The following is a 42212-nucleotide window of genomic DNA, read 5'->3' as shown; positions in this document are numbered from 1 at the left end:
TTGTTCGGCGCGGCGGCGGTCGTGATGGCCTACGCGGGCCAGGCGCCCAGGGTGCTGGAGGGCTTCGGCTTCGGCGCGGCGCTGCTGGCGATGTTCATGCGCGTGGGCGGTGGCATCTTCACCAAGGCCGCGGACGTGGGCGCGGACCTGGTCGGCAAGGTCGAGCAGAACATCCCCGAGGACGACCCGCGCAACGCCGCAACCATCGCCGACAACGTCGGCGACAACGTGGGCGACTGCGCGGGCATGGCGGCGGACCTGTTCGAGTCCTACGCGGTCACCCTGGTCGCGTCGCTGATCCTGGGCACCGCCGCGTTCGGCATGCAGGGCCTGCTGTTCCCGCTGATCGTCCCGGCCATCGGGGTGCTGACCGCGGTCATCGGCGTCTACACCACCAGCGCGCGCACCGGTGAGAACGGCCTCAACGCGATCAACCGCTCCTTCTACATCTCGGCGGTCATCTCGGCGGTGCTGTGCACCGTGGCGGCGTTCGTCTACCTGCCCGGCTCGTTCGCCGACCTGGAGGGGGTGCCGGACGCCATCCGCAGCACCCCCGGCAACCCGGCGCTGATCGCCGCGATCGCGGTGATCATCGGCATCGCGCTGGCGACCGTCATCCTGTGGCTGACCGGCTACTTCACCGGCACCGAGTACAAGCCGGTCAAGGACGTCGGCCGGACCTCGCTGACCGGCGCGGCCACCGTCATCCTGTCCGGCATCTCGGTGGGCTTCGAGTCGGCGGTCTACACCGCGCTGGTCATCGGCGGCGCGGTGTACGGCGCGTTCCTGCTGTCCGGTTCGGTGGTGGTGTCGCTGTTCGCGGTGGCGCTGGCGGGCTGCGGCCTGCTGACCACGGTCGGGGTCATCGTCGCGATGGACACCTTCGGCCCGGTCTCGGACAACGCGCAGGGCATCGCCGAGATGTCCGGTGACGTGGACGGCGAGGGCGCGCAGATCCTCACCGAGCTGGACGCGGTGGGCAACACCACCAAGGCCATCACCAAGGGCATCGCCATCGCGACCGCGGTGCTCGCGGCGACCGCGCTGTTCGGCTCCTACAAGGACGCCATCGAACAGGCGCTGGCCGACGTGCAGGTGGCCCTGGGCGAGGTGCCGGTGTCCTTCACCAACGTGGTGTTCAGCCCGAACGTGCTGGTCGGCGTGGCCATCGGCGCGGCGGTGGTGTTCATGTTCTCCGGCTTGGCGGTCAACGCGGTGACCCGCGCGGCGGGCGCGATCGTGTTCGAGGTGCGCCGCCAGTTCCGCGACAACCCCGGCATCATGGACGGCACGGTCAAGCCGGAGTACGGCAAGGTCGTCGACATCTGCACCAGGGACTCGCTGCGCGAGCTGGCCACCCCCGGCCTGCTCGCGGTGATGGCGCCGATCGCGGTGGGCTTCGGCCTCGGCGTCGGCCCGCTGGCGGGCTACCTGGCGGGCGCGATCGCGACCGGCACCCTGATGGCGGTCTTCCTGGCCAACTCCGGTGGCGCCTGGGACAACGCCAAGAAGCTGGTCGAGGACGGCAACCACGGCGGCAAGGGCTCCGACGCCCACGCGGCCACCGTCATCGGCGACACGGTCGGCGACCCGTTCAAGGACACCGCGGGCCCGGCCATCAACCCGCTGATCAAGGTGATGAACCTGGTGTCGGTGCTGATCGCCCCGGCGATCGTGACCTTCTCGGTCGGCGCGGACGCCTCGGCGGGCGTGCGCTACGCCATCGCGGCGGTCGCCGCGGTGATCATCGTGGCCGCCGTGGTGGTGTCCAAGCGGCGCGGCACGGCGATCTCGGACACGCCCGCGGACGCGCCGGTCGCCAACGGCGCGGCCTGAGTCCGCCGGTGCCCGCGAATGCCGTCCGATCCTCCTTTCGGGTGGTATTCGCGGGCACCCCTGCGTGCGTAGCCCCCGGCGGTTTCGGGTAGTACTGCGAGGTACACCGGGAGCACACCGGAACACGCTGGGAGACGACATGGGTGTCCGCCTCGCCGCCGCGCTCGCCGCGTCCGCCTTGCTCGCGGGCTGCGGATCGGGCGGCGACGACTCCTCCGCCACGTCCAGCACCCCGCCGTCCACCTCCTCCAACGACGCCGCGGTGGCGTACGTGGACAAGGTGTGCGCGGCGGCTTCGTCGTTCGTGAGCGTCCCGAAGACGCCCCCGAAGCTGGACGCCACGGACCAGAACAAGCTCAAGGCCGACATGGCCGCCTACATGGGCCAGATGGCCGACGCCTTCGGCTCCACGGCGACCAGGCTGCGGGAGGTCGGCCCCTCGCCGGTGGCGGGTGGTGACGAGCAGGTCGAGAAGATGGCCGCCACCTTCACCGACGTGGCCAAGACCTTCGGCGACGCCAGGAGCACGATCGAGCAGGCCGACGCGAACGACCCGGTCGGCGGCATCCAGGCGGCGGGCGACGCGATCGCCCGGCTGGACGAGTTCACCGAGCCGCTCAAGCAGCTGGAGTCGCACCCGGAGCTGGCCGCGGCGGCCCAGCAGGCGCCGTCCTGCCAGGCGCTGCGGACGCTGCGGCCGTCCACCGCGACGTCCGAGGCCCCGCCCGCCACCTCGTAGTAGGTTCCCCCTTTCGATTGTCACTCGACTGGGGGATCTCTTCGTGAAGCACCGCATCATCCTGCCCGGCCTCCTCGCTGCCTGCCTGGCGGTCGCGAGCTGCACCTCCGGCACCACCTCCGGAGACACGGCCGCGACCGGTTCCAGCGGCTCGGCCGCGCCCACCACCACCACCACCTCGGCGGCCACCGCCGACCCGGTGACCTGGGCGGGAGCCTTCTGCGACGGCATGGGGGTGATGGCGCAGGGCATGGTCGAGATGCTCCAGGCGCTGCTGGCCGGGGGCAACGCGACCGACCCGGCCGCGCAGAAGGCCGCGCTGCTGCAGTTCAGCGAGAAGTCCGGCACCGCGCTGACCGCCGCGAGCGAGGAGCTGGCCCGGATCGGGGCGCCCTCGCCGGAGACCCGCGCCCTGCACGACGAGCTGGTCGGGTACTTCGGCCAGGCGGGCAAGGGGCTGACCGACGCCAACCGGGAGCTGGCCGGGCTCGACCCCAACGACCCGCAGTTCTCCGCCAAGCTGGAGCAGCTGGGCGGCGAAGCGGGCGACCCGACCACGCTGCGCCAGCAGGTCGAGAAGATCCAGGGCGACCCGGTGCTGGGAGCCGCGTTCAAGCAGGCGCCGCAGTGCACCGCCATGGGTGACCTGCTGCGGAACATGGGCGGCTGACCCGCCGCTCCGGTTGCTCCGCTCGACCACTGGCCGTGGTCGAACGTGTGTTCTACGCTGCCGCCTGTGGGGCAACTGTCCTTCTTCTCGGCCGAGGCGAGGCAGCCGTGCGTCGGTGACCTCGCCGGTGTGCTGTGCGGGCCCGGGCAGGTGCTGGGCTTCGCCAGGGGCCGGGCCGCGCGGGTCTCGGTCGGGCTGGAGGAGCGGTGGCGGGCCCCGGCGCTGGTCGCCGCGTTCGCCGAGCGCGGTGTGCAGGCCGAGGCGCGCTCGGTCGAGGCCCCACCACCCGAGGACGGCGCGGAGGACGCTGAGGGAGACGCTGCGGGAAACGCGGGCCCTGTGCGGACGTGGGAGGTCAGGACCGCCTTCCGGGCGGATCTGCGGGGGCTGGCCGCGCGGTGGCTGCGGGGAGCGGAGAAGGCGGTGCCCGAGGGTTTCACACCGCACGGCGGCGTGCTCAGGATGTGGGCGCTGGCGTCGGGCCGGTGGGTGGAGTCGGGCTACCTGCTCGGCCTGGACCCGCTGGCCCCCGCGACGCACGAGCCGCTGCGCACGGCGCTGGCGGCGGCCGGTCTGCCCGCCGCGCTGCTGACGCCCCGCGCGGGTCCGCCCGCGCTGCGGGTGGTCGGCCGCAGACGGCTGGAACGCCTCGCGGAGCTGGTCGGACGTGCTCCGCGGGGAGTCGCCGAGCGCACCTGGCCGGCCGCGTAGCCGGTCCTCCTGGCGGACGAACGCCGCCGGTTGTGTCACTCTGTCTGCGACCAGGGCTGCTCGTCGGCGACTAAGGACAGTGCACACTGGCGGGTCGGGAACACAGTGTTCGGGGAGAGAGCGGGACGGCGTGGCTGGATCGACACGGGCGAGGAAGTCCAACGGGGGATCAGCGAGCGGCAACCGGCGGTTGGTGATCGTCGAGTCGCCCGCCAAGGCGCGCAAGATCGCGTCCTACCTCGGCAACGGCTTCGTCGTGGAGTCGTCCAAGGGGCACATCCGCGACCTGCCGCGGGGCGCCGCCGACGTGCCCGCCAAGTACAAGGGGCAGTCGTGGGCGCGGCTGGGCGTCGACGTGGACCACGACTTCGAGCCGCTGTACGTGGTGACCCCGGACAAGAAGTCCACCGTCGCCGAGCTCAAGGAGCTGCTCAAGGACGTCGACGAGCTCTACCTCGCGACGGACGGCGACCGCGAGGGCGAGGCCATCGCCTGGCACCTGCTGGACACGCTCAAGCCCAAGGTGCCGGTGCGCCGGATGGTGTTCCACGAGATCACCGAGCCCGCCATCCTGGCCGCCGCCGCCAACCCGCGCGACCTGGACCAGAGCCTGGTCGACGCGCAGGAGACCCGCCGCATCCTGGACCGCCTCTACGGCTACGAGGTCAGCCCGGTGCTGTGGAAGAAGGTCATGCCGAAGCTGTCGGCGGGCCGGGTGCAGTCCGTGGCGACCAGGATCGTGGTCGAGCGGGAGCGCGAGCGGATGAAGTTCGTGACCGCCTCGTTCTGGGACGTCTCGGCGACCATGGACGCGGGTGCGGACGCCAGCCCCCGCACGTTCGGCGCGCGGCTGGTCGCGGTGGACGGCACCCGCCTGGCCACCGGCCGCGACTTCGGCTCCGACGGCCGCCTCAAGCAGGGCGCGGACGTCCGGGTGCTGGACGAGGCGCAGGCCCGCGCGATCGCCACCGGCCTGGCCGACGCGACGCTGACGGTGTCCTCGGTCGAGGAGAAGCCGTACTCGCGCAAGCCGTACGCGCCGTTCATGACCTCCACGCTCCAGCAGGAGGCGGGCCGCAAGCTGCGCTTCTCCGCCGACCGCACCATGCGCGCGGCGCAGAAGCTGTACGAGAACGGCTACATCACCTACATGCGCACCGACAGCACCACGCTGTCGGAGACGGCCATCTCGGCGGCGCGCGCGCAGGCCACCGAGCTGTACGGCTCGCAGTACGTGCCCAAGGAGCCGCGCCAGTACAACCGCAAGGTCAAGAACGCGCAGGAGGCGCACGAGGCGATCCGGCCCGCAGGCGAGGTGTTCCGCACCCCCGGCCAGGTGGCGCGCGAGCTGGACGCCGACGAGTTCAAGCTCTACGAGCTGATCTGGCAGCGCACCATCGCCTCGCAGATGGCCGACGCGCGCGGCAACACCACCAGCGTGCGCATCTCGGGCACCACCACCGGCGGCGAGGAGGTGCTGTTCGCCGCGTCCGGCCGCACGATCACCTTCGCGGGCTTCCTCAAGGCGTACGTGGAGACCGTGGACGCGGAGGCGGGCGGCGAGTCCGACGACGCCGAGTCGCGGCTGCCGCAGCTGGCCAAGGACCAGCCGGTGCAGGCCGCCGAGCTGTCCGCGGACGGCCACTCGACCAGCCCGCCGCCGCGCTTCACCGAGGCCAGCCTGATCAAGACCATGGAGGAGTTGGGCATCGGCCGCCCGTCCACCTACGCCTCGATCATCAGCACCATCCAGGACCGCGGCTACGTGTGGAAGAAGGGGTCCGCGCTGGTCCCGTCGTGGGTGGCGTTCGCCGTGGTCGGGCTGCTGGAGCGGCACTTCGGCAGGCTGGTGGACTACGACTTCACCGCCGCGCTGGAGGACGAGCTGGACGGCATCGCCGCGGGCCGCCAGGAGCGCACCACGTGGCTGTCCGGCTTCTACTTCGGCGGCAACGTCGGGCCGGAGTCGTCGGTGGGCCGCTCGGGCGGGCTCAAGAAGCTGGTCGGCTCCAGCGTCGAGGAGATCGACGCGCGCGAGGTCAACTCGATCCCGCTGTTCACCGACGCCGACGGGCACACCGTGGTGGTCCGGGTCGGCCGGTACGGGCCGTACCTGGAGCGCGAGGTCGACGGGGTGTCGCAGCGCGCGAACCTGCCCGACGACCTGCCGCCGGACGAGCTGGACCAGCAGGTCGCGGAGAAGCTGTTCGCGACCCCGCAGGAGGGCCGCTCGCTGGGCACCGACCCGGTGACCGGGCACGAGATCGTGGCCAAGGAGGGCCGCTTCGGCCCGTACGTGACCGAGGTGCTGCCCGAGCCGCCGGACGGCAAGAAGGCGCCCAAGCCGCGCACCGGCTCGCTGTTCAAGTCGATGTCGCTGGAGACGGTGACCCTGGACGACGCGCTGAAGCTGCTGTCGCTGCCCAGGGTGGTCGGCACCGACCCGGAGACCGGGGCGGAGATCACCGCGCAGAACGGCCGCTACGGCCCGTACCTGAAGCGGGGCACCGACTCGCGGTCGCTGGCCAGCGAGGACCAGCTGTTCACGGTGACCCTGGACGAGGCGCTGAAGATCTACGCCGAGCCGAAGAAGCGGGGCCGGGCGGCGGCCGCGCCGCCGTTGAAGGAGCTGGGCAACGACCCGGTGTCGGGCAAGCCGATGGTGGTCAAGGAGGGCCGGTTCGGCCCGTACGTGACCGACGGCGAGACCAACGCCTCGCTGCGCAAGTCCGACAGCGTGGAGGGCCTGTCCGACGAGCGGGCGGCCGAGCTGCTGGCGGAGAAGCGCGCCAAGGGCCCGACCACGAAGAAGAAGCCCGCGGCGCGGAAGAAGGCACCGGCCAAGGCCAAGGGCTAGCGGAGGTGGTGGCGGTGGATGAGTGGTTATTCGGACCTGACGGCACTGAGCCGCCACCGCCGCCACGCGCTTTTCCCGATCCGCTCGCCGGTCTGGTGACCGGCGAGCGGGCCTACGACGCGCCCGGAGCCCCGAAGTCCGCGCCCGCGCGACCCGAAGCGGTCGTCGAACCACCTCGGCAGGCCCCGGTGCGGACGGTTCGGCCCGCGCCGCCGCCGGGACGCGCCGCCCAGCGCCCCCTGCGGCACTCTCCGCAGCGCCCCGTTCAGCGCCCTGTTCAGCGCCCCGTTCAGCGCCCCGTTCAGCGCCATGTCCAGCGCCCCGTGCAACGCCCTCCGCAGCGCTCCGATCAGCGTCCCGTGCGGCTTCCTGCGCCGATGGCCCCGGTCCAGCCTGCGGTCGCACGACCGGAAGAGGTCCCGAGCGAGATCGGAATCGGCATCGGGTTCATGGTCGTGCGGACCGGGGCGTTCTTCGACACCCTGCGCGAGGTCGTCCGGTCGTTGTTCGACCGCTCCAAGTGACTGGAACCACCACCCGAATGGTTCATCTGGTCACCAGCCCTGATGACCCCGGCTACGCTGGTTCATCGCACCAGGCAGGGGGTGAGCACCATCCAGGACGCTTCGACCAGCCACCGGATTCGCAGCGTGCTGGCGATCCGGCCCTTCCGCAGGCTCTGGGGTGTCACCTATCTGTGCAGCATCGGTGACTGGTTGTCACTGCTGGCCCTGACCGGCCTGGTCACCCGGCTCCTGGAGAGCTACCAGTGGCAGAGCTTCGCGCTCAGCCTCGTGGTGCTCACGCAGCTGCTGCCCGGCATCCTGTTCGCCCCGCTCGGCGGCGTGCTGGCCGACCGGTTCGACCGCCGCAAGATCATGGTGGTCTGCGACCTGCTGCGCGGCGGGCTGTTCATCTCCATCGCGCTGGTCGGCACGGCCTGGTGGCTGTTCGTCGCGAACTTCCTGGTCGGCTGCTGCGCGATGCTGTGGATCCCGGCCAAGGACTCGGCCGTGCCGAACCTGCTGCGCCGCCCGGACCAGGTGGAGACGGCCAACCAGCTCGGCCTGGTGATGACCTACGGCATCTCGGTCATCAGCGGCGCGGGCCTGTACTCCCTGATCTCCGGCATCCCCGGCTACCTGCACCTGCAGAACACCGACATCGAGTTCCGCATCGCGACCATCGCGGTCATGGTCAACGGCGCGCTGTACGTGACCTCCGCGATCATGGTCGCCACCCGCATCCCGGAGCTGTCCGGCCGGGCCGCCGTGGTGCGGCGGGCCAGGCAGGACGGCGACGCCCCCGGCTTCTTCGCCATGCTGCGCGACGGGCTGCGCTACGCGGGCCGCACGCCGCTGGTGCGCGGCCTGGTCATCGGCATGATCGGCGCGTTCGCCGCGGCGGGCGCGGTGGTCGGCACGGCCAAGCTGTACGCGAACTCGCTGCTGGGCGGCGACTCCACGTTCGGCCTGCTGTTCGTGGCGGTCTTCGCGGGCCTGGCGGCGGGCATGGCGACCGCGCCGAGGATGGCCAGGCGGCTGCCCTACGACCGGCTGTTCGGCCTGACCATCGTGCTGGCCGGGCTGAGCCTGCTGGTGGTCGCGATCGCGCCGCACCTGTGGATCGCGCTGATCGCGGTGGCGCTGGTCGGCGGGTGCGCGGGCGTGGCGTTCCTCACCGGCCTGACCATCGTGGGCTCGCAGGTCGAGGACGCGATGCGGGGCCGGACCGTGGCGCTGCTGCAGTCGCTGCTGAAGGTGGTGCTGTTCGCCACGTCGGCGACCACCCCGCTGCTGGTCAGCCTGGTGCAGCAGCGCACCGTCACCGCGTTCGGCCACCCGATGCAGGTCGACGGCACCCGGCCGGTGCTCTTCGGCGCGGGCGTGGTGGCCGCGCTGCTGGGCCTGATCGCCTACCGGCAGATGGACGACCGGCGCAGCGAGCCGCTGCTGTCCGACCTGGTGGCCGCCATCCGGGGCAGGCCGCGCCGGGGCGGCGGGCTGCTGATCGCGGTCGAGGGCAACACCCGGCGGGACACCGCGGCGCAGGCCCGGCGGCTGGCCGAGGCGCTGCGCGCGTCCGGCCGCGAGGTGCTGCTGGCCAGCGACCCCGACCTGGACGAGCAGCGGCTGCGCAACCTGCTGTCCACCGCCGACCTGGCGGGCGTGCGGGCGCACGCCCTGGTCGCCGCGGCGGTGCGCGCCGACGTGGTGGAGCGCGAGGTCCGGCCCGCGCTGGACGGCGGCTCCCTGGTCGTCATGGAGCGCTACGTGGACAGCCCGCTGGCGCACTTCAGCGCTGCGGGCAGCGTCGAGCCGCGCGAGGTCGAGGGCCTGGTCGACTGGGCCACCGGCAGGCTGCGCCCGGACATCACGGTGCTGCTGGACCGCTCCCCGCTGCCCGCCGCCGAGGGCGGCAAGCGGCCGATGGACAACGCCGAGCACCACTGGCGGGTGCAGCGGCTGCTCAGCGAGATGGCCTCCGCCGACCCCGAGCGGTACGCGGTGGTCGACGCGGACGCGGACGAGGACCAGGTGGCCGAGCGGGTGCGCGCCGCGGTGCTGCCGCTGATCGAGGCCCGCCAGTCCGCGCGGCCCACCCCAGCCGCCCACCCGATGGCCGAGGCGACCTGATCGCGGCACTGGGTACGGTGGCCCGGTGAGCAAGGGTGTCTGGGGCGGGGTGGTCGGCCAGCCCGAAGCCGTCGCCGTGCTGAGCGCCGCCGCCGAGGCCGCGGCGAGCATCGTCGCGGGCGGCTCGCCCGCGCCCGGCGCGATGACCCACGCCTGGCTGTTCACCGGCCCGCCCGGCTCCGGCCGGTCGGTGGCGGCCCGCGCGTTCGCCGCCGCGCTGCAGTGCACGGCGGTCGACGACCGGCCCGGCTGCGGCGCGTGCGCAGGCTGCCACACCGCGCTGGCGGGCACGCACGCGGACGTGCGCGTGGTCGCCCCCGAGGGGCTGTCGATCTCGGTGGCCGAGATGCGGTCGCTGGTCCAGGTCTCCGCGCGCAGGCCCACCGGCGGCCGGTGGCAGGTGGTGATCATCGCCGACGCCGAGCGGCTCACCGAAGGCGCGGCGAACGCCCTGCTCAAGGCCGTGGAGGAGCCGCCGGAGCGGACGGTGTTCCTGCTGTGCGCGCCCTCGGACCACCCCGAAGACGTGTCGGTGACCATCCGCTCGCGCTGCCGGGTCGTGCCGCTGGGCACCCCGCGCGCCGCGTCGATCGCCGAGGCGCTGCGGGACGAGGGCGTGGACCCGGACCTGGCGTCCTGGGCGGCGTCGGTGTGCGGCGGGCACGTGGAGCGCGCGCGCAGGCTGGCCACCGACGAGCAGGCCAGGCAGCGGCGCGAGGCCGTGCTGGGCATCCCGCTCGCGCTTCGCAGGCCCGCCGACATCTTCACCTGCGCCGACGAGCTGGTGAAGGCCGCCGAGGCGGACGCGCTGACCGCCAACTCCTCCCGCGACGAGGCCGAGCGGCAGGCGCTGGAGACCGCGATGGGCGCGGGCGGCACCGGCAAGGGCACCGCCGCGGCCACCCGCGGCGCCAAGGGCGCGCTCAAGGACCTGGAGAAGCGGCAGAAGTCCCGCGCCACCCGCACCCAGCGCGACTCGCTGGACCAGGCGCTGGTCGACCTGGCCGCGTTCTACCGGGACGTGCTGGTCTCGGCGACCGGCTCGGAGGCCGCGCTGAACCACCCGGACCGCGCCGCCGACGCGCGCACCGCCGCCGCGTCGTGGAGCCCCGAGTCCACGCTGCGCCGCCTGGAGGCCGTGCTGGCCTGCCGGGAGGCGCTGGAGATGAACGTCAAACCGCGCATCGCCGTCGAGGCGATGCTTACCACGCTGCACCGGGGCTGACGCCGGGATCTACCGGCGGTCGGCCCGAGGTCGGCGCGGCGGCAGCGCGGCCACCAGGACCACGCCCACGAGCAGCAGCGCGGTGCCGGTCCAGAAGATCGACACGGTGCGGTAGGCGGCGTTGGTGCGGGCCAGCGCCCGCTTCGCGGGTGGCGCGGGCCGCGCGTCCTCGGGCGGGGCCGCGGCGGCCGCGCACACGACCCCGCCGCGCGGCGCCGCCGCCCGCACCACCTGCTCGCCCAGCGACACCTGCGCCAGCGCCGAGGGCAGGTTCGGCAGGCCCAGCGCGTCGGTGGGCAGCAGCTGGAGGTCCAGCAGCCGCGCGGTCGCGCCGACCGTGAACCCCTCGACGGCGGGACCGCCCTGCCCCGGTGGACCCTCCAGCGGACCCTCCAGCGGGGCCGCCTTGCGGTTGAGCTGGCCGACCTGCAGCCGCAGCACGCCGATGTCGACCCTGGGCAGCCGGTCGACCACGTCGCCGACCAGCGGCAGCTTCCCGGCCTGGTCCAGCGGAACGCCGATGGGCACGTCGAGGCGGGGGTTGGCCGCGTCCAGCACGCCCAGCTGCCTGCCGCCCTGGCTGACCCGCAGCACCGGCGCGGTGTAGTCGACCCGCGAGGTGGCCTCGTCGCCGGTGGCCAGCGCGATCAGCGCGGGCTGGCCGACCACGTCCACGCGGATCTCCGCGGGCGTGCCCGCCAGCAGCCGCACGGCCGTGGCCTGCAGCGTGGAGATCGACCGCACCGCCTTGTTGGGGCTGCCCGGCAGGTCCACCAGCTCGACCCTGGACCGCGCGGCCAGCGCGTTGGGCAGGCTGAGCAGCGAGCCGTCCGCCCCGGTGTCCTGGCTGCCCGACAGCAGCCCGCCGAGCCTGCTCAGCGGTCCCGCCAGCCGGTTGAGCCCGTCCAGCAGGGCCCGCTCGGCGTCCGCGTCCAGCTTCGGGACGTCCGCGAGCACGCCGGTGAGGTCGGTGGCGGTGGGCAGGGTGGGGATCGCGTTGAGCGCGCTCAGGCTCGCCAGCTCGGTGGTGGCGTCCGCGATCGGCGAGACGCACGGGCCCAGTTCCTCGTGCCAGCGGGCGTGCGCGGTGCCGTTGAGCGCCCCGACGTTGAGCAGGCCGTCCAGCGGCGTCCGGGGCGGGTTGAGGCCGCCCGCCACGGGCTTGGCGTTGTCCGGGGAGGCGGTCTGCACCAGCGTGCCCGGCGTCTGCGGGGCGTGGCCCCGCACCGCGAACCCCAGCGGCGAGGCCTGGGCGACGGCGCGCTCGTAGCTGAGCAGCGCCTCCGAGTTGGCCTGGGCGCTGGCCAGCCCGACGCCGAGCTCCGCGGCCGACTGCTCGGCCAGCCGCTCGCCGAAACCGGGCAGGATCGAGCTGGTGGCGGCCGAGTCCGGGGCCAGCCGCACCACGGCCAGCCCGGTGCCCGCGTCCCCGATCGCGTGAGCCACCACCGGGGGACCGGCGGACATCGGCGGCTGACCGGGGTTCACCGGGCCTGGCACCGGTGTGGTGACCGGCTGCGCGAGCGCCGGGGTGGCGCACAGCGCGACCAGCGCGAGGGCGGCGGGCACGGCCAACAGGCGCATCTGGTCGGTCCTCCCCGGACGGCGATGTCGCGGTGACGCGGGGTGAGGTGCGTCACCCGTGGGCTCAACGAGGGAACCCCCTGATCGGTCACGACGCAAGGCTGGGCTATAGTTGTCGCGTCTCGCCGCCTTAGCTCAGTCGGCCAGAGCGGTTCACTCGTAATGAACAGGTCGTCGGTTCGATTCCGACAGGCGGCTCAGGTGAGATGCAGGTCAGGCCCGGTCCACTACCGAGGGACCGGGCCTGACCTGTGTCTACGGGTCGTGCTGCGTGACCAACTGCGTGACTACGCTCCTGCGGTCGGGAAGATCCGGTCCATCGCGGTGGCACCCTCCTGCACCACCGGCCGGATCTGCTTCCGGTAGACCAGCTCGGTCACGAACGTCCCGCTGTGGCCCACCAAGCGCGAAATCTGCTCGATCGGTACTCCGCTGTCCGACAGCAGTGACACGAAGCTGTGCCGTAGCTCACGAGGCGTCCAGTCCTCCGGCTTGAGCCCTGCCGTCTTCACCACCCGCCGGAAGTCGCGGCGCACGTTGGCATCGTCCAGCGCTGTCCCGACCTTCGTCGTGAACACCAGGTCGTGTTCCTGCCAGGCGTCCCCCGCTGCCTCACGGAGGCTGCTTTGCCGGGCTTGCTGGTCCTTGAGCGCCTCCACACACCGCTGAGGCAGCGCCAGGGACCGCCGTGACTTCCGCGTCTTGGTGTCGCCGCTGGCACGGACCGACCGCCACACCTTGACGTTAGGCGGCACCGGAATCGGCCCGGTGTCATCTCCCAGCAAATCCACGTTCGACCAAGTGAGCGCCCGCAGTTCCTCGGTACGCGCTCCGCTGAGCAACGCGACCACGATATACCCGCGCATGGGCGTGTTCTCCGCAGCAGCCAGCAGCGCCTCAGCCTGCGCCAACGTGAGCGCTTTCGACGGCCGACCGGGCTGGCCAACAGGGCAATCACACAACAACACGACATTGCGCTTTACCTTGTCCCGCGCCTGAGCGCGGGAAACCGACCGCTTGAGGATCGAACGGATGTCCCGCAGCGTGGCAGTGCTCAGCGTTTGCGCCTTGCCGATCAGCCAGGAATCCACGTCTTCAGCGGTCAACTCGACAAGCTTCCGCGCGCCGAGTGCCGGAATGACGTGCTGCTCAGCGAGTACCCGCCGCGCCCGGACCGTGTTCGGGTCACGACCGGTGGCGGCGTAGTTGGTCAACCAGTCGGTGACGGCCTCCCCGACGGTGTAGCCGTGCGGTGCGATCGTGCCGCCGTCTTCCAGTTCCCGCTGAAGCTCACGCAGTTTGCGCTTAGCCTCCGTCATCGTCTTGGCGCTGCGCTGCTTCGTGATGCGCTTGCCGTCCGGCTTGTATCCGACGTGCAGCGTTGCGATGTACCGTTCCCGCTTCTCATCCCAGTGGATACCGCCGTCACCACGGCTACGCCGTTTCGCCATAGTGCACCTCCGCTTCCTGCTCCAACAGCGCGACATATGCCCGGATCGCCGATACTGGAATGAGCGTTGCCCGGCCCTGTTTGACGAACTTGAGTCGTCCGGCGCGCATCTGTTCGTAGATGGCGCTACGTCCCAGCGAAAGCAACCGCATCGCTTCCGGAACCCGGTAGAGGTACTTGGTCAGCTCGGTCACCGTGCCGGTCGTGTGGGTGGTCATGCGGCACCTCCGGTGACGTGGCCGAGGGGGGGAGCCGTCCCAGCCGTCCCAGCCGTCCCGATGCTGGTCAGGGCGGGACGGCCGGTTTTGGTGGGACGGCTCGTGCCGTCCCAGGGACTCGTGCCGTCCCGCCCTGACCAGGGCTGGGACGGCTGGGACGGCTGGGACGGCTCCCCCTCGGCGGGTGGGCAGTAGCGCGCCCAGGCGTCGGTGAAGTGGGCGCGTTGGTAGCCCTTGGCCTGGGTGCCGTCAGGGAATCGGACGTTGCTGGAAGTGATGTCGAATTCCCGGAGCATTCCGGCGAGTTTGGCGGGGGTGATGCCGGTCTTTCCCAAGGTGGTCCACGGCGCTTCGGGGTCGGCCCGTAGCCGGTCGATCAGGAACGCGGTGGGCACCGCGTCGTGGTCGCCGAAGATGGTGCGGCAGTCCATGAGCAGTCGGATGCGCACCGATCCCTGGTCGCTGCTGGCGGCTTCCCCGGTCAGCGCGAGCACGGCGGCGCGGGCACGGTCGGGCCAGGTGTCCCCGGCGTGGTCGGCGACGGCCACCAGTGGTTCCCAGGTGTCGGCGGCGCGGTCTTCCACGGGCATGGTCGGTTCGGCGTTCTCCAACACGGTCAGGTCGGCGCGTAGCCAGCGGGTGAGGTCGTCGGCGAGTCGGCGCAGGCCGGGGCGGTCGCGGCGGTGCCGGTAGGGCGCGGCTTGTTCGCCGGGGGCGCGGCGGCGCATCCGCACGACCACGGCGCGGTCTTCGATGGTGTCGGGCATGGCGCCGATTCCGGCGAGTGCGGCCATGGCGAAAGTGGGGATGGACTCCACCCGGTTGGTGTTGGCGTCGTAGCGCTTGGCGGGGCGGTTGCGCTGGTGTCCGGCGTTGAGCAGCCCGCGTAGGTCCTCGTTGCCTGCGGCGTTGGGGCCGAAGATGGTGTCGGCCTCATCCACGAGCATGGTCGGTGGGTCGTCGCTGATGGAGCGGTAGACCGCAGCCGGTGACGAATTGACGGTGATGAACGGGTCGTGACAGGTGGCCTCCACCACGTCGAGCAGTCGGGACTTGCCGCAGCGCTTCTCCGGGCCACGGATGACCAGCCGGGGGGCGTGTGCCCAGGCGGGTTGGGCGTGGGTGGCCGCGATCCACAGCACCACCGCGTCGGCGGCCTGTGGGTTGGGCAGCACCACGTAGCGGGTCAGCGCGGCGTGCAGCGCGTCCAACAGCGCGGCACCGGTCATGGTGCCGGTTGTGGGGGTGCTCATGCGGCGGCTCCTTTCGTACGTTCGCGGTAGGCGGCCTGGCGGCAGGCGTGAGAGCAGTGGCGGGGCCAGCGGCCGGTTGCGGGGCGGACGAGTTCGGCACCGCAGCGGCAGTGACGCTTTCCACCGGTGTCCGGTGTCGCCGACCCGGCGGCGCGTGACGGTTGCGTCCTGGTCTCTTGCGTCACCGGCCGGGCGAGGTCGCGGGCGTGCTTCATGAGCTGTGCGCCGATCCAGAACGTGTAGGCCGGTGGGATGGCCTGAGTGAGGTTGGGCCAGGGCATCCAGTCGATGCCCATCGCGGCACGGCCCACCTCGACCGGCGTGCCGCGTGACGGTTCCCCCTCGACGTCGACGGGTTTTCGTCCCGCTCGCTGGCCGTAGGAGCCGTAGACCGGCACGGCGGGTGCACCTCGGTCGTGGTGGCAGGCGGTGCCGAACAGGGGAAGGTTGGACTCGAACAACCGGTGGCGGCGCACCCCCAACCGCAGCGTCTCCCCGCAGATGGTGATCGGGTCTGCCAGCGGTGCGCCGGGGACGTTCTCGATGACGTAGCCCCAGACCTGCCCACGAGCTACCGCGTCGCGCAGCCGCTGCCTGATCGGCTCGATCAGGTCGGGGTGCTCGCCGCGCCGGTCCTCCGGGGTGGCCTGCGAGAACCGCTGGCACGGTGGAGATGCCGCGATCACGTCATAGCCGCTCAGGGCCACGGTCAGGGCGTCAGCCTGGATGAACGGGAACGGGTAGTGCGGTTGCGGCACGATGTCCACGCCGGTCACGTCGAACCCGGCGGCGTGGTACCCGGCCGACGCTCCGCCCGCGCAGCAGAACAGGTCCAGCAGGCGGGGACGGCTCATGTGCTGGCCTCCTGCTCGAACGCGCCGGGCCAGCGGACCCGTGTCGGTTCTCCGGCGGTCTTCTCCTCGGGGGTGAGGTACTCGCGGCCTGCCCACTGCTGCCACTGCTCGGGCACGACGTAGGTCCACACCCGCGCGTCGCCGTGGTGGTGGGTCACCATCGGGTTGGGGTTGGTGGCGTAGCGGTCGGTGGGCAGGTAGCAGCGGCAGGACCCGCACGGGTGGATGCGCGGGTAACCGCCACGGCGGCTGGCGGAGCGCAGCGCCAACCAGTCGCGGTAGAAGAACCAGCGGCGATGACTGGGACCACCTTCCAGGGCGACCAGGGGTGTGCGGGGGTCGGCGAGGTGCGGCGCGCTCATGCCGCACCCCGTTCGGTGCCCGGCGCGCGTCGAGGTCGTTCGGCCCCGGCGCGGAGTCCGTTGGTGATGGTGCGCAGGACTTCCCGGTCGGTGCAGCCGCACCGGTCGGTGATCATGTGCAGTGCGGCGGCGAACAACTCGTCCTGTGCTGTAGCCGCTGGGAGTAGTCCTGCGCCGACCAGTTGCCCGAGGGCGACCGACGCCACGAACAGGGTGTGCGTGTGCGCCCCTGAGACGGCCGCTGCGACCCGTTGCCGCTCACCCTGGACTGCTGCCGCGACGTAGGCGGGCAGCCGCTCAGAACGGCTCACGATCGGCGCTGTGCGGGCCGGTGGCGGCTTGGGCGTGAGGCGCTGGACCAACCAGGTGGGCAGATCGGCCGGAGCGGTCTCCGCGCAGGGCCGGTATTGGCCGTGGTCGGTGATCGATCCGGCACCGACGACGTAGCCACCCCACGCGCGGGTGTCGACCTTCCACCCCAGGCCGGAGTCTCCTGCGGTGTTGCGCAGACGCACCGTGTCGGGCGCGTGGAAGTAGAGGTGTTCTCCGCCGCGCGCGGTGGTCACGCGGTAGGTGTCGGCCGGTACCGGGTGCCCGGCGTCGGCGCACACCAGGGCGAACACCTCGCGCCCGTCGCGCGCCCCCCTGCGGCTCCAGCCCTCCGGGGGAAGGTCGGCGGGTGACTTGGGGGTGTCCAGGTCGACCACGACCAGCCCGGAAGGGCCGGTGGCCACGCCGATGTTGAACGGGGCTGCCGACCAGCAGGCGCGGATGCGGCCGGGGTCGGTGGTGGCGCGCTGCTCCCATCCCTGGTGGCCGGTGGCGCACACCCCGGTGCGGGGGCAGGAGCGCACGCCGTGCAGGGCGGGGCGCTTGGTGCCCGGCCGCAGCGGGAAGACGTGCAAGCCCATCGCGGCGAGGTGGAGAGCGGAGCGCAGGAGCATGTCCCGCTGCTGGGAAGTGCTGTCCATGAGGTGTCTCCTGTGGACGGTCGGCACCAACGGCAGGGACGGGCACGGGTGGTCACGTCCCCGCCGTGGTCAGCCGAAACGGGCGCGGTTAGCGGATGCGCTTGCCGTTGATCCAGACCTGTCCGTCTCCGGTGTGGACGGTGCCGAGGTTGATCCCAATCTGTTGGGACACGTGCTGGTCGCCGCTGGCGACGTTGGTCGTGCGCGCGGACTCGCCCGGCTTCTCGTCCTGACGTGCCTGCTCGGCGGCTTCCTGCGCGCGCCGGATCGTGCGGTGCAGCTTGCGGACGAACTCGCCGGGACCGTCCGCGCTGGCCGCGTCGGGCCGGTGGTCGGTGCTGCCGGTCACGTCGTGCTGACTGCCCACGTGCGCACCGGGAGCGGCGTAGTTGACGTTGTGGATGGTGAAGCCCTGCCCGGTCGTCTGCCCGCGTTCGCGCTGGTCGGGCCGGTCGCGTTCGCGCCGACTGCCGCCGTGGTGGCCGTGGTCGCCGGGGTGGTCCTGGCGGACGCCGTTGACCCACACACCCCCGGTGACCTGTCCGGCCTGCACGATGGGCCGTCCGGCCCGGTCGGTGATGTGCACCGGACCGCTGCTGCTGCCGTCGTGGTGGTCGTGCGGCGCGGGGGCGGGGCGCGGGGCGGTCACGTCCCTGCGGCGAACAGGGCGTCCGTCGGGTCCGAGGGTGACCAGCCCGGCCCGCACGAACGCGCGCACGTCCTCGGGCACGTCCTCGGGCACCGGGGTGCTGGCGGGGTGGTCGGTGGGGCGGTTGTGGATGGTGACCGGGCCGGTGATCGTGTCTGCCTGCACCGCGTCGGGACCGATGGTGCCGTGAACGGTGTTGGTGACCATGCCGTCCGGCGAGGTCCATGTGTGGGTGGTGTGCTCGCTCTGCTGCTGGTCGCCGGTCACGTCCCTGTCGTGAGCTGGGGTGTTGTGATCGCGCATGGTGTTGTCCTTGGCCTGGTGGTGGGCGGCGCGGGCGGTGTCGAGTCGTTGCCGTGCGGCGTCGATGGCGTCGGCGTCCCCGCTGGCCTTGGCCTTGCGGAGTGCGGCACGGGCGCGGGAGACGGCTTTGCGGGTGGTCTGGGTGGCGCGACTGCTGTGGGCGCTGCCGGGGCAGCGGCGACCGTGGGCGCGGCACATGTCACGTCCCCTGGTTGTGCTGGGAATTCCGTGGACGGATGTGCTGACGGCGGTTGCGTCGGTTGCGGGCCAGCGCGTTCCAGACCTTGCGGCCGGTACGCAGCCGCATCCCGTCGCCGTGGCAGCGGCGGCAGGGCCGGTAGGCACGGGTGAGCGGGGCGCGGTGGTGGCCGCTGCCCTGGCAGGAGCGGCAGCGCTTGAACGGGTAGGCCGCGTACAGGCCGAGGTGGACCACGACCAGCAGCGCCAGGCCGACCACACCGACCGGCTTGACGGACGGATTGTCACTGAGCGTTAACAGAGTGAGGATGATGAACGCGACACGTGAGGGGGTCACGAGGTGGCCTTTCAGGCTGTTTCGGGGTGTGCGGCACCCACGCCGCTAGGAACTAGGGCGCTGATCAGCGATGAGGTGAGGCGCTAGCGGGGGCGCTAGGTCTAGCGGGGTCGGGTGCTAGACCCAGCGCCGTCCCGCCGGATGTGCGATGGCTACTTTCCGTCGCGCTCCGTGATCGCCGCTGTGATGTGGTCGCGGTCGACTCCGCGCCGGTTGGCTCCCTTGCCGGTGGCGGGGTCGGTGCCCCACACCTGCACGGTGGCGATGCCGTAGGGCTTGAGCGCGGCGGCGAGGTGCTTGGCCTTGTCCTTGCCGTCCTGCTCTGCCCAGGAGCCGTAGACGGCCGGTCGCAGCTCCGCCAGGCGGTCCACGATGGACTCCGACCATGCCTTGTCGGCGCTGCCCATCGCGGTGAGCACGTCGGGCAGCAGCGTGTCCGTGGCGCTCTCGGTGACCTCGACGTCCAGCCCGGCCGCGTAGCCGGACAGCAGCCCGGCCGCGACTCGCAGGGCACGGGCCTTGGCCGCGATGGCCTCCGCGCCGGGGCCGTCGATGTAGACGCCCTTGACGGTCGTGGTCTCGTCGGTGACGCCCTTGAGCAACCCGATTCCCTTGTCAGAGAACGCGAACTGGGTGGCGCGCTCACCGTTGCGATAGGACGAGGTGCCCAACACCATGTCATTAGCCTGCTGGCCGCTGACTCGCAGACAGAACCGCAACACGGCGTTGTCGCTGATCGGAGTAGGGATGGACTTGGCGTCGGGACGCTGCGTCGCGAGGATCAACACGATGCCCGTTGCCGGGCCGCGCTTGACGAGGTCGGTGCAGATCTCCTCGAACTCCGCGCCGTGTTCGGAGTGCTCGAACCACACCTGACACTCGTCCACCCCGATCACGATCGGGTGCAGCCGCAGCGACCGCTTGGAGGCCAACTCCGAGGTCACCTTGTTCTCCGGGCACAGGTCCTTGGGCAGTTCCCGGATCACCTTGGTGCGGCGCCGCATCTCCTCCCGCAGCGCCCGCAGGTCGGTCAGCGCGTACTCGATGTCCTCCGCGTCGTCTCCGGCCCGGTAGCGGTGCGCCACGGGCGCGAGCGGCGACAGGTCGCCGGTGCCCTTGAGGTCGTAGGTGTGCAGCTGCGCGCGAGGGTCCAGCGCGGCGATGAGCAGCAGCTCCCGCAGCGTGAACGTCTTGCCCATGCGCGGGATTGCGCCGACGATCCCGGCCACGAACATCAGGGCGAACTTCACCCACCGGCCGCGCACGTCGGTGCCGAACGGCTGAGGGTCGAACAGGTCGATCGGCTTGCCCGCCCGCAGCGGCCACGCGGGCTGCTTGGCCTTGGACATGTCCCGGTCACCCACCCACAGCACGAGCTGACCGGGGTGGCCGGTGGTGTTGGCCTCCGGCCACACACAGCCCAGCGGACGCCCCAGGCCCGACGCCAGCTTGTCCCGACGCTCGATGACCTCCGCTGCGGTCACACCAGGCGGTAGCTCCACGTCGGCGCGCCAACCAGGACCGTCACGGGTGATCGGCGCGGTGAACCCGATCGCGCGTGGGTTCTTGGACACCGCCTGGTTGATCCCGCCGATGCCGAGGGCAGACAACGCCTGCACCACCACATCGGAGGTGAGCTTGGCCGCTTGCGGGCCGACCACCGCGCGCCCGGCAACCGGCTTGTCCGCCGGGGTACCGAGCTTGCCGAGAATGGCCAGCGCAACCATGCCGCAGACCCAGGTGACCCACCCCGGCGTCACGCCCGGCAGCACCATGAACAGCACCACCCCCAGGGTGGAGCCGACCAGCAGCAGCAGCGTGCGCAGCCGGACCCGCGCGTTGCGCTCGGCCACCAACTTCAAGTACTTCTCGGCCTCACCCGCGTTGGCCATCGCGCGGCGCAGCGGACGCCCTTCCGCGTCCGAGACCCACCGGCCGGTCGCGGCCAGCAGCAGCACCGCACCCTGAGGGGACCGCGCGGCCAGCCGCAGCAGGTACAGCGGAGCGCGCACCGCGTGGTAGCCGGTGGCGTGCGCGTAGTGCCGCCCGATCCACCCGGCGGTCTGCCGCGCTTCGGACAGGGTGCGCAGGTAGCCGGGGATGATCGGCAACCGCTGCGTCTCCCGCAGCCGCGTCACCCAGTCCGCGTCACTGCTGCTGCCCGGCTGGTCGACCGGCACCACCGGCCGATCGGCAGCGGCAGCGTCGTCCTCGACCAACTCCGCGTCGAGCACGGGCGACGCCGGTTCCACCGGAGCGCCGACCGGCGTGGCCGGGGAGCCCGCGGGGCTTGCGTCACCGCCCGCGGGCGTTCCGTCAGTGGGCATGCCGTCAGCGGTGGGCAGCCGGTACACCTTGCCGCCCGCGTCGGACCCGTCCGGCCGTTCCTCGGGATCGGGCGTGGTGAGCGTCGTGGTGGTGGTGCTCATCGGGTCACCTCCGCGTCGTCCTGGTCGCGCAGCAGGTGATTCAGGGCCGCACCGCAGCCGAGTACGACCACGGGCAGGCAGGACACGAACGTGGTGATCCACCACGGGGCCACCTTGACCCCGTAGGCCTCCATCAGGTGATACGCCACCTGCCCCAGCGCACCCAGCACCAGCGCGCCGATGGCCGACCACTGGGCGAACGAGCGGGCACGGGCCGATCGTGTCGCCCCGGACAGCCACACCCGCAGCGCGTAGGCCGCGTACGCCTCCACACCCAACGGCAGGGTGATCGCGGAGTTGACCACGAAGTCGTCCGCGATACCGGGCAGCAGCCGGATCGGACCGAACCCGGTCATCTCACCCAACCCGACCCAACCGCCCCAGATGGCCACGAACGCACCCGCCGCGATCAGCAGCAGCGGCCACGGACGTGGCCGCGCGCCACGCCGCACGGGCGTCGGGGCGGTCGTTGGGGTGGTGGTCGGCGCGGGGGCAACCGGTTCCACCTCGACCACGGGCGGTGTCGAGTCCCCCGCTGGCCCCTCACCGGTTACAGCCATCGGGACGGTGTTCCCCGCGACCGGAACGGGCTCGACCGCAGCGGGCTCCGCAGCCTCCGGGGCGGGCTGGTCGGACTCGACCGGCACCGAGTGCAACCGGCGCACCGGAGCGACCTCCGGTGCGGGCTGGTCAAGTGCGGGGGCGTGCGTCCTGGTGGCTTCCGTCACCGCGTGGTCGGCCGGGGTGAACCCGGACGCCCTCAGCGCGGCCAGCGCCGTGGTGGCCTTGGGAGCGCCCACCTTGCAGCGCTTCATGACCTGGTTGCGCGAGGGCCACTCGCCCAGTTCCACCGCCAGGGCGCGAACCTGATCGGTCAGGGCGTCCAACCGCTTGGGGTACGCGCTGGTCATCACGCCACCTCCTGACGGTGCAGCCGCACAGTGCGGGAACCGGAAGTCAGGCAGGGCGGCAGCGCGGCGGCGAACACGGCCAGCGCCAGCAGCGTCACCAGCCCGGCAGCGCCGACGCTGACCAGCAGCCAGGCACCGGCCAGCAGCACAGCGGCGGCCAGCACCAGCCGCCACGCCAGCACGGCCAGCAGCAGCGCGGCGAGGGTCAGCAGCAGGAACGGCAGCGGCACCGGCACGACCAGCACCACGGCAGTAGCGATCAGCTCACTGGTCATCGGACACCCCCGCGCGCTGACGGGCGGTCAGCCGGAAGTGGTCACGCTGCCAGGCCGGAGCGTCGGCCCAGGAGCGGCCGGGGTGGGTGCGCTCGAACTCGGCGCGGGCGGCGGGCTCGACCACCGACGCCCCGCTTGGTGCGTTGTGCGATGAGGTCGCGCGGGACATGCTTGTCTTCTCCTGACCCGTCCTCTTGGACGGTGTTGGGGTGGGCCGGACCGGCGGGCAGCGTTCTTGGTCGGATGTGCCGCCGGTCCGGGCGAAGTCAGTGGGTGAGGGTGATGCCGGTCCGCTCGATGAGGTCCACGGCGTCGGTGAGGATCTGGTCGTGTTCTCCGACCGGGTCACGCGGCGTGCGCGGTGCTGGTGTCGGCGATCTCCGAGCACGGCCAGCACAGACGGGTGCTGGTCGGCAGCACGTAGAGCGGGTCACGGCCGCAACGGCGGCAGATTCGGCGCGCAAGGTTGGCCTTGGCTAGCGCGGTGAACTTGGCGCGGGTCATCGGGCGGACCGGCGCGGCGCGCTCGATCAGGTACAGCGACGCGAACGAGGTCGTGCCCGACGCGCGGTGCCGCACGAACAGCACCGCCACCGGGTCCTGACCACCCGGCCGCAGCCCCATCGCCCGCAGCTGCCGGTAGGTGGCCAGCTTGTCGCGCGGCGCGCAGCCGTAGGACAGCAGCGGTAAGCCCTCGTACGTGCCACGGGTGAACTGCGGACCCTCAGCCCACGGCACCTCGGTCAGCAGCCACGGAAACGACCGGCGTCCCATCACGCCACCTCGGCCAACGCCTCGACCACACGCGACGGGTGCACCGCCACGCCACCGCGCAGCTGCACCGGGCGACCCGACTCGGCCACCGTCTGCGCCAAGGTCACGCCGTACCGCGCCGTCACGCCGGCCAACGCACGTGCCGCGATCCGCCGGTTCCGCCGCTCCAACGCCGAACCGTCCAAAAGCGCCGAGGTCGGAGCGGACAAGTCCGCCAACTCTTGTGACACCTGCTGCCCCAACACCTCCAGGACGGCACTCGTCAGGCCATCCGGGTAGCGGTCACTCATGTCTTCCCCTGTCTGCTCGGTACGCATTGTCTGGTCAATACGAACGATGCAGAGAGTGCCCGACTGCTCTACGGGCTGTCAACCCCTTGGTGCGGATTGACTAGACAATGCCACCTGACCAGGGAAGACTGTGCCCATGACGCGCCGTGTTGCTGACTCCCCCAAGCCGCTCTACCAGCAGCTTGCCGACTCGCTACGAGCGAAGATCATCAGTGGCGAACTGTCCCCCGGCTCGCAGCTCCCGACTGAGAAGGATCTTTGCGAAGAGTTCGCCACAGCGCGTCAGACTGTTCGGCATGGCTTGGCAGTGCTGGTTAATGAGGGGCTAATTAGTCCTGCTCGACCGCGTGGTTACTTTGTTCGCCGTCATGAGCTGTCATACGTCAGACCTCAATCTGAGTGGCGTCCCCAGCCCTCCAGTCCCGAAATGGATCGCTGGATGGAGGAGCAAACCACTCTCGGGCGTGAGCCTTCTCAGCGAATCAGTGTGGAAATAATTCAGCCGCCCAGCAAAGTAGCTGAACGCCTAAATATTCAGCCGACAAGCCTGGTCGTCGCTCGGCGGCGCGTCCGCTATATTGACAGCGAGCCATTTAATATCAATGACACGTTCTATCCGTACGAACTGGTCAAAGGTTCCGAAATACTAAATCCCGCCGATATTGCCAGAGGTGCAAGTCAGGTTCTAACGGAACTTGGCTACGAACAGGTGCGAGCCACGGACGAAATCGAAGCACGCATGCCGCTGCCAGACGAGGTTGCGCGACTCGAACTTGGTCCAGGAAACCCGGTGCTAGTGCATCGATTGACGGGGTATACGGCCAACGATGAACCAGTGCGCTGCACTGTAAACGTGCTGATCGGTTCAAAGCATGTTGTGTTGTTCGAACGAGTGAAGCCGGGAAAGGCATCACTATGACAAAACCGTACGTGATGTCTATGGCCCGTGCGGAAGATTTCGACACTGTGATGCGGCTGCTTAAGCAGCGTATCGACTGGTTGCGTGAGCTTGGCAGTGATCAATGGAATACCGGGCGTTCGTTTGACACCAGGGTTAGAAACTCGATATCTAGGCAAGAAACCTGGCTGTTGAACGACGGTGACGAACCGATTGCGACCTTGACTCTAACGAGCGAGGGTGACCCGGATTTCTGGACCCCTTCGGAACTGGCCGACAGGGCACTCTATCTTGGCAAGATGGCTACAAGTCGCAGTCGAAGCGGAAGTGGTCTAGGGAAGCTTGCAATCACCTGGGCTAGTGACTTTGCCGCTAAGCGTGGATTTGAGTACGTCAGGTGGGACGTCTGGCGAACAAATAAACGGTTGCAAGATTACTATAGGTCTGTGGGTGCTAGGTACATCCGAACAGAAGACGTGGCCGACAGGTGGTCAGGCGCGCTGTTCGAGGTAGACGCCCGTATGCACCCTGAGCTAGATCGCGAGGTGCAAACCACCCGGTAAGGCGGTCTAGGTACGGCACAGTGCCAGCGCGGTGACGGATGCGGCCAGGGCGCTAGCGTCACGAGACGTGATCTTGTCTGCGAGGGAATCGTCACGTCGGCTGTGAGCGGGTTGGTGTCCTCGTGGACGCTCCTGCGTGACCAACTGCGTGACAACCGAGGTGAGCACGGGCGGACATCGGTGGACGTTGGCGGACCGGACGTGCGAGAAAGACAGGCGGTTGGTCCTGTCTGCATTAGAGGTGAGATTCCCTCGTAATGAACAGGTCGTCGGTTCGATTCCGACAGGCGGCTCAGGTGAGATGCACTCGGGTCCGGCGTGCCACGCGCGTCGGACCCGAGTCGTTTCCGCGTTCCGGGACCGTTGACTACTCCATTAGAGTGACGTTCGCGCATGCGGCATCAGGGTGGCCTCATCCTGTCGTTGCGTTCGTGGAGGTGGTGGCGGTGATCGGGATGGTCGTGCTGACCGTGCTGGCGTTGCCGCTGGTCCTGCTCGTCCTGCGGGGCGGCAGGCGGCGGTGGTCGAGGCGGTGCGAGCCGCCGGTCGAACTGGCGCTGTTCCACCACGGCGTGCGCAGCACGCCGAGCCGCCCGCACCGGCTCACGCCGTCATGAGGACCGGGGCCGCCACGCGGGTGACCACGTCGCCGTAGCGGTCGCGCAGCGCCGCCGCGGCCTCGGCGGGCGTGCCGACCACGGCGAACGCGCGCAGCACCTCGTCGTCGACCAGCGCGCTCATCTCGTCCCACCGCTGCCTGCGCGAGAGCCGGTGCAGCTCCTCGTGCAGCTCGCCCCATCCGTGCAGGTCCAGCACCTTGCGGTAGGCCGGGGTGGAGCCGTAGAACGCGATCCGCCGCCGCACCGCCGCGGCCGACTCGTCGTCGGTCACCACCAGCGAAGGGCCGCTGATCTCCAGGCCCGCCAGCGGCTTCCCGGCCTTGGCGCGGCCCCGCGCCAGCGCGGGCAGGGTGACCTCGCGCAGGTAGCGCTCGGTGGTGAAGTCGTGGCACAGGAACCCGTCGGCCACCTCGCCCGCCACCTCGGTCATCCGCTCGCCGACGCCCGCCAGCCACACGCGGGGGTTGCCGTGCGGGTTGGGGCCTGGGTCGAAGAACGGCGTCATCAGCGTGTGCGTGTAGAACTCGCCGCGGAAGCGCGGCCGGTCGCCGGTCTCCCAGGCCCGCCAGATCTCCCGGATGGCCAGCACGAACTCGCGCATCCTGGCCGCGGGCCTGGACCAGGTCATGCCGAACCGCTTGGTGATGTGCGGTTCGACCTGCGAGCCGAGGCCGAGGTGGAACCGGCCGCCGGTGATCAGCTGCAGGTCGTTGGCCAGCACGGCGGTGCTCATCGGGTTGCGGGCGAAGGCGACCGCGATCGCGGTGCCCAGCTCGACCCGCCGCACCCGCCCGGCGACCTGCCCGAGCGCGAGGAACGGGTCGTGCCGGGTCTCCGCGACCCAGAACCCGTCGCAGCCGGACGTTTCCGCTTCCAGCGCCGCCGCCACGACGCTGCCGGGGTCGTACTCGACTTCGACGCGGTCCACCTTCACCCGGCTGGTTCTACCAGCTACTCGCAGGCCACGCCGTCGTTGTCGCGGTCGAGGGGGGCGCGGTAGCCGGGCTCGCCGCGGTGCAGCGGCGCGGCGCCCGCGGCGCGGGCCGCGTCGCAGTTGCGGTAGTAGACCTCCGGGGCGGGCTCGGGCTGCGGTGCGGGCTTGGGCGCGGGCTCGGGGGCTGGGACCGGCGCGGGCTTGGGCGCGGGCGGTGGGGGCGGCGGGGGCGCGACGGTGTCCGCGCCGTCGCACGGCGCTCCCCACAGGCCCAGCTTGGCCTGCTGCGCGGTCGCCTGTGCGGCGCTCAGCACGGCGCCTGCCGCCTGCTCGGCCCGCGCCAGGCCCTGGCCGACGAGGAACACCGCCAGGTCGGTGCCGTCCGGCAGCAGCACGGTGCCGCCGTTGACGCGCAAGTACTTGCCCGCCAAGGAGTTCTTGACGGCACCGGTGGCGGACTGCCCCCAGCACGCGCCGGGCTGGGCGAGGCCGGCGAGCTGGACGGTGGCGCCGCCGGTGACGACGATCGTGCGGGCGTCCACGACGTCGGCGACCTGGACCGGAGGCGGGGTGGTCGTGGTCGTCGTGGTCGTCGTGGTGGTGGAAGTGGTGGTGCTGGGGGCGATCGACAGGGCGGCACTGTCGTTCGTGGACGGACCGGTTCCGCAACTGGTCAGCAGCAGAACCGGAATCGCCAGGAGTGGAGCTAATCCTCGGGCCGAACCGGTGGCGTTCATGTACCGGGCATCGCACGGCCACCGCCCGCGCGTTACCCGCCTCAGCGGTTGGGGCGCAGCGTCCACACCACCGTCATCTCGCCGGTGGTGACGCCCTCGGCGTTGGTGATGGTCACCCGCACCGGGAACTCCGGCCGCGTGCCCGACTCCAGTTCGGCCACCACGTCGACCGCCGGGCGGTCCAGGACGGCTTCGGCGCGCAGCGCGCCCAGTGCCAGCTTCCGGTAGTCGATCCGCGAGCTCACCACCAGCGGGGTGGCCTTGCCCAGGTGCTCGGCGAAGGCGGCCATCACCACCGCGCCGGAGGCGGTCTCGGCGACGCCGAACATCATCGCGGCGTGCGGGCCGCCGACGTGGTTGCGCAGGTCCTCGCGGTCGGGCAGCGCGGTGACCACCCGACCGGGCGCGACCTCGACGAACTCGATGCCGTTGGTGCGCACCCACGGCACGGCTTGCTTCATGGCGGCGGCTAGCGACGAGGTGTCCATGGCCGGATGTTACCGCTGGGTAACCAGTAGAGGTGAGACGCCGGTCATCTCAGTTGCGAAGAATCCTCCGAAAGTGCATGCTTGTACTCAGCAACTAGTTGGATGATGCAAGCAACGGAGTGCCCGATGACGACCGAGCCCGACGACGGAGCGCCCGCGTCCGAGGAGGCGCTGGCCGACCGCGTCGGTCACGCGCTGGCGCGGCTGAACAGGCTGCAGGCGTGCCTGCACTCCCAGATGAGCAAGGCGGGCATCGACAAGGCTTCGTTCATCCTGCTGGCGACCCTGCACTACCAGGGGCCGTCGCGATCCAGCGCGCTGGCCGAGGCGGTCTTCTCCGACCCCTCCACGGTCAGCCGCCAGGTCGCGGACCTGGTCAAGGAGGGCCTGGTCGAGCGCAGGGCCGACCCCGCGGACGGGCGCGCGAGCGTGCTCGTGGTGACCGAGGCCGGGGTCGCGTTCCTCGACGAGCGGCGGCGCGGGCGCAACGCGGCGATCGCGCGCCTGTTCGCGGACTGGTCCACACCGGAGTGGGCCGAGTTCGCCACTTACTTCGAGCGCTTCGTGGGCGACTACGAGCGGGCGCTCCCGAACTTCATCCCTGAGCGCGGATCACGACCGCGCCCAGAAGGGGAGAACAACTGATGTCGGAAACAGCCACCACGCCACCCGGCGCGGCGCTGCTCACCCACCGGCAGATCCTGACCATCTTGTCAGGACTGCTGATGGGCATGTTCCTCGCGGCGCTGGACCAGATGATCGTCGCGACCGCCATGAAGACGATCGCCGACGAGCTCAACGGCCAGACCGTGCAGGCGTGGGCCACCACCGCCTACCTGATCACGGCGACCATCTCGACCCCGCTGTACGGCAAGCTGTCGGACATCTACGGTCGCAAGCCGCTGTACCTGACCGCGATCTCGCTGTTCCTGGTCGGCTCGCTGCTGTGCGGCATCGCGAACTCGATGTACGAGCTGGCCGCGTTCCGCGCGGTGCAGGGCCTGGGCGCGGGCGGCCTGATGTCGCTGGCCTTCGCCATCCTCGCGGACATCACCTCGCCGAGGGAGCGCAGCCGCTACGCCGCCTACTTCATGATCGTCTTCGGCACCTCCAGCGTCGCGGGCCCGGTCGTCGGCGGCCTGTTCGCGGGCATGGAGACGTTCCTGGGCACCGCGGGCTGGCGCTGGGTGTTCCTGATCAACGTGCCGATCGCGCTGGTGGCGCTGGCCGTCGTGGCCAAGGTGCTCAACGTCCCGCACAAGCGGGTCGACCACCGCGTGGACTACCTCGGCGCGCTGATGCTGGCCGTCGGCCTGGTGCCGCTGCTGGTCGTGGCCGAGCAGGGCCGCGAGTGGGGCTGGGCCTCGACCACCGCCGTGGCCATGTACGTCGTCGGCGTGCTGGGCCTGATCGGCTTCGTGCTCGCCGAGCGGCGGATGGGCGACGAGGCGCTGCTGCCGCTGCGGCTGTTCCGCAAGCAGACCTTCTCGATGGGCAACACGATCAACTTCGTGCTCGGCGCGGGCATGTTCGGCGGCATGGTGTCCATCCCGCTCTACCTGCAGATCGTCAAGGGCTACTCGGCCACCGACGCGGGCCTGATGATGCTGCCGATGACGCTGGGCATCATGTCCGCGGCGAACATCAGCGGCAGGATCACCGCGGTGACCGGGCGCTACAAGATCTTCCCGGTGATCGGCTTCGCGGTGCTGACCGTGACGCTGTTCGTGTTCAGCCGGGTCGGCGTGGACACGCCGGTGTGGCAGCCGCTGGTGCTGATGTTCAGCATGGGCATCGGCCTCGGCCTGTGCATGCAGACCCTGCTGATCGCGATCCAGAACGCCGCCGAGCCCAGGGACATGGGCGTGGCCACCTCGTCGGCCACCTTCTTCCGCCAGATCGGCGGCACGGTCGGCACCGCGGTGTTCCTGTCCATCCTGTTCAGCACGGTCACCACCAAGATCGCCGAGGCGCTGCGCGAGGCGTTCGGCCGCCCGGAGTTCCAGGCCGCGCTGGCCCGCCCGGAGAACCGCGAGTTCGCCGCGTCCCTGCAGAGCGGCGGCTCGGGGATGAGCCTGGACAACACCGAGTTCCTCACCACGCTGGACCCGGTGCTGGCCCGGCCGTTCCTGGAGGGCTTCTCCGAGGCGATCGGCACGGTGTTCGTGGTCGGCGGCGTGGTGACCGCCGTCGGGTTCGCGATCGTGTGGTTCCTGCGCGAGGTCCCGCTGTCCACCCGCTCCAACCTGGAGCGGGTGCGCGACGAGGAGGAGGCCGCGGCGCCTCCCGTCGCCGTGCACTGACCCGCCGGTCGAACGCGGAGAGGCCCACCCCCTGCCAGGGGGTGGGCCTCTCCGCGTTCGACCCGGTTCTCCGGGCTCAGTGCTCCTCGCCGCGCGCCACGGCGTCCTTCAGGCGCTGGTAGGACCGGACGATCTCGGCCTCGGCCTCGGTGCGGCCGACCCAGGTCGCGCCCTCGACGCTCTTGCCCGGCTCCAAGTCCTTGTAGACCTCGAAGAAGTGCTGGATCTCCAGCCGGTAGAACTCGCTGAGGTGGTGGATGTCGCGCAGGTGCTCGCTGCGCGGGTCGTCCGCGGGCACGCAGAGCAGCTTGTCATCGCCGCCCTTCTCGTCGGTCATCCGGAACATGCCGATGGCGCGGGCGCGGATCAGGCAGCCGGGGAAGGTCGGCTCCTGCACCAGGACGAGGGCGTCCAGCGGGTCGCCGTCCTCTCCCAGCGTGTCGTCGACGAACCCGTAGTCCGCCGGGTACTGAGTGGCCGTGAACAGGGTGCGGTCCAGCCGGATGCGCCCGGTCTTGTGGTCCATCTCGTACTTGTTGCGGACCCCCTTGGGGATCTCGATGGTGACGTCGAACTCCACTGCGCTGGTCCTCGCTCGTCTTCGCTGTGCGGTGTGGCCACTAGTGTGGACCACGACGTCTCGTCAACCCCCACAGCGGTCTCGCCTGGGGGTGTGAGATTGCCCGTAGTCGACCCCGGAGGACCCCGCGTGCCCGACGAGCCATCGTGGCCAACCGTGGACGGTGACGAGGCGGACCGCGAGCCGCCGACGGTGCAGGTGCAGCGCTCGCGACCGGCCGAGCCGCCCACCATGCGCATCCCGCTGCCGCCCAAGCCGCGGCCGGAGTCGCCCCGCCCGGAGTCGCCCCGCCCGGAGTCGTCCCAGCCGGAGTCGTCCCAGCCGGAGCAGGCCTCGACGGAGATGCTGCGCGTGGACCGGCTCCAGCCGCCGCAGGTCGACGCGCCCCGGACGGAGCTGCCCGCCCCCTCGCCCGAGCAGCCCGCCGAGCAGCAGCGGACCGAGCAGCAGCGGACCGAGCAGCAGCCCGTCCCGGCCCCTGCTCCCTCCCCGGTTCCTGTCCCGGCCCCCGCGCCCGCCCCGACCCCGGTTCCTGCCCCTGCCCCCGCTCCGGCTCCTGCTCCCGCGCCGCGCCCCGAGCAGGCCGAGCAGCAGCCCGAGCAGCAGCCCGAGGGCACCGCCGAACCCGTCCGCCGCCGCAGGCGTCCGCTGCTGATCGGCGCGCTGGCCCTGGTCGTCGTGCTGGTCGCGGGCGCGTCACTGGCGGGCGTGCGGCTGGGCTGGTTCGACAGCACCCCGACCGCCACCACGCGGCCCCCCGCGCCGCCCGCCGAGGTCACCAGGGCGCTGCGCGCCGTCGGCAGCGGCGGTCCCCCGCCCAGCGCCCCCGGCGTGACCGCCGCGCTGAGCGGACCGGCGGCCAACGGCGCGCTCGGCACGCTGACCGGCGTCGTGGTCGACCCGGTGGCGGGCACCACGCTGTGGCAGCAGGGCGAGACCACGCCGCTGACCCCCGCCTCCACCATCAAGACCCTCACCGCCGCCGCGGCGCTGCTGGAGCTGGACCACACGCAGCAGCTGTCCACCAAGGTCGTCCAGGGCGACCAGCCCGGCACCGTGGTGCTGGTCGGCGGCGGCGACCCGACGCTGTCCTCGCTGCCCGAGGGCGTGGCCACCGTCTACCCCGGCGCGGCCACGCTGGACGACCTGGTCGCCCAGGTCAAGGCGGCCGGACCGGTCACCAGGGTGCAGTTCGACACCAGCCGCTACACCGGTGAGGGCATCGCGCCCGGCGTGGACCCCATGGACGTGCCCAACGGCTTCGTCACCCCGATCACGTCGCTGATCCTCGACGGCGGCCGGGGCAACCCGCAACTGCTGGACACCCCGCGCACCGGCACCCCCGCCGAGGACGCCGCCCGCGAGCTGGCCGAGCGGCTCGGCGCGCAGGTCGCCGGGCGGACCACCGCCAAGGCCGACGCCAAGGTGCTCGGCGAGGTCAAGTCGCCGCCGGTCGACCGGCTGGTCGAGACGATGATGCAGAACTCGGACAACGTGCTGGCCGAGACGATGGCCCGCGAGGTGGCCGTGGCCCGCGGCCAGGAGGCGTCGTTCGCGGGCGCCACCAAGGCGGTCCGCGACGTGCTCACCGAGCACGGGTTCGACCTGACCGGCGTGCAGTCCGCCGACGCCAGCGGCCTGTCGCTGGACAACCGGGTGCCCGCCAAGCTGCTGGGCGCGCTGCTCAGCACCGCTGCCGGGCCGGACACCGCCGACCCGCGCACCGCCAAGCTGCGCCCGCTGATGACCGCGCTGCCGGTGGCGGGCGGCAGCGGCACCCTGGCCACCCGGTACAGCCAGAGCGGCGCGGCGGGGCGCGGCTGGGTTCGCGCCAAGACCGGCACCCTGACCAGCGTGAACTCGCTGGCGGGCGTGGTGGTGGACGTCGACGGCAGGCTCCTGGTGTTCGCGTTCATGTCGATCAGCGACAAGTCGACCGACAGCGTGCGCGGGGCGCTGGACGAGCTGGCCGCCGCGCTGCGCGGCTGCGGCTGTTCCTGAACCCGCACGCGCAGGTAGCGTCGGTGGGGTGAACGCGGCGACGCAGCAGGAGCAGGTGGGCGGCACGCCGGTCGACTGGGACCTGGCGGTGGCCACGGCCGCGCGTCTGGTGCGGCCCGGCCCGGTGGTGCCCAGGGCCGAGGCCGACATCGCGGTGGGCAGGTTGCGCGAGCTGGCGGTCGACGCCGAGGTGCACGTGCGCGAGCTGACCGGGCTGGGCAGCGGCCTGCCGCTGCGGCCGGGCGAGGTGGTCGACCGCCCGGCCTGGGTGCGCGCCGCCGCGCAGGGCCTGAGCGCGCTGACCGACGGCGCGCTGCCCAAGCAGTCCGGCGCGTTCAGCGGCGTGCTCGCGGGCACGGCGGGCGTGCAGGCGGGCGTGGTGCTGGCCTTCCTCAGCGCCCGCGTGCTGGGCCAGTACGACCCGTTCTCCGACGGCGGCAGGCTGCTGCTGGTGGCCCCGAACATCGTCGGCGCGCAGCACGCGCTCGACGTGCCGGGTGAGGACTTCAGCATGTGGGTGTGCCTGCACGAGGTCACCCACCGGCTCCAGTTCACCGGCGTGCCGTGGCTCGCGGGGCACTTCGCCGGCCTGGTCACCGAGCTGCTCGACGCCATGGACGGCTCCTCGCCGCGGCTGCGCGACCTGCCCCGGCGGCTGCGCGAGGCCACCGGCCCGGTGGGCCTGCTCGACCTGTTCCAGAGCCCCGAGCAGCGCGCCGTGCTGGACCGGCTGATCGCGCTGTCGACGCTGCTGGAGGGCCACGCGGACCACGTGATGGACGCCGTCGGCCCGGACGTGGTGCCCTCGGTGCGCACCATCCGCGAGCGGTTCACCGTCCGGCGCAAGGGCGGCGGCGTGCTGGACCGGGTGCTGCGCACGCTGCTGGGCGTGGAGGCCAAGGTCCGCCAGTACGCCGAGGGCGCGGCGTTCACCCGGCACGTGGTCGACGAGGTGGGCATGGCCGGCTTCAACACCGTGTGGACCAGCCCGGACACCCTCCCGACCCGCGTGGAGGTCACCGACCCGGCCGCCTGGCTGCGCCGCGTCGCGCCGTGAGCGGGAACGGGCCGCTCGCCCAGGTCCGCACAGCCGTGCGCAGGTTCCTGCTGGAGCACCGGCCCGAGCGGGTCACCGTGGCGGTCTCCGGCGGGGCGGACTCGCTCGCGCTGGCCGCGGTGACGGCCAAGCTCGCGCCCGGCGCCCGCGCGGTCGTGGTCGACCACGGCCTGCAGCCCGGTTCCGCCGAGGTGGCCGCCCGCGCCGCCCGCACCTGCGCCGAGCTGGGCCTGGCAGCCGAGGTGCGCACCGTCGTGGTGGACGGCCCCGGCGGCCCGGAGGCGGCGGCGCGGCGGGCCCGGTACGCGGCGCTGCGCCCCGAGCGCGGGCTGGTGCTGCTCGGGCACACCCGCGACGACCAGGCCGAGACGGTGCTGCTCGGGCTGGGCCGGGGCTCCGGGCCGCGCTCGATCGCGGGCATGCGCCCGCTGGACCCGCCGTGGGGCCGCCCGCTGCTCGGGGTGCCCCGCGCCGCGACCGCCGCCGCCTGCGCCGAGCTGGGGCTGGAGCCGTGGACCGACCCGCACAACGCCGACCCGGCGTTCACCCGCGTCCGGCTGCGCACCGAGGTGCTGCCGCTGCTGGAGGACGTGCTCCAGGGCGGGGTCGCCGACGCGCTGGCCCGCACGGCCGCCCAGCTGCGGGAGGACTGCGACGCGCTGGACGAGCTGGCCGCGGCCTTCGACGGCGACTGCTGCGCGGTGGGGGACCTGGACGGATTGCCCGCCGCGCTGCGCAGGCGGGTGCTGCGGCGCTGGCTGCTCGCCGAAGGCGTGCCCGAGTTGTCCGACTCGCACCTGCGCTCGGTGGACGCGCTGGTGGGGGACTGGCGCGGTCAGGGGGGCGTTTGGCTGGCGGGCGGCTTTGTGGCGCGCCGCGCGCATGGCAGGCTGATCCTGGAAGCAGTGCAGGCATGACCGAAGGGGATCGTCCGTGTACGACGGCGACATCGCCTCCGTGCTCATCACGGAGCAGGAGATCGGCGACAAGGTCGGCGAGCTCGCCAAGCAGGTTGCCGCCGACTACCCGGCGGGCGACCAGGACCTCGTCCTGATCACCGTGCTCAAGGGTGCGGTGATGTTCATGACCGACCTGGCCAGGGCGCTGCCCGTGCCGGTGCAGCTGGAGTTCATGGCGGTGAGCTCCTACGGCTCGTCCACCTCGTCCTCCGGCGTGGTGCGCATCCTCAAGGACCTCGACCGCGACATCGCCGACCGCGACGTGCTCATCGTCGAGGACATCATCGACTCCGGCCTGACCCTGTCGTGGCTGCTCAAGAACCTGGCCTCGCGCAAGCCGCGGTCGCTGGAGGTGTGCTCGCTGCTGCGCAAGCCCGACGCGGTGAAGGTCGACGTGCCGGTCAAGTACATCGGCTTCGACATCCCCAACGAGTTCGTCGTGGGCTACGGACTGGACTACGCGGAGCGCTACCGCGACCTGCCCTACATCGGCACCCTCGACCCCAAGGTCTACTCGGTGTAGGACTGCCGCGCCTCCGGCGCGGCGGCTCGGCCGCCCGGAAGTCGGCCCATCGGCACGCGTTTCGCGGAAAATCGAAGAGCGTGATTTTCCGCGAAAGGCATGCCGACAGGCCGACGCGGCCTCGCGCGGTGCCCACCTGACTAGCACCGGTGTTGTCGTGCTCACCCGATCGCGCGAACTGAGCGTTCGGACACCGCGAACTGAGCGTTCGCGCGCCTCGGGTAGTACTTACCGGCCCTCGTGGGCGCCTCGGGTAGTACTTGCACGCGCCTCACCGGGTGGGTGGTGAGGGTGGGCAAGTACTACCCGAGGGGGTGGGGTCAGCAGTTGGGGCGGCAGCGGCGCTGCGAGATGCCGTCCAGGAGGACGCCGCGGATGTCCTCGGCCTCCATCGCCTGGTACGCCTTGCCGCCGGTGGCCTGGGCGATCTGGCGCAGCGCCGCCATGTCGGCCTCGTTGCCGAGGCCGACCATGATCAGCGGCACCGGCCGGGTCGGGTCCGCCTCCCGCTTGAGCGTCTCGATCAGCGCGGCCGTGTCGATGCTGGAGATGTCGTCGTTGCGGCCGTCGGTGATCAGGGTCACCGAGTTGATCTTCGTCGGGTCGTAGGTCCGCTGCACGTGCCGGAACGCGGCCAGGGTGGTGTCGTTGAGCGCCGTCCCGCCGCCGACCAGCGACGGCAGGCTGGACGCGCCCTGCTGCAGCCGCACCCGCCGGGTCGGCCCGCCCAGCGCCTCGCCCAGCGGCCCCAGCGGCACCAGCTCGATCCAGTCGTTCGGCGGCTTCTTGTCCGTGGAGAACGCCCACAGGCCGATCTCCGAGGTGTCCGGCAGCATCCCCAGCGCGGTCAGCGCCGCCTCGGTGGCGGCGTTCACCCTGGTCTGCTTGCCGTTGCCCATCGGCTCGGCCATGGAGCCGGACACGTCCAGCACGGCCAGCAGCCGGGCGTCCAGGCTCACCGCGCCCCACGTGCCCAGCAGCTCGGAGACCTGGTCGGGGGTGGGGGTCTTGAGCACGGTGACCTCGCCGCCGCGCACGCCGTGCTCGTCGGTCGTCCAGTCCTGCGGGGCCTTGCCGTCCGGGGTGCGGAAGCCCGCCTCGGCGAAGCGCTGGGCGGTCCGGTCGCCGCGCAGGGCGGCCTCGAAGTCCTGGGCGGCCCGCGCGGTGCCCGCCTGCTCACCCGACCGGCTGACCCGCACCACCGGGTAGTCGAACGCGACCGTGCCCTCCTGGGGCTGGGACGCCACCACCTTGCGCGCCCCGGCGGCGCGGTTGGCGGCCAGCACTGACTGCTCCGGGGCGGTGAACACGGGCGCGTTGTCCACCCCCTGGGTGACCTTGCCGAAGGCGTCGCGCACGGACGGCAGCGCGTTGCGGCCGACCCGCAGCAGCGCGCCGATCAGCTCCGGCTTGGGGGTGCCGTCGGGGTTGCCCAGCTGGGCGCGGATGACCGCGAGCGTGGCCAGGCCCTCGGTGGAGGTGGTCGGGTCGCTCAGCGTCACCTCGACCCCTGGGTCGACCACCTTCTTCCAGCTCACCGGGGTGATCGGCCAGCCGAGGGCGGTCATGGCCCGCTCGGAGCCCGCGATCAGCAGCGGGGAGCTGGCCAGCGGCTCGCCGATGTCCAGCTTCGGCGCCTCGACACCCTCGTCGCCCGCCTGGCGCTGGGCCTCGGCGGCCCACATCGACGAGTCGGGGATCCACAGCGCGGGCGGGTTGATCTGCGCGGTGGGCAGCTCGTGGGCCACGTCCGCGGCGCCGCGGGGCTCGACCTGCACCTGCACGCACCGGCCGTCCACGACTGGCTGGTCCGCCTGGTAGTCCTCCGCGGCGGCCCGCACCACCTCCTCGGCCGCGGGGGTGACCGCGACCTTCAGCGGCAGGGTGCCGTCGCAGTCGGGACCGCTGGTGGCCCGCAGCGCGACCACGGTCACACCGGCGGCCGCGATGACGCCGAGCAGGGCGCCGACGGGGAGGGCGACCCGCCGGAGGCGTCCGGGTGTCTGGGGGCGAGGGGACATGCTGTCGTTACCTTCGGTCGGTGTTCACTCTTTCGGGTGGGTGTTGAACACTCGTGGTGGCGAGGATCGCACGCGCGCCACCACGCGGCCGGCCCCTGGTGTTCCGAGTCACCCGAGTCCGGCTCGCGCGGTCGCTACCCGCGCTGGTAACGCCAAGGCCGTCATGGTGGTTACGGCGGTGTGGCCGAGGCGGTTCACCACGACCCCGGTGAACCGCTCTGACCTGCGGGCCGTGTTCGTGGTCACCGCGGCACCGCGGTGGGGAACCCTCGGCCGTCCCCGGCCGTTGATCCCTCGAACGCCACCACCCGGTCCGCCGCTTCCGCACGCGGAGCACTGCTCCGGCGGCTCGGGCGGTAGGCTGGTCGGACGGGCGTGCCCGTCTGCGCCCGTCACCAAGTCAGGGAGGGTCGAGGCCGCCCGACGGCCGTAAGTGCATGGACCGCAAGCGCCTGCTTCGCAACCCGCTGCTGTGGATCGTCGCGGTGTTGCTGCTCTACTACGCCTTCAACGTGCTCTTCGACGACGCCAGGGGCTACACCCCGGTCAAGACGTCCCAGGCACTGCAGCAAGTCCGGGACGGCAAGGTCAAGGAAGCCACGATCGAGGACAAGGAGCAGCGCCTCAAGCTGACCCTCAACGACGGGGTGACCTTCGAGGGCCACAACCGGCTGATCACGCAGTTCCCGGCGAGCTCCACCGACGAGGTCTTCACCATCCTCGACCAGGCGGGCAACAAGCCGACCGTCGAGACCAAGGTCAACCAGGACTCGTTCCTGATGCAGATCCTGCTGTACCTGGTCCCGCTCGGCCTGCTGCTCGTGCTGCTGATGTGGATGATGAACAACGCCCAGGGCGGCGGCAACCGCGTCCTCAACTTCGGCAAGTCCAAGGCCAAGCAGCTGTCCAAGGACATGCCCAAGACGACGTTCGCCGACGTCGCGGGCGCCGAGGAGGCCGTGGAGGAGCTGCAGGAGATCAAGGACTTCCTGCAGAACCCCGGCCGCTACCAGGCGCTCGGCGCGAAGATCCCCAAGGGCGTCCTGCTCTACGGCCCGCCCGGCACCGGCAAGACGCTGCTCGCGCGCGCGGTCGCCGGTGAGGCCGGGGTGCCGTTCTACTCGATCTCCGGCTCGGACTTCGTCGAGATGTTCGTCGGCGTCGGCGCCTCCCGCGTCCGCGACCTGTTCGAGCAGGCCAAGCAGAACGCGCCGTGCATCATCTTCGTCGACGAGATCGACGCGGTCGGCCGCCACCGCGGCGCAGGCCTCGGCGGCGGCCACGACGAGCGCGAGCAGACCCTCAACCAGCTGCTCGTGGAGATGGACGGCTTCGACTCGCGCGGCGGGATCATCCTGATCGCGGCGACCAACCGGCCCGACATCCTGGACCCCGCGCTGCTGCGCCCCGGCCGGTTCGACCGGCAGATCCCGGTGTCCGCGCCCGATCTCAAGGGCCGCAAGCAGATCCTGCGGGTGCACGCCAAGGGCAAGCCGTTGGCCCCGGACACCGACCTGGACGGCCTGGCCAAGCGCACCGTCGGGTTCTCCGGCGCGGACCTGGCCAACGTCATCAACGAGGCGGCGCTGCTGACCGCCAGGCAGAACGGCACCGTGATCAGCGGCGCCGCGCTGGAGGAGTCCGTCGACCGGGTGATCGGCGGTCCGGCCCGCAAGAGCCGGATCATCTCCGAGAAGGAGAAGAAGATCACCGCCTACCACGAGGCCGGGCACGCGCTGGCCGCGTGGGCGATGCCGGACATCGACCCGGTCTACAAGGTCACCATCCTGGCCCGCGGGCGCACCGGCGGTCACACGCTGTCCGTGCCCGAGGAGGACAAGGACCTGATGACCAGGTCCGAGATGATCGCCCGGCTGGTGTTCGCCCTGGGCGGGCGCTCGGCCGAGGAGCTGGTCTTCCACGAGCCGACCACGGGCGCGTCCAACGACATCGAGCAGGCCACCAAGATCGCCCGCGCGATGGTCACCGAGTACGGCATGAGCGCCCGGCTGGGCGCGGTCAAGTACGGCCAGGAGCAGGGCGAGCCGTTTCTCGGCCGCACCGCGGGCCGCCAGGCCGACTACTCGCTGGAGGTCGCGCACGAGATCGACGAGGAGGTCCGGGAGCTCATCGAGGCCGCGCACACCGAGGCCTACGAGGTGCTCAACACCTACCGCGACATCCTCGACAACCTCACCCTGGAGCTGATCGAGAAGGAGACCCTGCACCAGAAGGACCTGGAGCGGATCTTCGCCGGGGTGGAGAAGCGGCCGAGGATCACCAAGTTCAACGAGTTCGGCAACCGCGTCCCGTCGGACAAGCCGCCGGTCAAGACCCCGGCGGAGCTGGCCAAGGAGCGCGGCGAGCCGTGGCCGCCCACCGTCGAGGAGCAGCTGGAGCGCGAGATCGCCGAGGTGCCGTCGGCGCAGGAGCCGGTGACCGCGCCGGTCCAGGCCCAGCAGCCGCCGCAGCAGCCCAACGGCAGCAACGGCTACCAGCCGCAGCACCCGTCGTCCGGCCCGCCGAACTACGGCGCGCCCCCCGGTTGGACCCCGGCCACCGTCCCCGGCGGCGGCCAGCCGCCCGCGACCCAGTGGCAGCCCGAGCCCACCGACGCGGAGGCGGGGAAGCGGTCCTTCGACACGGACCCGGACAACCGCCAGTGACCGGTCTCGACCACGCCGGCCTCTCCCTGACGGGGGAGGCCGGCGTCGCCGCGCGACGGCCCTTCGACCAGCGCCGGGCCGAGGAAGCCGTGCGGGAACTGCTGCTGGCCTGCGGCGAGGACCCGGACCGGGAGGGCCTGCGGGACACCCCGGCGCGGGTGGCGCGGGCCTACCGGGAGCTGTTCGCGGGGCTGTTCACCGACCCGGACAGCGTGCTGGACAAGACCTTCGGCGAGAGCCACGAGGAGCTCGTCCTGGTCACCGACATCCCGATGTACTCGTTCTGCGAGCACCACCTGCTGCCCTTCCACGGCGTCGCGCACGTCGGGTACATCCCCAACGAGCAGGGCCGGGTCACCGGGCTGTCCAAGCTGGCCAGGCTGGTCGACCTGTACGCCAAGCGGCCGCAGGTGCAGGAGCGGCTGACCTCGCAGGTCGCCGACGCGCTGGTGCGCAGGCTGGAGCCGCGCGGGGTGATCGTGGTCATCGAGGCCGAGCACCTGTGCATGGGGATGCGCGGGGTGCGCAAGCCCGGCTCGCGCACCACCACCTCGGCCGTGCGCGGGATGCTGCGCGACTCGCCGACCACCCGCGCGGAGGCGATCGAGCTGATCAGGGGGCGCGGCCGGTGACCCTGCCCAGGCCGGGGCACTGCGTGGTGATGGGCGTGCTCAACGTGACCCCGGACTCGTTCTCCGACGGCGGTCGCTACCTCGACCGCGACGACGCGGTGGCGCACGGCGTGGCCGTGCACCGCCGGGGCGCCGACCTGGTCGACGTGGGCGGCGAGTCCACCCGCCCCGGCGCCGAGCGGGTGCCGCCGGAGGTGGAGGCCGCGCGGGTGGCGCCGGTGATCCGCGAGCTGGTCGCCGAGGGCGTGCCGGTGAGCGTGGACACCATGCGCTCGGAGGTGGCGCTGGCCGCGCTGGAGGCGGGCGCGTCGATCGTCAACGACGTCTCCGGCGGCCTGGCCGACCCGGCGATGGTGAAGGTCGTCGCCGAGGCGGGCGTGCCGTACGTGGTCATGCACTGGCGCGGGCACAGCCGCGAGATGCAGCGGCTGGCCGTCTACGACGACGTGGTGCGCGAGGTGCGCGACGAGCTGTCCGCGCGGGTCGACGCCGCGCTGGCGGCGGGTGTGCGGGCGGAGGACGTGGTGCTGGACCCCGGTCTGGGGTTCGCCAAGGACGCCGACCACAACTGGCAGCTGCTCAACCGGCTGGACGTGCTGCTGGAGCTGGGGTTCCCGGTGCTGGTGGGGGCGTCCCGCAAGCGCTTCCTGGGCACGCTGCTGGGTGGCCGCGCGCCGGACGGCCGCGAGGACGCCACCGCGGCGGTGTCGGCGCTGGCCGCGTTCGCGGGCGCGTGGGGCGTGCGGGTGCACGACGTGGGCCGCTCGCTGGACGCGGTGGCCGTGGCGCGGGCTTGGCGGGCGGGCCGTGGCTGACCCGGTGGGCGACCGCATCGAGCTGCGCGGCCTGCGGGTGCGCGGCCACCACGGCGTGTTCGAGCACGAGAAGCGGGACGGGCAGGACTTCCTGGTCGACATCACCGCGTGGCTGGACCTGTCCCGCGCGGCGGCCACCGACGACCTGCGCGACACGCTGCACTACGGCGAGCTGGCCGAGCGCGCGGCGGCGATCGTCGGCGGCAGGCCGCGCGACCTGATCGAGGCGGTCGCGGGCGAGGTCGCCGACGAGGTGCTGACCGACCGGAGGGTGCGGGCGGTCGAGGTGACCGTGCACAAGCCGTCCGCGCCGATCCCGCTGACCTTCGCGGACGTGTCGGTGACCATCCGGCGGACCCGTGACTAGGGCGGTCCTGTCGATCGGCTCGAACATGGGCGACCGGCTGGGCTACCTGCGCCAGGCCGTGGCCGGTTTCGCCGACGACCTGGTGGCGGTGTCCCCGGTGTACGAGACCGCGCCGTGGGGCGTGACCGACCAGGACGACTTCCTCAACGCCGTGCTCATCGTCTCCGGCGAGCCGGACGAGTGGGGTTGGCTGCGGCGCGGGCAGGAGCTGGAGCGGGCGGCGGGCCGGGTGCGCGAGCGCCGCTGGGGTCCGCGCACCCTGGACGTGGACGTGGTGACCGTGGACGGCGTGCGCTCCGACCACCCGGACCTGCTGCTGCCCCACCCCGGCGCCCACGAGCGCGCCACCGTCCTGATCCCCTGGCTGGACGTCGACCCCGACGCCGTCCTACCCGGACACGGCAGGACCGCCGACCTGCTGTCCACACTGGACACGACCGGCGTCCGCCCCTACCCCCACTCCTTGCTCTGACCCCCAGCCACCACGCGAGGCCGTGGAGGCCAGGTGACCACCAT

Annotated in this window: 42 protein-coding genes and 1 tRNA gene; 23 read left to right on the top strand and 20 right to left on the bottom strand. The window is 71.8% G+C overall.

Annotated features, from left to right (window positions below; all coding sequences use genetic code 11):
• From IEZ00_RS01955 to IEZ00_RS01920, 8 genes are all read left to right on the top strand, one after another.
• The coding region (locus IEZ00_RS01955) for a sodium-translocating pyrophosphatase (RefSeq protein ID WP_229794914.1) at window positions 1-1836 on the top strand (1836 nt) is incomplete at its 5' end.
• Window positions 1837-1975: 139 nt separating this feature from the next.
• Window positions 1976-2575 (top strand): hypothetical protein, encoded by a 600-nt coding sequence (locus IEZ00_RS01950; RefSeq protein WP_189221273.1) that lies wholly within the window; start codon window positions 1976-1978, stop codon window positions 2573-2575.
• A 43-nt stretch (window positions 2576-2618) separates the two neighbouring features.
• On the top strand, window positions 2619-3245 hold the full coding sequence (locus IEZ00_RS01945; protein ID WP_189221272.1) for a hypothetical protein: 627 nt from the start codon (window positions 2619-2621) through the stop codon (window positions 3243-3245).
• 66 nt (window positions 3246-3311) lie between these two features.
• A complete protein-coding gene (locus IEZ00_RS01940; protein WP_189221271.1) occupies window positions 3312-3956 on the top strand; it encodes a hypothetical protein in 645 nt (214 codons plus the stop codon).
• A gap of 130 nt (window positions 3957-4086) precedes the next feature.
• Window positions 4087-6813 (top strand): type I DNA topoisomerase, encoded by a 2727-nt coding sequence (gene topA / locus IEZ00_RS01935; RefSeq protein ID WP_189221270.1) that lies wholly within the window; start codon window positions 4087-4089, stop codon window positions 6811-6813.
• 377 nt (window positions 6814-7190) lie between these two features.
• The gene (locus IEZ00_RS01930) at window positions 7191-7337 is read left to right on the top strand and encodes a hypothetical protein (protein WP_194523932.1); all 147 of its coding nucleotides are present in this window, start codon (window positions 7191-7193) and stop codon (window positions 7335-7337) included.
• A 42-nt stretch (window positions 7338-7379) separates the two neighbouring features.
• Window positions 7380-9449 (top strand): bifunctional MFS transporter/dTMP kinase, encoded by a 2070-nt coding sequence (locus tag IEZ00_RS01925; RefSeq protein WP_189221268.1) that lies wholly within the window; start codon window positions 7380-7382, stop codon window positions 9447-9449.
• A 25-nt stretch (window positions 9450-9474) separates the two neighbouring features.
• On the top strand, window positions 9475-10674 hold the full coding sequence (locus IEZ00_RS01920; RefSeq protein WP_189221267.1) for a DNA polymerase III subunit delta': 1200 nt from the start codon (window positions 9475-9477) through the stop codon (window positions 10672-10674).
• Window positions 10675-10683: 9 nt separating this feature from the next.
• Here IEZ00_RS01920 and IEZ00_RS01915 read toward each other — a convergent pair whose 3' ends face one another.
• Window positions 10684-12258, bottom strand: a complete 1575-nt coding sequence (locus tag IEZ00_RS01915) for a hypothetical protein (protein ID WP_189221266.1) — start codon at window positions 12256-12258, stop codon at window positions 10684-10686.
• Window positions 12259-12382: 124 nt separating this feature from the next.
• On the opposite strand from IEZ00_RS01915, the gene IEZ00_RS01910 reads away from it, so the two are divergent.
• Window positions 12383-12456 (top strand) — tRNA-Thr (locus tag IEZ00_RS01910).
• Window positions 12457-12545: 89 nt separating this feature from the next.
• On the opposite strand, the gene IEZ00_RS01905 is transcribed toward IEZ00_RS01910, so the two are convergent.
• The 14 genes from IEZ00_RS01905 to IEZ00_RS01840 form a co-directional block, all read right to left on the bottom strand.
• Window positions 12546-13709, bottom strand: coding sequence for a tyrosine-type recombinase/integrase (locus IEZ00_RS01905; protein WP_189221265.1), 1164 nt, complete (start codon window positions 13707-13709; stop codon window positions 12546-12548).
• Window positions 13693-13926, bottom strand: coding sequence for a helix-turn-helix domain-containing protein (locus tag IEZ00_RS01900; protein ID WP_189221264.1), 234 nt, complete (start codon window positions 13924-13926; stop codon window positions 13693-13695). Before IEZ00_RS01900 ends, IEZ00_RS01905 begins: the two co-directional genes overlap by 17 nt.
• Window positions 13923-15179 carry a DUF3631 domain-containing protein gene (locus tag IEZ00_RS01895; protein ID WP_189221263.1) on the bottom strand — a complete coding sequence of 419 codons (1257 nt, stop codon included), beginning with the start codon at window positions 15177-15179 and terminating at the stop codon, window positions 13923-13925. The genes IEZ00_RS01900 and IEZ00_RS01895 overlap by 4 nt, the downstream gene beginning before the upstream one ends.
• Complete coding sequence (locus IEZ00_RS01890) at window positions 15176-16033, bottom strand: DNA cytosine methyltransferase (RefSeq protein ID WP_189221262.1); 858 nt, start codon at window positions 16031-16033, stop codon at window positions 15176-15178. Before IEZ00_RS01890 ends, IEZ00_RS01895 begins: the two co-directional genes overlap by 4 nt.
• Window positions 16030-16395 carry a hypothetical protein gene (locus IEZ00_RS01885; RefSeq protein WP_189221261.1) on the bottom strand — a complete coding sequence of 122 codons (366 nt, stop codon included), beginning with the start codon at window positions 16393-16395 and terminating at the stop codon, window positions 16030-16032. Before IEZ00_RS01885 ends, IEZ00_RS01890 begins: the two co-directional genes overlap by 4 nt.
• The gene (locus IEZ00_RS01880) at window positions 16392-17366 is read right to left on the bottom strand and encodes a bifunctional DNA primase/polymerase (RefSeq protein ID WP_189221260.1); all 975 of its coding nucleotides are present in this window, start codon (window positions 17364-17366) and stop codon (window positions 16392-16394) included. Before IEZ00_RS01880 ends, IEZ00_RS01885 begins: the two co-directional genes overlap by 4 nt.
• A gap of 88 nt (window positions 17367-17454) precedes the next feature.
• A complete protein-coding gene (locus IEZ00_RS01875; RefSeq protein WP_189221259.1) occupies window positions 17455-18516 on the bottom strand; it encodes a hypothetical protein in 1062 nt (353 codons plus the stop codon).
• A 1-nt stretch (window position 18517) separates the two neighbouring features.
• Window positions 18518-18853 (bottom strand): hypothetical protein, encoded by a 336-nt coding sequence (locus IEZ00_RS01870; RefSeq protein WP_229794911.1) that lies wholly within the window; start codon window positions 18851-18853, stop codon window positions 18518-18520.
• 152 nt (window positions 18854-19005) lie between these two features.
• The gene (locus IEZ00_RS01865) at window positions 19006-21282 is read right to left on the bottom strand and encodes an FtsK/SpoIIIE domain-containing protein (RefSeq protein WP_229794909.1); all 2277 of its coding nucleotides are present in this window, start codon (window positions 21280-21282) and stop codon (window positions 19006-19008) included.
• Window positions 21279-22193 carry an ABC transporter permease gene (locus IEZ00_RS01860; protein ID WP_189221258.1) on the bottom strand — a complete coding sequence of 305 codons (915 nt, stop codon included), beginning with the start codon at window positions 22191-22193 and terminating at the stop codon, window positions 21279-21281. The genes IEZ00_RS01865 and IEZ00_RS01860 overlap by 4 nt, the downstream gene beginning before the upstream one ends.
• Complete coding sequence (locus tag IEZ00_RS01855; protein WP_189221257.1) at window positions 22193-22468, bottom strand: hypothetical protein; 276 nt, start codon at window positions 22466-22468, stop codon at window positions 22193-22195. The genes IEZ00_RS01860 and IEZ00_RS01855 overlap by 1 nt, the downstream gene beginning before the upstream one ends.
• The gene (locus IEZ00_RS01850; RefSeq protein ID WP_189221256.1) at window positions 22458-22637 is read right to left on the bottom strand and encodes a hypothetical protein; all 180 of its coding nucleotides are present in this window, start codon (window positions 22635-22637) and stop codon (window positions 22458-22460) included. Before IEZ00_RS01850 ends, IEZ00_RS01855 begins: the two co-directional genes overlap by 11 nt.
• A 176-nt stretch (window positions 22638-22813) precedes the next feature.
• Window positions 22814-23242, bottom strand: coding sequence for an RRQRL motif-containing zinc-binding protein (locus IEZ00_RS01845; protein WP_229794907.1), 429 nt, complete (start codon window positions 23240-23242; stop codon window positions 22814-22816).
• Window positions 23242-23559: a hypothetical protein gene (locus IEZ00_RS01840; RefSeq protein ID WP_189221255.1), complete on the bottom strand. Its 318-nt coding sequence runs from the start codon at window positions 23557-23559 to the stop codon at window positions 23242-23244. Before IEZ00_RS01840 ends, IEZ00_RS01845 begins: the two co-directional genes overlap by 1 nt.
• Before the next feature lie 109 nt (window positions 23560-23668).
• Between IEZ00_RS01840 and IEZ00_RS01835 the strand changes: the two genes are divergently transcribed.
• From IEZ00_RS01835 to IEZ00_RS01825, 3 genes are all read left to right on the top strand, one after another.
• Entirely contained in the window at window positions 23669-24451 is a 783-nt protein-coding gene (locus tag IEZ00_RS01835) for a GntR family transcriptional regulator (protein ID WP_189221254.1), read from the top strand.
• Complete coding sequence (locus IEZ00_RS38050) at window positions 24448-24993, top strand: GNAT family N-acetyltransferase (protein ID WP_189221253.1); 546 nt, start codon at window positions 24448-24450, stop codon at window positions 24991-24993. Before IEZ00_RS01835 ends, IEZ00_RS38050 begins: the two co-directional genes overlap by 4 nt.
• Before the next feature lie 446 nt (window positions 24994-25439).
• Entirely contained in the window at window positions 25440-25610 is a 171-nt protein-coding gene (locus tag IEZ00_RS01825; RefSeq protein WP_189221252.1) for a hypothetical protein, read from the top strand.
• On the opposite strand, the gene IEZ00_RS01820 is transcribed toward IEZ00_RS01825, so the two are convergent.
• Genes IEZ00_RS01820 through IEZ00_RS01810 form a run of 3 tightly spaced genes read right to left on the bottom strand, consistent with a single transcriptional unit; the run spans window position 25597 to window position 27772 of the window.
• The gene (locus IEZ00_RS01820) at window positions 25597-26547 is read right to left on the bottom strand and encodes a TIGR03617 family F420-dependent LLM class oxidoreductase (protein WP_189221251.1); all 951 of its coding nucleotides are present in this window, start codon (window positions 26545-26547) and stop codon (window positions 25597-25599) included. The genes IEZ00_RS01825 and IEZ00_RS01820 overlap by 14 nt on opposite strands.
• A gap of 17 nt (window positions 26548-26564) precedes the next feature.
• Window positions 26565-27284 (bottom strand): excalibur calcium-binding domain-containing protein, encoded by a 720-nt coding sequence (locus tag IEZ00_RS01815; RefSeq protein WP_189221250.1) that lies wholly within the window; start codon window positions 27282-27284, stop codon window positions 26565-26567.
• 41 nt (window positions 27285-27325) lie between these two features.
• Complete coding sequence (locus tag IEZ00_RS01810; RefSeq protein WP_189221249.1) at window positions 27326-27772, bottom strand: DUF4442 domain-containing protein; 447 nt, start codon at window positions 27770-27772, stop codon at window positions 27326-27328.
• Between the two features lie 126 nt (window positions 27773-27898).
• On the opposite strand from IEZ00_RS01810, the gene IEZ00_RS01805 reads away from it, so the two are divergent.
• Both IEZ00_RS01805 and IEZ00_RS01800 read left to right on the top strand, forming a co-directional pair.
• Window positions 27899-28417, top strand: a complete 519-nt coding sequence (locus IEZ00_RS01805) for a MarR family winged helix-turn-helix transcriptional regulator (RefSeq protein ID WP_189221248.1) — start codon at window positions 27899-27901, stop codon at window positions 28415-28417.
• Window positions 28417-30075 (top strand): MDR family MFS transporter, encoded by a 1659-nt coding sequence (locus IEZ00_RS01800; RefSeq protein WP_189221247.1) that lies wholly within the window; start codon window positions 28417-28419, stop codon window positions 30073-30075. Before IEZ00_RS01805 ends, IEZ00_RS01800 begins: the two co-directional genes overlap by 1 nt.
• Before the next feature lie 76 nt (window positions 30076-30151).
• On the opposite strand, the gene IEZ00_RS01795 is transcribed toward IEZ00_RS01800, so the two are convergent.
• The gene (locus IEZ00_RS01795; protein ID WP_121223566.1) at window positions 30152-30655 is read right to left on the bottom strand and encodes an inorganic diphosphatase; all 504 of its coding nucleotides are present in this window, start codon (window positions 30653-30655) and stop codon (window positions 30152-30154) included.
• A gap of 156 nt (window positions 30656-30811) precedes the next feature.
• Here IEZ00_RS01795 and dacB point away from each other — a divergent pair, with 156 nt between their 5' ends.
• The 4 genes from dacB to hpt are packed head-to-tail and all read left to right on the top strand — an operon-like array spanning window position 30812 to window position 35195.
• Complete coding sequence (gene dacB, locus IEZ00_RS01790; RefSeq protein ID WP_229794905.1) at window positions 30812-32656, top strand: D-alanyl-D-alanine carboxypeptidase/D-alanyl-D-alanine endopeptidase; 1845 nt, start codon at window positions 30812-30814, stop codon at window positions 32654-32656.
• A 28-nt stretch (window positions 32657-32684) separates the two neighbouring features.
• On the top strand, window positions 32685-33713 hold the full coding sequence (locus IEZ00_RS01785; protein WP_189221245.1) for an Rv3626c family coenzyme F420 biosynthesis-associated protein: 1029 nt from the start codon (window positions 32685-32687) through the stop codon (window positions 33711-33713).
• The gene (tilS, locus tag IEZ00_RS01780; RefSeq protein WP_189221244.1) at window positions 33710-34630 is read left to right on the top strand and encodes a tRNA lysidine(34) synthetase TilS; all 921 of its coding nucleotides are present in this window, start codon (window positions 33710-33712) and stop codon (window positions 34628-34630) included. Before IEZ00_RS01785 ends, tilS begins: the two co-directional genes overlap by 4 nt.
• A gap of 16 nt (window positions 34631-34646) precedes the next feature.
• Window positions 34647-35195 carry a hypoxanthine phosphoribosyltransferase gene (gene hpt / locus IEZ00_RS01775; protein ID WP_189221243.1) on the top strand — a complete coding sequence of 183 codons (549 nt, stop codon included), beginning with the start codon at window positions 34647-34649 and terminating at the stop codon, window positions 35193-35195.
• Between the two features lie 320 nt (window positions 35196-35515).
• Here hpt and IEZ00_RS01770 read toward each other — a convergent pair whose 3' ends face one another.
• Window positions 35516-37216 (bottom strand): substrate-binding and VWA domain-containing protein, encoded by a 1701-nt coding sequence (locus IEZ00_RS01770; RefSeq protein ID WP_189221242.1) that lies wholly within the window; start codon window positions 37214-37216, stop codon window positions 35516-35518.
• A gap of 437 nt (window positions 37217-37653) precedes the next feature.
• Here IEZ00_RS01770 and ftsH point away from each other — a divergent pair, with 437 nt between their 5' ends.
• The 5 genes from ftsH to folK are packed head-to-tail and all read left to right on the top strand — an operon-like array spanning window position 37654 to window position 42168.
• Window positions 37654-39882 carry an ATP-dependent zinc metalloprotease FtsH gene (gene ftsH / locus IEZ00_RS01765; protein ID WP_189221241.1) on the top strand — a complete coding sequence of 743 codons (2229 nt, stop codon included), beginning with the start codon at window positions 37654-37656 and terminating at the stop codon, window positions 39880-39882.
• On the top strand, window positions 39879-40514 hold the full coding sequence (gene folE / locus IEZ00_RS01760; protein WP_189221240.1) for a GTP cyclohydrolase I FolE: 636 nt from the start codon (window positions 39879-39881) through the stop codon (window positions 40512-40514). The genes ftsH and folE overlap by 4 nt, the downstream gene beginning before the upstream one ends.
• 29 nt (window positions 40515-40543) lie before the next feature.
• Window positions 40544-41329 (top strand): dihydropteroate synthase, encoded by a 786-nt coding sequence (folP, locus tag IEZ00_RS01755; RefSeq protein WP_189221728.1) that lies wholly within the window; start codon window positions 40544-40546, stop codon window positions 41327-41329.
• 4 nt (window positions 41330-41333) lie between these two features.
• Window positions 41334-41696, top strand: a complete 363-nt coding sequence (folB, locus tag IEZ00_RS01750; RefSeq protein WP_189221727.1) for a dihydroneopterin aldolase — start codon at window positions 41334-41336, stop codon at window positions 41694-41696.
• Window positions 41689-42168 (top strand): 2-amino-4-hydroxy-6-hydroxymethyldihydropteridine diphosphokinase, encoded by a 480-nt coding sequence (folK, locus tag IEZ00_RS01745; RefSeq protein WP_189221239.1) that lies wholly within the window; start codon window positions 41689-41691, stop codon window positions 42166-42168. Before folB ends, folK begins: the two co-directional genes overlap by 8 nt.
• The last annotated feature ends 44 nt before the right edge of the window (window positions 42169-42212 follow it).

The sequence above is a fragment of the Saccharothrix coeruleofusca genome (assembly GCF_014648515.1).
In the GTDB taxonomy this organism is placed as follows: domain Bacteria; phylum Actinomycetota; class Actinomycetes; order Mycobacteriales; family Pseudonocardiaceae; genus Actinosynnema; species Actinosynnema coeruleofuscum.
The sequence above is the reverse complement of the archived record's forward strand: the minus strand, read 5'-3'. Positions and strand labels throughout refer to the sequence as shown.

Coding starts and splice junctions, on each gene's coding strand:
- ftsH (WP_189221241.1), top strand. CDS start 37,654: ATGGACCGCAAGCGCCTGCTTCGCAACCCGCTGCTGTGGATCGTCGCG.
- IEZ00_RS01905 (WP_189221265.1), bottom strand. CDS start 13,709: ATGGCGAAACGGCGTAGCCGTGGTGACGGCGGTATCCACTGGGATGAG.
- IEZ00_RS01815 (WP_189221250.1), bottom strand. CDS start 27,284: ATGAACGCCACCGGTTCGGCCCGAGGATTAGCTCCACTCCTGGCGATT.
- IEZ00_RS01855 (WP_189221257.1), bottom strand. CDS start 22,468: ATGACCAGTGAGCTGATCGCTACTGCCGTGGTGCTGGTCGTGCCGGTG.
- IEZ00_RS01840 (WP_189221255.1), bottom strand. CDS start 23,559: ATGCGTACCGAGCAGACAGGGGAAGACATGAGTGACCGCTACCCGGAT.
- IEZ00_RS01770 (WP_189221242.1), bottom strand. CDS start 37,216: ATGTCCCCTCGCCCCCAGACACCCGGACGCCTCCGGCGGGTCGCCCTC.
- IEZ00_RS01880 (WP_189221260.1), bottom strand. CDS start 17,366: ATGGACAGCACTTCCCAGCAGCGGGACATGCTCCTGCGCTCCGCTCTC.
- IEZ00_RS38050 (WP_189221253.1), top strand. CDS start 24,448: ATGACAAAACCGTACGTGATGTCTATGGCCCGTGCGGAAGATTTCGAC.
- IEZ00_RS01875 (WP_189221259.1), bottom strand. CDS start 18,516: ATGTGCCGCGCCCACGGTCGCCGCTGCCCCGGCAGCGCCCACAGCAGT.
- IEZ00_RS01865 (WP_229794909.1), bottom strand. CDS start 21,282: ATGAGCACCACCACCACGACGCTCACCACGCCCGATCCCGAGGAACGG.
- folP (WP_189221728.1), top strand. CDS start 40,544: ATGGGCGTGCTCAACGTGACCCCGGACTCGTTCTCCGACGGCGGTCGC.
- IEZ00_RS01810 (WP_189221249.1), bottom strand. CDS start 27,772: ATGGACACCTCGTCGCTAGCCGCCGCCATGAAGCAAGCCGTGCCGTGG.
- IEZ00_RS01895 (WP_189221263.1), bottom strand. CDS start 15,179: ATGAGCACCCCCACAACCGGCACCATGACCGGTGCCGCGCTGTTGGAC.
- IEZ00_RS01800 (WP_189221247.1), top strand. CDS start 28,417: ATGTCGGAAACAGCCACCACGCCACCCGGCGCGGCGCTGCTCACCCAC.
- IEZ00_RS01925 (WP_189221268.1), top strand. CDS start 7,380: ATGACCCCGGCTACGCTGGTTCATCGCACCAGGCAGGGGGTGAGCACC.
- IEZ00_RS01845 (WP_229794907.1), bottom strand. CDS start 23,242: ATGGGACGCCGGTCGTTTCCGTGGCTGCTGACCGAGGTGCCGTGGGCT.
- IEZ00_RS01860 (WP_189221258.1), bottom strand. CDS start 22,193: ATGACCAGCGCGTACCCCAAGCGGTTGGACGCCCTGACCGATCAGGTT.
- IEZ00_RS01900 (WP_189221264.1), bottom strand. CDS start 13,926: ATGACCACCCACACGACCGGCACGGTGACCGAGCTGACCAAGTACCTC.
- IEZ00_RS01915 (WP_189221266.1), bottom strand. CDS start 12,258: ATGCGCCTGTTGGCCGTGCCCGCCGCCCTCGCGCTGGTCGCGCTGTGC.
- IEZ00_RS01930 (WP_194523932.1), top strand. CDS start 7,191: ATGGCCCCGGTCCAGCCTGCGGTCGCACGACCGGAAGAGGTCCCGAGC.
- IEZ00_RS01885 (WP_189221261.1), bottom strand. CDS start 16,395: ATGAGCGCGCCGCACCTCGCCGACCCCCGCACACCCCTGGTCGCCCTG.
- IEZ00_RS01850 (WP_189221256.1), bottom strand. CDS start 22,637: ATGTCCCGCGCGACCTCATCGCACAACGCACCAAGCGGGGCGTCGGTG.
- IEZ00_RS01950 (WP_189221273.1), top strand. CDS start 1,976: ATGGGTGTCCGCCTCGCCGCCGCGCTCGCCGCGTCCGCCTTGCTCGCG.
- IEZ00_RS01805 (WP_189221248.1), top strand. CDS start 27,899: ATGACGACCGAGCCCGACGACGGAGCGCCCGCGTCCGAGGAGGCGCTG.
- IEZ00_RS01890 (WP_189221262.1), bottom strand. CDS start 16,033: ATGAGCCGTCCCCGCCTGCTGGACCTGTTCTGCTGCGCGGGCGGAGCG.
- IEZ00_RS01835 (WP_189221254.1), top strand. CDS start 23,669: ATGACGCGCCGTGTTGCTGACTCCCCCAAGCCGCTCTACCAGCAGCTT.